At 34.2% G+C, this 57,671-nt stretch carries 55 protein-coding genes, 6 tRNA genes and 5 pseudogenes (1 of these 66 running past the window's edge); 33 read left to right on the top strand and 33 right to left on the bottom strand.

Features of this window, described 5'->3' with window-relative positions:
• From surE to wTKK_RS03990, 4 genes are all read right to left on the bottom strand, one after another.
• Window positions 1-584, bottom strand: a 584-nt coding sequence (gene surE, locus wTKK_RS03975; RefSeq protein ID WP_407512244.1) for a 5'/3'-nucleotidase SurE, incomplete at its 3' end; no start/stop codon positions are given.
• A 202-nt stretch (window positions 585-786) separates the two neighbouring features.
• Window positions 787-1,110 (bottom strand): hypothetical protein, encoded by a 324-nt coding sequence (locus tag wTKK_RS03980; protein ID WP_407512246.1) that lies wholly within the window; start codon window positions 1,108-1,110, stop codon window positions 787-789.
• 68 nt (window positions 1,111-1,178) lie between these two features.
• Window positions 1,179-1,730 carry a hypothetical protein gene (locus wTKK_RS03985; RefSeq protein WP_407512248.1) on the bottom strand — a complete coding sequence of 184 codons (552 nt, stop codon included), beginning with the start codon at window positions 1,728-1,730 and terminating at the stop codon, window positions 1,179-1,181.
• 52 nt (window positions 1,731-1,782) lie between these two features.
• On the bottom strand, window positions 1,783-2,193 hold the full coding sequence (locus tag wTKK_RS03990) for a hypothetical protein (protein ID WP_407512250.1): 411 nt from the start codon (window positions 2,191-2,193) through the stop codon (window positions 1,783-1,785).
• A 143-nt stretch (window positions 2,194-2,336) separates the two neighbouring features.
• On the opposite strand from wTKK_RS03990, the gene wTKK_RS03995 reads away from it, so the two are divergent.
• Together wTKK_RS03995 and wTKK_RS04000 are read left to right on the top strand one after the other, a co-directional pair.
• A complete protein-coding gene (locus wTKK_RS03995; RefSeq protein WP_407512252.1) occupies window positions 2,337-3,611 on the top strand; it encodes an APC family permease in 1,275 nt (424 codons plus the stop codon).
• A 70-nt stretch (window positions 3,612-3,681) separates the two neighbouring features.
• Window positions 3,682-4,968 (top strand): APC family permease, encoded by a 1,287-nt coding sequence (locus tag wTKK_RS04000; protein ID WP_407512255.1) that lies wholly within the window; start codon window positions 3,682-3,684, stop codon window positions 4,966-4,968.
• 28 nt (window positions 4,969-4,996) lie between these two features.
• On the opposite strand, the gene wTKK_RS04005 is transcribed toward wTKK_RS04000, so the two are convergent.
• Entirely contained in the window at window positions 4,997-5,422 is a 426-nt protein-coding gene (locus tag wTKK_RS04005) for a hypothetical protein (protein WP_407512257.1), read from the bottom strand.
• Between the two features lie 136 nt (window positions 5,423-5,558).
• On the opposite strand from wTKK_RS04005, the gene wTKK_RS04010 reads away from it, so the two are divergent.
• Window positions 5,559-6,587: an aspartate-semialdehyde dehydrogenase gene (locus tag wTKK_RS04010; protein WP_407512258.1), complete on the top strand. Its 1,029-nt coding sequence runs from the start codon at window positions 5,559-5,561 to the stop codon at window positions 6,585-6,587.
• A gap of 1 nt (window position 6,588) precedes the next feature.
• Here wTKK_RS04010 and wTKK_RS04015 read toward each other — a convergent pair whose 3' ends face one another.
• Window positions 6,589-7,665, bottom strand: coding sequence for a 5-(carboxyamino)imidazole ribonucleotide synthase (locus wTKK_RS04015; protein ID WP_407512770.1), 1,077 nt, complete (start codon window positions 7,663-7,665; stop codon window positions 6,589-6,591).
• Window positions 7,666-7,777: 112 nt separating this feature from the next.
• Here wTKK_RS04015 and apaG point away from each other — a divergent pair, with 112 nt between their 5' ends.
• Window positions 7,778-8,176 carry a Co2+/Mg2+ efflux protein ApaG gene (gene apaG, locus wTKK_RS04020; RefSeq protein ID WP_407512260.1) on the top strand — a complete coding sequence of 133 codons (399 nt, stop codon included), beginning with the start codon at window positions 7,778-7,780 and terminating at the stop codon, window positions 8,174-8,176.
• A gap of 202 nt (window positions 8,177-8,378) precedes the next feature.
• Here the strand turns inward: apaG and wTKK_RS04025 are convergent, their stop codons facing one another.
• A complete protein-coding gene (locus wTKK_RS04025; RefSeq protein WP_407512262.1) occupies window positions 8,379-9,977 on the bottom strand; it encodes an ABC transporter permease in 1,599 nt (532 codons plus the stop codon).
• 130 nt (window positions 9,978-10,107) lie between these two features.
• On the opposite strand from wTKK_RS04025, the gene trhO reads away from it, so the two are divergent.
• A complete protein-coding gene (trhO, locus tag wTKK_RS04030; protein WP_407512264.1) occupies window positions 10,108-10,953 on the top strand; it encodes an oxygen-dependent tRNA uridine(34) hydroxylase TrhO in 846 nt (281 codons plus the stop codon).
• Here trhO and wTKK_RS04035 read toward each other — a convergent pair.
• On the bottom strand, window positions 10,950-11,342 hold the full coding sequence (locus wTKK_RS04035; RefSeq protein ID WP_407512266.1) for a hypothetical protein: 393 nt from the start codon (window positions 11,340-11,342) through the stop codon (window positions 10,950-10,952). The genes trhO and wTKK_RS04035 overlap by 4 nt on opposite strands.
• A gap of 741 nt (window positions 11,343-12,083) precedes the next feature.
• On the opposite strand from wTKK_RS04035, the gene wTKK_RS04040 reads away from it, so the two are divergent.
• A complete protein-coding gene (locus tag wTKK_RS04040; protein ID WP_407512268.1) occupies window positions 12,084-12,347 on the top strand; it encodes a hypothetical protein in 264 nt (87 codons plus the stop codon).
• A 372-nt stretch (window positions 12,348-12,719) separates the two neighbouring features.
• On the opposite strand, the gene wTKK_RS04045 is transcribed toward wTKK_RS04040, so the two are convergent.
• From wTKK_RS04045 to wTKK_RS04055, 3 genes and pseudogenes are all read right to left on the bottom strand, one after another.
• A tRNA-Ser gene (locus wTKK_RS04045) sits at window positions 12,720-12,806 on the bottom strand.
• 107 nt (window positions 12,807-12,913) lie between these two features.
• A pseudogene (locus wTKK_RS04050) lies at window positions 12,914-13,543 on the bottom strand (DUF2163 domain-containing protein); the annotation flags it as partial.
• Window positions 13,544-14,018: 475 nt separating this feature from the next.
• On the bottom strand, window positions 14,019-16,202 hold the full coding sequence (locus wTKK_RS04055) for a WD0745 family porin (protein WP_407512270.1): 2,184 nt from the start codon (window positions 16,200-16,202) through the stop codon (window positions 14,019-14,021).
• A gap of 444 nt (window positions 16,203-16,646) precedes the next feature.
• Here wTKK_RS04055 and wTKK_RS04060 point away from each other — a divergent pair, with 444 nt between their 5' ends.
• The 3 genes from wTKK_RS04060 (at window position 16,647) to wTKK_RS04070 (ending at window position 17,627) form a co-directional block, all read left to right on the top strand.
• Entirely contained in the window at window positions 16,647-16,865 is a 219-nt protein-coding gene (locus tag wTKK_RS04060; RefSeq protein WP_407512273.1) for a hypothetical protein, read from the top strand.
• A gap of 75 nt (window positions 16,866-16,940) precedes the next feature.
• On the top strand, window positions 16,941-17,144 hold the full coding sequence (locus tag wTKK_RS04065; RefSeq protein ID WP_407512274.1) for a hypothetical protein: 204 nt from the start codon (window positions 16,941-16,943) through the stop codon (window positions 17,142-17,144).
• Between the two features lie 135 nt (window positions 17,145-17,279).
• On the top strand, window positions 17,280-17,627 hold the full coding sequence (locus tag wTKK_RS04070) for a lipase family protein (protein WP_407512276.1): 348 nt from the start codon (window positions 17,280-17,282) through the stop codon (window positions 17,625-17,627).
• 260 nt (window positions 17,628-17,887) lie between these two features.
• On the opposite strand, the gene wTKK_RS04075 is transcribed toward wTKK_RS04070, so the two are convergent.
• The 4 genes from wTKK_RS04075 to wTKK_RS04090 all read right to left on the bottom strand — a co-directional run bounded on the left by wTKK_RS04075 (window position 17,888) and on the right by wTKK_RS04090 (window position 20,261).
• Window positions 17,888-18,712: a 3'-5' exonuclease gene (locus wTKK_RS04075; protein ID WP_407512278.1), complete on the bottom strand. Its 825-nt coding sequence runs from the start codon at window positions 18,710-18,712 to the stop codon at window positions 17,888-17,890.
• Complete coding sequence (gene era / locus wTKK_RS04080; protein WP_407512280.1) at window positions 18,705-19,589, bottom strand: GTPase Era; 885 nt, start codon at window positions 19,587-19,589, stop codon at window positions 18,705-18,707. The genes wTKK_RS04075 and era overlap by 8 nt, the downstream gene beginning before the upstream one ends.
• Window positions 19,590-19,633: 44 nt before the next feature.
• Window positions 19,634-19,780 carry a hypothetical protein gene (locus tag wTKK_RS04085; RefSeq protein WP_407512282.1) on the bottom strand — a complete coding sequence of 49 codons (147 nt, stop codon included), beginning with the start codon at window positions 19,778-19,780 and terminating at the stop codon, window positions 19,634-19,636.
• Window positions 19,781-20,188: 408 nt separating this feature from the next.
• Window positions 20,189-20,261, bottom strand: a tRNA-Gly gene (locus wTKK_RS04090).
• A gap of 151 nt (window positions 20,262-20,412) precedes the next feature.
• Between wTKK_RS04090 and wTKK_RS04095 the strand changes: the two genes are divergently transcribed.
• The 4 genes from wTKK_RS04095 to wTKK_RS04110 all read left to right on the top strand — a co-directional run bounded on the left by wTKK_RS04095 (window position 20,413) and on the right by wTKK_RS04110 (window position 22,373).
• Window positions 20,413-21,033 (top strand): ribonuclease D, encoded by a 621-nt coding sequence (locus tag wTKK_RS04095; protein ID WP_407512773.1) that lies wholly within the window; start codon window positions 20,413-20,415, stop codon window positions 21,031-21,033.
• Between the two features lie 79 nt (window positions 21,034-21,112).
• Window positions 21,113-21,439, top strand: coding sequence for a thioredoxin (gene trxA, locus wTKK_RS04100; protein ID WP_407512285.1), 327 nt, complete (start codon window positions 21,113-21,115; stop codon window positions 21,437-21,439).
• A gap of 39 nt (window positions 21,440-21,478) precedes the next feature.
• A tRNA-Ile gene (locus tag wTKK_RS04105) sits at window positions 21,479-21,555 on the top strand.
• Between the two features lie 572 nt (window positions 21,556-22,127).
• Window positions 22,128-22,373, top strand: coding sequence for a hypothetical protein (locus wTKK_RS04110; RefSeq protein WP_407512287.1), 246 nt, complete (start codon window positions 22,128-22,130; stop codon window positions 22,371-22,373).
• 15 nt (window positions 22,374-22,388) lie between these two features.
• On the opposite strand, the gene wTKK_RS04115 is transcribed toward wTKK_RS04110, so the two are convergent.
• Window positions 22,389-22,571: a hypothetical protein gene (locus tag wTKK_RS04115; RefSeq protein WP_407512289.1), complete on the bottom strand. Its 183-nt coding sequence runs from the start codon at window positions 22,569-22,571 to the stop codon at window positions 22,389-22,391.
• 352 nt (window positions 22,572-22,923) lie between these two features.
• A pseudogene (locus wTKK_RS06270) lies at window positions 22,924-23,873 on the bottom strand (IS5 family transposase).
• A 318-nt stretch (window positions 23,874-24,191) separates the two neighbouring features.
• Here wTKK_RS06270 and cutA point away from each other — a divergent pair.
• From cutA to wTKK_RS04145, 3 genes and pseudogenes are all read left to right on the top strand, one after another.
• A pseudogene (gene cutA / locus wTKK_RS04135) lies at window positions 24,192-24,527 on the top strand (divalent-cation tolerance protein CutA).
• Window positions 24,518-24,589 (top strand) — tRNA-Gln (locus wTKK_RS04140). The pseudogene cutA and the gene wTKK_RS04140 overlap by 10 nt, the downstream one beginning before the upstream one ends.
• A gap of 21 nt (window positions 24,590-24,610) precedes the next feature.
• On the top strand, window positions 24,611-25,156 hold the full coding sequence (locus wTKK_RS04145) for a hypothetical protein (RefSeq protein WP_407512776.1): 546 nt from the start codon (window positions 24,611-24,613) through the stop codon (window positions 25,154-25,156).
• A gap of 120 nt (window positions 25,157-25,276) precedes the next feature.
• Here wTKK_RS04145 and wTKK_RS04150 read toward each other — a convergent pair whose 3' ends face one another.
• Window positions 25,277-25,444, bottom strand: coding sequence for a hypothetical protein (locus wTKK_RS04150; protein ID WP_407512290.1), 168 nt, complete (start codon window positions 25,442-25,444; stop codon window positions 25,277-25,279).
• 492 nt (window positions 25,445-25,936) lie between these two features.
• Window positions 25,937-27,079 (bottom strand): succinyl-diaminopimelate desuccinylase, encoded by a 1,143-nt coding sequence (gene dapE / locus wTKK_RS04155; protein WP_407512291.1) that lies wholly within the window; start codon window positions 27,077-27,079, stop codon window positions 25,937-25,939.
• A gap of 42 nt (window positions 27,080-27,121) precedes the next feature.
• Between dapE and wTKK_RS04160 the strand changes: the two genes are divergently transcribed.
• On the top strand, window positions 27,122-28,387 hold the full coding sequence (locus tag wTKK_RS04160) for an iron-containing alcohol dehydrogenase (protein ID WP_407512292.1): 1,266 nt from the start codon (window positions 27,122-27,124) through the stop codon (window positions 28,385-28,387).
• A gap of 547 nt (window positions 28,388-28,934) precedes the next feature.
• Here the strand turns inward: wTKK_RS04160 and wTKK_RS04165 are convergent.
• The 6 genes from wTKK_RS04165 to dnaE all read right to left on the bottom strand — a co-directional run bounded on the left by wTKK_RS04165 (window position 28,935) and on the right by dnaE (window position 35,522).
• A tRNA-Met gene (locus wTKK_RS04165) sits at window positions 28,935-29,006 on the bottom strand.
• Window positions 29,006-30,298: an adenylosuccinate lyase gene (gene purB / locus wTKK_RS04170; protein WP_407512293.1), complete on the bottom strand. Its 1,293-nt coding sequence runs from the start codon at window positions 30,296-30,298 to the stop codon at window positions 29,006-29,008. Before purB ends, wTKK_RS04165 begins: the two co-directional genes overlap by 1 nt.
• Window positions 30,299-30,534: 236 nt before the next feature.
• The gene (gene rplI / locus wTKK_RS04175) at window positions 30,535-31,089 is read right to left on the bottom strand and encodes a 50S ribosomal protein L9 (RefSeq protein WP_407512294.1); all 555 of its coding nucleotides are present in this window, start codon (window positions 31,087-31,089) and stop codon (window positions 30,535-30,537) included.
• 3 nt (window positions 31,090-31,092) lie between these two features.
• Entirely contained in the window at window positions 31,093-31,371 is a 279-nt protein-coding gene (gene rpsR / locus wTKK_RS04180) for a 30S ribosomal protein S18 (protein ID WP_407512295.1), read from the bottom strand.
• Window positions 31,371-32,144: a 30S ribosomal protein S6 gene (gene rpsF / locus wTKK_RS04185; RefSeq protein WP_407512779.1), complete on the bottom strand. Its 774-nt coding sequence runs from the start codon at window positions 32,142-32,144 to the stop codon at window positions 31,371-31,373. Before rpsF ends, rpsR begins: the two co-directional genes overlap by 1 nt.
• A gap of 48 nt (window positions 32,145-32,192) precedes the next feature.
• Window positions 32,193-35,522 carry a DNA polymerase III subunit alpha gene (gene dnaE / locus wTKK_RS04190; RefSeq protein ID WP_407512297.1) on the bottom strand — a complete coding sequence of 1,110 codons (3,330 nt, stop codon included), beginning with the start codon at window positions 35,520-35,522 and terminating at the stop codon, window positions 32,193-32,195.
• A gap of 477 nt (window positions 35,523-35,999) precedes the next feature.
• Between dnaE and wTKK_RS04195 the strand changes: the two genes are divergently transcribed.
• Complete coding sequence (locus wTKK_RS04195) at window positions 36,000-36,572, top strand: ankyrin repeat domain-containing protein (RefSeq protein ID WP_407512298.1); 573 nt, start codon at window positions 36,000-36,002, stop codon at window positions 36,570-36,572.
• A gap of 298 nt (window positions 36,573-36,870) precedes the next feature.
• On the opposite strand, the pseudogene wTKK_RS06275 reads toward wTKK_RS04195, so the two are convergent.
• The 3 genes and pseudogenes from wTKK_RS06275 to lipB all read right to left on the bottom strand — a co-directional run bounded on the left by wTKK_RS06275 (window position 36,871) and on the right by lipB (window position 39,649).
• Window positions 36,871-37,818, bottom strand: a pseudogene (locus tag wTKK_RS06275) (IS5 family transposase).
• A gap of 245 nt (window positions 37,819-38,063) precedes the next feature.
• Window positions 38,064-39,032 (bottom strand): LD-carboxypeptidase, encoded by a 969-nt coding sequence (locus tag wTKK_RS04220; RefSeq protein ID WP_407512302.1) that lies wholly within the window; start codon window positions 39,030-39,032, stop codon window positions 38,064-38,066.
• Entirely contained in the window at window positions 39,032-39,649 is a 618-nt protein-coding gene (lipB, locus tag wTKK_RS04225) for a lipoyl(octanoyl) transferase LipB (protein ID WP_407512303.1), read from the bottom strand. The genes wTKK_RS04220 and lipB overlap by 1 nt, the downstream gene beginning before the upstream one ends.
• Before the next feature lie 295 nt (window positions 39,650-39,944).
• Here lipB and wTKK_RS04230 point away from each other — a divergent pair, with 295 nt between their 5' ends.
• The 4 genes from wTKK_RS04230 to wTKK_RS04245 are packed head-to-tail and all read left to right on the top strand — an operon-like array spanning window position 39,945 to window position 41,079.
• Window positions 39,945-40,157, top strand: coding sequence for a hypothetical protein (locus wTKK_RS04230; RefSeq protein ID WP_407512304.1), 213 nt, complete (start codon window positions 39,945-39,947; stop codon window positions 40,155-40,157).
• 24 nt (window positions 40,158-40,181) lie between these two features.
• Complete coding sequence (locus wTKK_RS04235) at window positions 40,182-40,325, top strand: hypothetical protein (protein WP_407512305.1); 144 nt, start codon at window positions 40,182-40,184, stop codon at window positions 40,323-40,325.
• On the top strand, window positions 40,326-40,769 hold the full coding sequence (locus wTKK_RS04240) for a hypothetical protein (protein ID WP_407512306.1): 444 nt from the start codon (window positions 40,326-40,328) through the stop codon (window positions 40,767-40,769).
• 37 nt (window positions 40,770-40,806) lie between these two features.
• Window positions 40,807-41,079 (top strand): hypothetical protein, encoded by a 273-nt coding sequence (locus wTKK_RS04245; protein WP_407512307.1) that lies wholly within the window; start codon window positions 40,807-40,809, stop codon window positions 41,077-41,079.
• On the opposite strand, the gene wTKK_RS04250 is transcribed toward wTKK_RS04245, so the two are convergent.
• Window positions 41,080-41,220 carry a hypothetical protein gene (locus tag wTKK_RS04250; protein WP_407512309.1) on the bottom strand — a complete coding sequence of 47 codons (141 nt, stop codon included), beginning with the start codon at window positions 41,218-41,220 and terminating at the stop codon, window positions 41,080-41,082. It abuts the gene before it with no gap.
• Between the two features lie 375 nt (window positions 41,221-41,595).
• Between wTKK_RS04250 and wTKK_RS04255 the strand changes: the two genes are divergently transcribed.
• The gene (locus tag wTKK_RS04255) at window positions 41,596-41,886 is read left to right on the top strand and encodes an ankyrin repeat domain-containing protein (RefSeq protein ID WP_407512310.1); all 291 of its coding nucleotides are present in this window, start codon (window positions 41,596-41,598) and stop codon (window positions 41,884-41,886) included.
• Between the two features lie 69 nt (window positions 41,887-41,955).
• On the opposite strand, the gene wTKK_RS04260 is transcribed toward wTKK_RS04255, so the two are convergent.
• From wTKK_RS04260 to murJ, 3 genes are all read right to left on the bottom strand, one after another.
• The gene (locus wTKK_RS04260) at window positions 41,956-44,454 is read right to left on the bottom strand and encodes an AsmA family protein (RefSeq protein ID WP_407512312.1); all 2,499 of its coding nucleotides are present in this window, start codon (window positions 44,452-44,454) and stop codon (window positions 41,956-41,958) included.
• A 10-nt stretch (window positions 44,455-44,464) separates the two neighbouring features.
• A complete protein-coding gene (locus tag wTKK_RS04265) occupies window positions 44,465-44,674 on the bottom strand; it encodes a hypothetical protein (RefSeq protein ID WP_407512314.1) in 210 nt (69 codons plus the stop codon).
• 163 nt (window positions 44,675-44,837) lie between these two features.
• Complete coding sequence (murJ, locus tag wTKK_RS04270; RefSeq protein ID WP_407512315.1) at window positions 44,838-46,334, bottom strand: murein biosynthesis integral membrane protein MurJ; 1,497 nt, start codon at window positions 46,332-46,334, stop codon at window positions 44,838-44,840.
• Between the two features lie 131 nt (window positions 46,335-46,465).
• On the opposite strand from murJ, the gene wTKK_RS04275 reads away from it, so the two are divergent.
• From wTKK_RS04275 to wTKK_RS04320, 10 genes and pseudogenes are all read left to right on the top strand, one after another.
• Window positions 46,466-46,541: transfer RNA gene (locus tag wTKK_RS04275), tRNA-His, on the top strand.
• A 447-nt stretch (window positions 46,542-46,988) separates the two neighbouring features.
• Complete coding sequence (locus wTKK_RS04280; protein ID WP_407512316.1) at window positions 46,989-47,219, top strand: hypothetical protein; 231 nt, start codon at window positions 46,989-46,991, stop codon at window positions 47,217-47,219.
• An 89-nt stretch (window positions 47,220-47,308) separates the two neighbouring features.
• On the top strand, window positions 47,309-49,234 hold the full coding sequence (gene mnmG, locus wTKK_RS04285) for a tRNA uridine-5-carboxymethylaminomethyl(34) synthesis enzyme MnmG (RefSeq protein ID WP_407512318.1): 1,926 nt from the start codon (window positions 47,309-47,311) through the stop codon (window positions 49,232-49,234).
• Window positions 49,235-49,242: 8 nt separating this feature from the next.
• A complete protein-coding gene (locus wTKK_RS04290; RefSeq protein WP_407512319.1) occupies window positions 49,243-51,039 on the top strand; it encodes a M24 family metallopeptidase in 1,797 nt (598 codons plus the stop codon).
• Between the two features lie 94 nt (window positions 51,040-51,133).
• Window positions 51,134-51,499 (top strand): hypothetical protein, encoded by a 366-nt coding sequence (locus wTKK_RS04295; protein ID WP_407512320.1) that lies wholly within the window; start codon window positions 51,134-51,136, stop codon window positions 51,497-51,499.
• A gap of 448 nt (window positions 51,500-51,947) precedes the next feature.
• A complete protein-coding gene (locus wTKK_RS04300; protein ID WP_407512781.1) occupies window positions 51,948-52,568 on the top strand; it encodes an ankyrin repeat domain-containing protein in 621 nt (206 codons plus the stop codon).
• A gap of 218 nt (window positions 52,569-52,786) precedes the next feature.
• The gene (locus wTKK_RS04305) at window positions 52,787-53,431 is read left to right on the top strand and encodes an alpha/beta hydrolase (protein ID WP_407512321.1); all 645 of its coding nucleotides are present in this window, start codon (window positions 52,787-52,789) and stop codon (window positions 53,429-53,431) included.
• A gap of 4 nt (window positions 53,432-53,435) precedes the next feature.
• Window positions 53,436-54,215: an SDR family oxidoreductase gene (locus wTKK_RS04310; protein ID WP_407512323.1), complete on the top strand. Its 780-nt coding sequence runs from the start codon at window positions 53,436-53,438 to the stop codon at window positions 54,213-54,215.
• Window positions 54,216-54,300: 85 nt separating this feature from the next.
• Window positions 54,301-55,038, top strand: a pseudogene (locus tag wTKK_RS04315) (ankyrin repeat domain-containing protein).
• Between the two features lie 83 nt (window positions 55,039-55,121).
• Window positions 55,122-55,277, top strand: coding sequence for a hypothetical protein (locus tag wTKK_RS04320; RefSeq protein ID WP_407512324.1), 156 nt, complete (start codon window positions 55,122-55,124; stop codon window positions 55,275-55,277).
• A gap of 233 nt (window positions 55,278-55,510) precedes the next feature.
• Here the strand turns inward: wTKK_RS04320 and wTKK_RS04325 are convergent, their stop codons facing one another.
• A protein-coding gene (locus tag wTKK_RS04325) for a hypothetical protein (RefSeq protein ID WP_407512325.1) crosses the window boundary here: on the bottom strand, window positions 55,511-57,671 show its 3' portion. It continues 659 nt past the right edge of the window; only the last 2,161 of its 2,820 coding nucleotides appear in the window; its start codon lies off the right edge, out of view; it ends in the stop codon at window positions 55,511-55,513.

Consider the following 57,671-nt stretch of genomic DNA (forward strand, 5'->3'; position numbering starts at 1 on the left):
CCATTCAAGTTTTCAGTAAAAGTTAAATCACCATCAATGTTATATTCACCTTGTTCAGCAAACTCTACCCCTTTCACTTTTTCTGTAGCAGGAAAATTTATACTCATCACTATATCCTTAGGCCAACCAACTTTCATTAGCTTAGCAATAACCTTTGGTGCAAAAATCTTTGTATTGTTCCAGTCTATTTTACTATGATAAACTTGGCTCAGTGCAATAGAAGGTATAGATCTTGCAGCACCTTCCATTGCAGCACCAATTGTGCCTGAATAACAAATATCATCTCCGACATTTGATCCAATATTTACCCCAGATAATACTAAGTCTGGTTTCTTATTCATAATTTTATTTAACGCGATAATAACACAATCTGCAGGAGTACCAGACACACTAAACTCCCTTTCGCTATGTTGGTTTATTCTAATAGATTGTTTCACTGGGTAATCAAGAGATCTTGCAGATCCACTCCTGTCAGTATCTGGTGCCACCATCCATACTTCCGATGCAAAGTTGTGTGCATTTTCTTTAAGTAGTCTTATTCCTTCACTTTCAAAACCATCATCATTTGTTATCAATATTATCATATCTAATACTCATCTATCAAAGTATACTAATGAGGTTTGAAGTTTCTTTTTATAACCATAACAAAGAGTCTGCTACAAATCAATAAGGAAAAATTAGAAGGCGGCCAGATTGCCATCGCCTAGGTTGCTGTGAGTTAATTGTAAATACCAATTTTAGCTTCACGCCTAACTCACAATCAAAGTTTAGACAAGTCTTAGAGCTTTAAGCAGCAGAGAATCTTGTATGCCCTGCAAAAAATGCTTTCATCTTTTCAAGATAAGTAGATGGTTTTTTAGGGATTTCTATATTATCTATTACAGCACTTACTTCTTCCTTGATATCCTCATCTGTAATTAGTTCTTTCAATTTCTGCTTTATAGGATCCCTTCCAACTTCTTGGCCATATCTATTATAGTAATCGACATACAACTTATTAAAGACAAATTTCTTTGCCTCTTCCATCAACTTACCCATACTATCTTTTACTTCAGGATCCATACCATTCTCAAAGTAGAAATTATTAAAATTATTCTTTAAAATCTTCATCTTTTTGCTTTCATGATGGTTGAGAAACTCTTCCGTAATGCTTTGCATTCTTTCGTATACTTGAGCATTTACCTCAACCGTAAAGTTATTTTTGCTTCAAGGCAACTAAGCAAATAAATAATACGATTAAACATTCCAAGATGACATGCACCACTTCCTTCTTGTAAACGCATGAGTAACATGCATTTTAGTAAATCTACATCTAACTTTTGATTCTTGGCTGCAGCTAAAACTAAGTTTGCAGCTTGTGTTAGCGTTAATTCAGTTCTTGATTCTCCATAAGTTGCTCCATTGGAACCATTAAAGTTAAGATAAAGTTTTAATTGTTCTTTTTGATTACCTGTCAACTCATCTGAATTATTTATATAATCTTCAAACTCTTTATTGAGTACATTTGATTGATTCCCAAATTTCTTCTTTAAATCTTGAGCACATTGGAGAATGCTATACTCAAAACTACTAGTATGGACGCTCTGACTGCCAGTACCTACATCACTTACATTAAACAAAAAGCTCATTTGCTTTACACTTAAACCCAGAGGCGAGAAGAGCTTTGTTAATGGATACTTTATTAACTCAAGAAGTGCTACTGGGATCAATAATATAGTATTAATAAGCACTAAATATATTCTAAGATCCAAGCTCTACTATTTGATAATGTTCTGCTAAGCTCTAATATCTTCGATGAACAATACAAAAATGGTAATTGGATACAATATATTGAGTATATAGAAAAAATAAAATCTTATCTTTCAACCCTATTGTCGGGTCATTATATACTTCAGAAAAGATGTTATCATCACTATTTTCATTTTTGAAAGATTGATAGCTACTTGTAATCTTTTCTGTAAAAATAGAACAGAGCTTATGCAGTCCGTAGCACAAAACACAAGTGACGAGTAAAACTGCAAGTGTTCCAAAAACAGCCAACACCTCACTTGAAGTTTTAGCAAGAAGGAATGCATAAAGCGCATCAATAAAGATCTCAAGTAAGTAGTCAAATAAAAAAATTGCTCCAATAGCAGCACCAACTAATAGAACATACCCACAAACAACCAAAAATGTTTTTAACCTAGGATTCATAAACCACTTCTTAATAACCTATTAATATACTCCTCATTATATGCTTAAATTAAAAAATGCAAATTTTATACAAAAAAGATCAATTGAAATTTTCGAGCTTCAGCTATATTGTTAATATATTTAGATAAAAATTAAACATTGTCATGTCAAATAAAATAGGCTTTTTGGCTATTTTCGCCTTGGTGATCAGTAGCCAAATCGGCTCTGGAATTTTTATGCTCCCAATTAGCCTTGCACCATACGGCGCTTATAGCCTCATAAGCTGGGTTATATCAGGATTTGGTGCTATATCTCTTGCTTTAGTTTTTGCTTCACTCTGCGCAAAATTTCCAGAAACGGGTGGTCCTCATATTTATGTGAAACATGCCTTTGGCTCTACAGCAGCTTTTTTTGTTGGCTGGACATATTGGGTAAGCTCGTGGGTAAGCTCAACAGCTGTGACAATTGCAAGTATCGGTTATTTAGCCCCGCTTTTTCATAATGATATACAAGATATACGTTTGCTTTTAGAAATAACATTAATTTTAGCTATTATGCTAATAAACTTAAGGGGAGTAACTACTGCTGGGCATGTTGAGCTTCTGCTGACCATTGTTAAAATTATTGCACTTCTCGCAATACCTATTGCAGGGTTGTTTTTCTTTGATATAAATAATTTTATTGTAAGCGAGGAAGTATCAAACTTTACAATATCACAAACTCTTGCTCGTTCTACACTCCTTACTCTATGGTGTTTTATTGGACTTGAATCAGCAACAGCACCTGCAGGATCCGTCAATAATCCAGCCCAGACAATACCAAGAGCTATAGTGCTCGGAACAGTCTGTGTTGCTGTGATATATTTCATCAATAGTCTTTCAATTATGGGATTGATAAGTGGTAATAAACTAGCTAGTTCAAAAGCACCATATGTTGATGCGATAAAAATTATGTTTCCAGGTAATTGGCATTTAATTATTTCTGTTGTTGCCTTTATCGTTTCTGTAAGTAATTTAAATGCTTGGTTTTTAGCTGGTGGACAGGTCACCTTAGGCCTTGCAAAAGACAAGCTAATGCCACAATTTTTTGGCAAAAAAAATAAGCATGATGCTCCATTATGTGGAATAATACTCAGTACTTTGGGGGTGTTAGTTTTACTTATCCTAACGTCAAACAAAAGTTTTGCTGAGCAAGTAACTTCAATAATTGATATCTCTGTGGTGTCATTTTTGTTTATCTACTTAGCATGTAGCCTTGCTTTTCTCAAAGTTAATATACAAGACAAAAGCTACTGCAAATTTTTAATTGGAGGTGTGGCTGTATCTTTTTGCTGTTGGATAATACACGAGACTTCTATGAAAACATTGTTAATATCAAGTCTATTCCCTTTAAGCGGAACACTTATTTATCTACTTTGGTATCATACACTAAAAACTTAACTTAAATTTTTTATTTGCTAAAATTCTTAAGCTATACTACTGGCTTACATTCATAGAATTAGGAGGTATTGTGTCAAATAAAATAGGTTTTTGGGCTGTTTTTGCTTTAGTCATTAGTAGTCAGATCGGCTCTGGGGTTTTTATGCTTCCAATTAGCCTTGCTCCATATGGCGCTTATAGCCTTATAAGTTGGATGATATCAGGAGCTGGTGCTGTGTCTCTTGCGCTAGTTTTTGCTACGCTATGTGCAAAGTTTCCAGAAACAGGAGGTCCTCACGTTTATGTGAAACATACTTTTGGTCCTGCTGCAGCGTTCTTCGTTGGTTGGACATATTGGGTAATCTCATGGGTTAGTACAACAGCTTTAATAGTTGTGGGTGTTGGCTATCTTACACCATTTTTCCATGAAGATATCAAAAGTATGCGTTTATTTTTAGAGCTGTTGTTATTCACAATCATTACATTAATAAATTTAAGGGGAATAGCTACTGCAGGGCATGTTGAGTTTCTGTTCACGGTTGTGAAGGTTGCTGTATTGCTTGCAATACCTGTAGCAGCGTTGTTTTTTTTCGATATGAATAATTTTATCATAAGTGAAGAAGTATTAAGTCTTACAACATCGCAAATTCTTGCTCGCTCTACACTCCTTACTTTATGGTGTTTTATTGGACTTGAATTGGCAACAGCACCTGCAGGGTCAGTTGATAATCCAGCTAAAACTATACCAAAAGCTGTGGTGCTTGGCACAGTTTGTGTTGTTGTTATATATTTTATCAACAATTTTGCAATTATGGGATTGATCAATGGCAACGATTTAGCAAGTTCAAGAGCACCATATGTTGATGCGATAAAAATTATGTTTTCTGGTAATTGGCATTTAATTGTTTCTATAGTTGCATTCATTTTTTGTGTTAGCAGTCTAAACGCTTGGGTTTTATCTAGTGGACAAGTTGCTTTTGGTCTTGCAGAAGATAGACTAATGCCAAAATTCTTTGCTAAAAGGAACAAGCATGGCTCTCCTTTTTGGGGAATAACAGTTAGTTCAATTGGAACTGCAATTTTACTAATTCTCACTTCAAACAACAATTTTGCCCAGCAGATTACGTCGATTATTGACTTTTCTGTAATTTCATTTTTGTTCGTTTATCTTGCGTGCTGTTTTGCCTTTCTAAGGGTTATTATACAGGAGAGGAGTTGTTACAAGCTTTTAATTGGTAGCATAGCAACAACCTTTTGTTGTTGGGTGATATTAGAAACCCCTGTAGGCACTCTGCTGATTTCGAGCCTGTTCACTGCGAGTGGCATACCCATTTATTTATTTTGGTACTGCAAAACTTCTGTGCAACAAATTCAGTAGTGAGAGACACACCGTAAATGGTTAATATTTATGGGCCAAGATTTTTTTTCTCTTTATCTACTTGTTCAATATTACCATTCTCAAGTTTGCTACCTACTTCTTCTGTGCGTTTATTATCCATGTAGATCTCATTTTTTGCTTTATTAGAAAGAACTATTTGCGATTGCAGTTTTTTATACTCTTCTTTTTCAAGCGTGAAAATTTTCACTAAAAACCTTCCGATTATTGGTATTGAACTTAAAAAATCTCTTAATCCAAAAGATTCTTGCTTCTTGTTTGAAAGATGCTGGTCTATCTTAGAAATTTTCACACCATACTTTTTATCATCAAAATTTATCGCTGGCTTATTTTTTTTCGAAAGAACATTTTCAATCTCTAATATATTGACTTTTTCAGGCTTTTGAAATTCAGCTACTATAGGCTTGACCTTGGTGTCATTATGCTTTTTACTCATTTCATTCTACCATGCAATGTTACTAGTATCTTGTGATTATAACTAAATTATGGTTAATTTCAAGGTAAAAATATTAAAGTAATTGTAAATTTTATCAGTAAAATATAATATAGCTTTAAAGTCAGGGGTTTATCTAATGGGATATAAAATTGCTGTTGTTGGATCAACAGGGAGAGTAGGGCGTGAGGTATTAAGCGCGCTTGCCGAGTTTCAAGACGAAGGAAAAATTTCAATAGATTCTGTTATTGTATTTGCATCAAAAAAATCAGAGGGAAAAAAGGTAAGTTTCGGCGATGAAGAATTAACTGTCTTAGACCTTGAGAACTACGATTTTGTTGGAATTAATATAGCAATTTTCTGTGCTGGGTCTCATGTTTCCGAGAGATACGTACCGATTGCAACTGAAGCTGGATGTATTGTCATAGATAATACCTCTCGTTTTAGGATGAAAGAAGGCGTGCCACTAGTTATTCCAGAGATCAATAAAGATAAAATTACGGAATATAAGAATCACAACATAATATCTAACCCAAATTGTACTACAATACAGATGTTGTTGGCATTGCATTTATTGCACCAAAAAGCAAAAATAAAGAGAATCGTTGCTTCAACTTATCAATCAACTTCTGGTGCAGGTAAAGCAGCAATGGATGAACTCTACAACCAGACAAAAAAAATATTCATGAACGAAGCTAAAAAATCTGAAATATTTCCCAAGCAAATAGCATTTAATTGCATTCCCCATATAGGAGATTTCATGGAAGATGGCTCTACAGAAGAGGAATGGAAAATGCAAGAGGAAACAAAAAAAATTTTAGGAGAGAATATAAAAGTGACTACAACTTGTGTCAGAGTACCTGTCTTTATTGGACACGCTATTGCGGTAAATGTAGAATTTGATCAGCCTATAACTGAAAAGGAAGCTCGTGAAATGCTCAGTGAAGCCGAAGATAGTGGAATTTTAATGTACGATAGGCGTGAAGACGGTGAATATATGACTCAGATTGATACTGTACAGGAGGATGCTGTATATGTATCGCGTATCAGACAAGACAGTACCATAAAATATGGACTCAATATGTGGATAGTAGCTGATAATCTACGCAGAGGTGCAGCACTAAATATAGTGCAGATCTTGGAGATCTTGATCAAAGAGCATTTATAGCTCAATAACTTAAATCTATATTGACATGTCCCATTTTACGCTTGTCCCTAACCTCTTTTTTCCCATATATGGTCAAACTAGCTTTTTCGTTGCTCAAATATTTGTGAGAATTATATATATCATTACCTATTATATTTTTTGTCATGCAAGGAAAGCGTAATACTACTTCCTGCATAGATAGCCCGCATATTATCCTAACTAGCTGCTCGAATTGACTAACGTTGCATGCATCCAAGCTCCAGTGGCAAGAATTGTGGGGTCTTGGGGCCAGTTCATTAACTAGTAATTCATGATTTTGAGTGATGAAAAATTCAATAGCTAGAATTCCTACTATATCAAGCGCAGTTACTATTTTCTCTGCAGTTTTTTGTACCTCTTGGGCTAATTTATTATCTATTTTAGCTGGTGCTATTGAAGTATTAAGTATTCCGTCAACGTGGTGATTCTCTGCTATGGGAAAAAGAGCTACTTTACCGTTTTTATCTCTTGCAACGACTGTTGAAACCTCTTTCAGTAAATCAACACTTGCTTCAAGAATGTACTCTTTATTCCAATCGAAGCAAGCAAATTGCTTCAGTTCAGAATTATTTTCAATCACATGTTGTCCTTTTCCATCATAACCCATTTCCGTTGTTTTTAGCCTCACTGGAAAGCTAAAAGTTTCACTACTTTCTAGCAGCTGATTATAATTTTGTATACTTTTGTAATCAGCAGTTTTTATGCTTAAATCTCTAATAAAATCTTTCTCTCTCAGCCTATTTTGCGAAATGTGTAATGCCTTTCTGCCTGGATAAAAATCTGTATGCTGCGACACAATATCAATTGCACTACATGGAATATTTTCAGACTCAATAGTGACTAAATCCACACTCTGTGCAAAAGATTCAAGTGCTCTCTTATCACAGAAGTCTGCTATTGTTAAGTCATTAGCAACAGAACAAGCTGGATCGTTTTTAGCACTGGCAAAAATATGCGTTTTGTGCCCAAGTTTCATTGCAGCGGTAGCAGTCATTTTACCCAATTGCCCACTTCCTATTATTCCTATCACTTTTTTATCCAGTGGATCTGTTTTGTTCATCATGTAAATTAATACTTCCTAGTTAGAGTACGATAATATGCTTGGAAAATACATGAAAAAAGTGTATAATTGAAGTGTGTTAGATTTTTCTCATGAACACTTTACGACGACCATGAAATACACACTTATTACTAATTCTGTTGAAGTTACGGTTTTGCCAATTTACATTGAAGAGCAATCCATTCCTTATGAAAATTGTTACGTATGGGTGTATAATGTTAAGATAAAAAACAAAAGCTCATCAACCATTCAATTATTAAGTCGCTATTGGCAAATAATAGATCATAAGGGAAAAACAAATGAAATTGCCGGAGTTGGTGTTATTGGAGAACAACCTGTAATAAAATCTGGAGAGGTATTCAAATATACAAGTGGAACATACTTAAATACACCATCAGGAATAATGCAGGGTAAATATGAATTTCTGAATGAAGAGAGCATAAAAACCTTTGATGTTATGGTACCACCCTTTTCCTTAGATAGTCCATACGTTAACACTAGACCTCATTGATTATCAAGATAGTGTATTTGTTTAAGTGCATCTGAAACTAGTGCTTCTTGTTTTGTCATTTCAGCTTCCATAATGTCATCCGATTAGCTGATACTGAGATCCAACTAAGTTGATAAACATGAAAGCACTGACCATTTGCTTCTATAGTTGTCTTTTTTCGTCTATCTTATTTTGTTACTCTGCTGAACAGATACAAAACAGTTTATTTTTGATTCTTATCATCAAGTGTGAATAAGATTATTGTAGAGGTTAAACCTATAATAACTATCATTAACGAAAATGGGGCAGCTTCCCTATAACGCTCATCGCTGACAAGTTCATATACTCTAGTTGATATAGTTTCAAAGTTAAACGGTCTGATAATTAGTGTTGCCGTGAGTTCTTTTACCGTATCCATAAACACGAGCAGAAATCCCGATAGTATGCTTTTCTTGATAAGGGGAATATGAATATTCAGGCAAGTGGAAATAGGCCCATGACCCATAGTATATGCAGTCCATTCAATTTCATTTGGTGTTTTTTTGAGTCCCGACTCTATCGCCTTGAAAGATATAGCAAAAAAACGAAATAAATATGAGTAAACTAATGCGCCAATAGTTCCTACCAAGCTAATTTCTACAATATATTGAGTAATGAAAGAAGATATTCTGCTTAAAAACATTATTATGCTAATTGCAATAATTGCATTTGGAATTGCATATCCAAGAGAAATGAGACGTGCTATATTGCTTATTACCTTATTTTTACGTGCTGTATATCCAATAATTATTGCAATGCTGATCGAGATTAGCGCGGTAATAAATGATAAACTAATACTGTTTGTTATTATATTATAAAATCTTGCTTCATATATGAAAAAGCCTTTCTCTATGCTCCAATATATGAGTGGGATCATTGGTAAAATAAAGCCTATTAATATTGGCAATAAACACATAAGATAAGAAAAGATCAACGATATAGAACCGTTTATACTACGTTTATTGTGATAATCTGCATTAGTATTGATTGAAGAGTAAGATATTTCTCTTTTTTGTAGTTTTTTCTCGATAACTATTAGTGTTGCGACGAAAATCAGTTCTGCAACTGCCAAAACAGTAGTTGAATATTTGTCATGCAATAAAAACCAAGTACGGTATATTCCTGTCGTGAAAGTATCGATAGCAAGAAACTGTGGTGTGCCGAAATCTGTAATTACTTCCATTAGTACCAAGGATAACCCAGCTATAATTGATGGACGTATGGAGGGTATGATGACAGAAAACAGACTCTGTAATGAGGAGAACCCAAGTGTTGATGCAATAGTGACTGAGTTACTAACGCTCTTTAGACTTGAGCGGACCAACATATAAACGTATGGATATAGACTAAATCCCATTACTAATATTCCACCACCTAGGGATTTGATCTCGGGAAACCAATAGTCACCTTTGCCAAATTGAAAAGTATCTCTTAATAAGCTCTGAATCGGACCTGAAAACTCTAGCGTATTTACATAAACAAACGATACTATATATCCAGGAATTGATATCGGAAAGAATAAGGCAATCTCAAAAATTCTACTTCCGGGAAACGCAAAAAATGTAGTAAGCCAAGCTGGAATTACTCCGAATATAAAGGATATTAACCCTACTCCTACCATCAAGATCAACGTATTGAGTATATATTCAGGAAAAAGTCTACTAATTACCCATCCAGAGTTTGCTGATTCTGTGAATAGAATCGATATTAACGATAGTATAGGGCAGACAAATAATACACTTACTAAAAATAAGAATACATTTTTAAATACTCTCAGAAACATCAACTTGAATCTATATTTGATATTAAAATGTTATATGTAAAAATTAAAGATATCCAGTAATTAACAGCCGTCCTATTGAATATCTTCATAATTTTATATATTATGTCTTAGATCGATAAACTAATTAATTATGAGTTTTGTTATTGCAACTTTCTATCATTTTATAAAACTCTCTAATTATTATGACATGAAAGACGAAATAAAGGTTGCATGTGACAACGTTGAATTAAAAGGCACTATACTCCTTGCAGAAGAGGGTATTAATGGAACTGTATCTGGAGAAAGAAACGCAATTGATAAAATACTTGATTTTCTACGTTCTGATGAAAGGCTGAAAGGTCTTGCGTGGAAAGAGAGCTCGTCAGAATATCAACCATTTAGTAAGATGAAAGTGAGATTAAAAAGAGAAATTGTGAATCTTGGTATAAGCAATCTCGGTACTTCCGTTAGAGGCCAGTACGTTGATCCAGAACATTGGGATGATTTTGTCTCTCAATCTGATATTTTAGTGATAGACACACGAAATGAATACGAAGTAAAACTAGGCAAGTTTAAAAATGCAATTAATCCACACACTCAGCGTTTTCGCGATTTTCCTCAGTGGGCAGAGTCATTTTCTGAAAGTAAAGACCTGAAAGTAGCTATGTACTGTACTGGTGGAATCAGATGTGAGAAATCTACAGCATATATGAAAAGCCTTGGATTTAAAGATGTTTACCATCTTAAAGGCGGTATTCTTTCCTATCTTGAAAAAACTGGTAATAAAAGTGGTAATTGGGAAGGCGAGTGTTTTGTTTTTGATGATAGAATTGCTGTTGATCACTCACTCACCCCAAGTGATAAAATAAAATGCATATTCTGCTCAAGTAAAGTTTCAACTGATGAGCTGAAATCAGTTCCACGTGGCCAGGTAGTTTGCTCTGATTGTAAATCTTCAAATATTGAAAGAAATTCAGAATACAACACGAACCTTTAACAACTTCTTTCTCTTTGCATATTTGTAGCCTTAATTTTATCAAGGCATTTACCTACAACATAGCCCGCTCCAGCTCCAAGTAACGCACCAACTATAGCAAATGCAATCAACACTACACCAGAACCGCCAATAAGAGCTAAAGTTTCTTGCCCTAAACAACATGCTGCAACTAAACCAATTACTACACCTATACACCTAAGTTTCATATTATTACCTCTTCTAGATTTTATGTCATGACTAGTATCATGATCTCCAAAACCAAATTCTTCGATACCTTTTCTTTCTTTTATAAAATCGATAAGCTCACCTATTGTTTTGTTACGCAAACTATCTAAAAATATAACTTTATCTTCTACATTTTGTTCAAATACATTTTGTTTGCGTGTCATTTTATTTTTCCATTCTATTAGAATATGTTTTTATTACACTGAGCATCTTAACGATTGGTAAATTTCCATACAAGAATAAGTAGATAATCTTACCACTATAGGTCGGACTAAAGCGGTATAAGATTAAATTCCTGAAAATATTGGTAAGAAGAGCTTTTCCAAAAACAATAAAGTTAAGAGTTGAAGAGATAGTAAAAGAGCGACTTACAGTTAATCCAATTGATTTTGGTGAATCGTTTTGTTACAAACTCAAATGATACAGAAGACTGAGAACTAGTGATTATCGTATCATGTAAATGCTGCAAAGTATGAAGTAACCATTGTTTCAATAAAACACAGAAAAGACATTTACGAGTCTGAGGCTCCATACTAATATCCTTCCTAGTATTAACTTACTGTAACCTTTCCGGTTGAGCAACTGCGATTCTTTGCAACGTTTATCTCTAATCCGTTATTAGCATCGATTTTATAGTCTGTAGAGTAGTAAAATTATGGGGGTATAGTCAAAAAATGAATTATTTTTGAGCTGAGCAAAGCCACCTAAGGTGGAGAATGGATCAGGAAGTAGGGATGTATAATATTTATTTTGTAAAAACTGTATTGAGAAATAACTATGCTATTATCAATATTTTAACATTTATATGTTAAAATCGTATTAATTTTTTAATTAAGGAGAATATTATACCAAGAAACATAAAAGCCCTTCCTTTTTTTCCTCCTTTTCATATGGCGGAAAGTGGGATGCTAAAAGACACACAAGACTTAACTTCATCGACACTTGATGCATGGGATGGACGTCATTGGTGCCATAGAAACTGTGAGAAGATACACGCGGATAGTGATTTTCTGGGAGTAGCAAAATCTATATGCAAGGCCAAATGTAATAGTATGTATGACGCTCCTGAACATCCTTCACAAGGACCAACTGATATTGATGTAAGTGATACATTAAGAGGTATTGGAGACAATTTCCATGCTCTCGCAGATTCGTTTTCTGTTCTGTAGAAGATACAGTAAAAAGCGTGAGGCTTCTCTTGTTTTCCGGAATTTTCAATAAAGAATTGTATTGACATATTATGGCAGGTTAAGTACATAGCAGTTTGCTGATGCTCGTGAGAAATGACACATACTAAGCATAGTATTGCAAGATATTGTTAGGAATAGGGAAGGTATGCTGGCTACTGGATGTATTTCTATGATAACAACTACTCTTCGTCATCAAAAATCAAGAAGGCTCTGCAACTTGATGAACATCAACTCTATTCTTTTATTGACGTAGATGACTCTGAAAAATTGCGGAGCTGAAGTGCTAATGCTATATGGTTATTACGTTCAAGAACAAAACAGAAAATCCTATGTTATACTAGAAATAATGTGCGGAAAAGGGGGGATTCGAACCCCCGACATATTTTCATATGTGCACGCTTTCCAAGCGTGTGCTTTAGACCACTCAGCCACCTTTCCATACTTATCATAATATTAAAAACTGTGCTGCTAAACAACTGGTATATATGGCCACGGAAATTAACAGTATTGTTAAACTTGTTTTTGCATGTTAAAAATGCTTTATCACAACCTGCAAGTATCGAATATTTATCTCCGGTAGAAATTTGATATGGAGGAGAAGCAAATAATGTGACTACTTTATTTTTGTATTCTTTAACTACAACTTCAAATGTTGCTGAACTACAGAATTTTACTACTCCGTGCTTATAATATCCATCACTTTCGATTAAATTAGTGTCTTCAAATCTTCTTTCATCTATCACTTTAGTAATTGTGCTCATTCTACTAAACTTTTTAGCATCAGCTTTACATCTATCATCGCAAAATTGTGCCCTGCATACAGGAGAATATAGCTCTGTTATGCTTCTCTCAAGCTTTGTCGCAAGACCTCTAATTTCAGCGATAAACCTCCCACTATTTAATGTTACTTTACCAAAAGTTCCTGAATGCAAATTCATAATTCCCTGACTCAAATCTTTATAATTCACAAGAAATATTTCAATATTTGCAAAGTCATACCTTCCTGATAAAACATCTTTTTCTTTAATATCATCACTATTTAATATTCCTTCAATTTCTAGATTATCAGTTCTCAAATAACTATTTAATATTATACTGATGGCTATAAAACCGCTTGAAGATTTATAGAGTATATTATTGAGATTTAAATCTTCATCATAGTAAGTAAATCCCATTACTTCTCCACCTTACAAGTGTTAATTTTCAGCAAGTAGCGATGGTAAGTAATTCTCCAGCTAAATGGTTTTTTAGTTTGGTTTTCATACTGCTTAATTGATTGAATTTGAAAACGTTCGATAGGTAAGGGATTATGATAATTTATCCATTATCTGAGTAGCCATAGGGTGTCATGCCAGCGCCCAGACATTGGCATCTAGTTAAATTTACAAGTATAAAAGTAATGTTAAAATACAACGTTTCTGATGATGATGGAAAATGGATCCCAGTGTCAAGCACTGGGATGACACCATTTACTATGCAAATTGCCACAATTTTCGTACAGCTGTGACTGAGATGACATTACTTATTGTGTGAAAAAATAAACACTCGTAGAGTCTGTTACGCACTGGCTTATGTTTATTTGATTGACAAATAAACACTAACAGACAAGATACACACCACATTCAAGCTGTGGTGTGTATTATTAAATAACTAGAAAGAAAACTTCACACCAGTGAGGAGAAGAATTCCTTGGTTAGAAGGTACATCAGTACCTTTTCGGTCTTTGAGCGCACCTTTTTCATCAGTCATAAAATAATGTAAGGCTGCATAAGGAACGAACTTGCTCTTATTGCAAGAAGATAGATCATACTGAACACCAAGTGCAACATCATGAAGCATATCTTTATCGCTCATTCTGCTACCAAAGTATGTCAAGCTTGTGTAGATATTATCATACTGATAACCAGCACCTGCAGTCCAATATATGGTGTCCTTGTCATTAAATTGCTTTAAGCCATTTTTTCTAGCATTATCATTAGTATCTTTATATTCTTTCGAAGTAGGGTCGACTTCCTTGATACTTTTAGGTTGACCAGATTTGCCCAAGTATGCAAAAGAGGCAGCAAATTTTACACTTTGATCTTCATCAATCTTATAATCAACGCTTGCACCTAAATTCATACCTGCTAGGTTATTGTATTCTATAAACTCATTATAAAGGTGCTTATCTTTACTTGGCTCTTTTGCCAAGCCAAACTCACCAACTACGGAAGTTTTAACTTTTACATTATGTTGACTAAAGTCATATTCATATGACGCACCAGCACTTATTATATGCTGGTAATCTGGCCCAACATGTCTTGACATTTCCTCATTCTTTACCCCTGTTAACTTATTATTTGAATCTTTGAGGAGATCTGGAGCTATTTCTTTTACAACGGATAAACCACTATCGTAGCGAGGTGAGTAGCTAAGACCAAATCTTGCACCCATATAATTCGGTGAGTAGTAAGCAGCTCTAAATGGCAATGTGGTCATAACCTTTTTGTTGTACTTTCCTGCCATACGAAAGGAGAGTTTTTCGCTCTCGCTCGAGAAGCTTTCAGTGTAAAGACGTGGTGTTACGTAAAACGGGAAGTTTGCAGCAGTTCCTTCTAAGTTTACTTTTCTGAACCAGTCACTATCTGCAGCTCCATCAACAGTTGCAATTCTTGTTGCATCAAGTCTCATCAGAGACTCAGGACCAAACTGATAGCCAAGTTTAAGATCACCATATTTTGAATTCAAAAACACATGTGCACTTCTACCCCTTGCAACATTCACGCCTTGTGAAGCTCCTTTACCTTCAGCAACTGGAACATGGAATTGTACATCGGCACCATAACGAAGACCAATATCCTCATTTTTATTTTCAGCTCTTAAGTGCAATATTGCATCTGAAATCATGCCCATGTTTTCACTGTAATCACCAATATTCCCTATCTCTTTAGGAAATATTGGATTTGCTCCTTTTATACTATCTGGAGTATTGTTAAAATAATCTGTAGATTTACCTGGCATAACATTATAATGGTTATAGCCACTTAGCCCATGGTTACCATAACCTTGAGAATCAACAACGCCACCGAAAGTTATTCTTAAACCGTCCCCTTGATTGGTATTGATATTATCAATACCACCAACTGAAACAACAGGACTTACCTTACCTTTTTCCTCTGTATTGCTGTTAACAACTTTTACGTCCTTTTTTATATCTTTAGCTTCAATTTTAGCATTCTCAGTTTTAGAAACCTTAATTTTCGACTTTTCTACATTAGAATTTTTAGTGCTTAGAGCTTTCGCCTTTGAATCCTCTATAAGCTTTACTTTTTCCTTTTTTGCTAGCCTAATCTCATCTTTTTTCTTTTGTTTTGCTGCTAATTTTAACCCCTCTTTTTTCTTCTGCTCAGCTGCTAATCTTAGTTCTTCTTTTTTCTTAAGCTCCTCAGCTTTCTTTTGTTTTGCTACTAATTTTAACTCCTCTTTTTTCTTCTGCTCAGCTGCTAATCTTAGTTCTTCTTTTTTCTTAAGCTCCTCAGCTTTCTTTTGTTTTGCTACTAATTTTAACTCCTCTTTTTTCTTCTGCTCAGCTGCTAATCTTAGTTCTTCTTTTTTCTTAAGCTCCTCAGCTTTTTTTCTTGGATCAGCATTACATATCCTGTCCATTTTTTCTTTTAGTTTCTTATTTGACGTCTTCGTCACTTCCATCTTTCCAGAAGTTTCGATTGACTCGTTACTCTCTTGCTTTTTTACTTCCTTCATACTCTCGTCAGAAAAGTCAGCAGCAAAGCCACTGAAAGAACATAAAGTCAATAGAGAAGCTAGAGCAGTTCTAGTATAAATAGATTTTTTCATGAAGTGCCCCCAAAAAAATTTTAAAATCATAACATAAATAGTATAAAGGTGTTGAAAATCCAACTTAAAGCAACCTTATAGCGAAAATAAAAGTAAAATGCAATACCTTAAAAGGAACTTTCTTAAATACGCTCAACGTGTATGTTAACCAAAATTTAGTACAGAGGTTTGCTTGTTAGTGCATTATAACTCTATACTTATTCTATGGAAGTAAAATTTACTCAGGTGGAAGTACATAAAGGTTAAAATATTAATATAACCATTGACAATAATATTAGTTTATATTATAATTAGCGAGTTATTATTTTATTTTTAATAATCAGGGTACTTATGGATTTTAGTTTTTTATGAAATTGGTTTAGCACTACGGGTGCTGCTACAGGCTCAGAGCCAGGTAATACTGAACAGCCAGACTCTATTTCAGTAGGTGATGGCAAATACGAGATGAAAGAATATGACGATGAATCTGAGATCATTGAAGATTATGAATTTATAAATCGTGCTGATCAAAATGAGACATGTTCTTTATCTTCTGACTATAAAATAGATGAAAGTATTGTAAAAATTGCAGGATTTGATAGAGAGAAATTATTAGAAATGGGTAATTTCTGCAAGATAAGCTATGGCGATGATGATGGTAAATTAAGTAAAAAAAAGATGTAACAACCTAGCTCAAAGAGCGTACAAAACTGAATTTAAAATTGTAGAAGATTTTGAATTGTTCCATCTACTGAAAAAATGTATAAAACTAGAGCTGAACTCATCAGCGAAGGTTATGAAATTATTCCATTTGGTAATAGCTTTGAAAAAGATGCTGGTCACGTTTTTATAAAAGGTAGAGAAATAACAATAGCTTACCGTGGTACTCGTCTGAGCCAGAGTTTTAATGATGGAGTTGCTGATATTAAATGTACTTTTTGCTACTTCAGAATTTTTACCTGAAGGTAGAGGAATTCATTGTGGTTTCTATAATTCATTTATGGGTTCATGGCCTAATCTGTATGGTATTTCGAAATCTCATGCTGAAAAACAGGGATCAGAAATCAAGGATTTAAAATTAATCTCACAGGTCACAGTATGGGAGGAGATATTGCTAAGATAGCTGCTTTATGCCTCAATAAAACAGAAGGAGCTGAAGATGTTCATGTTGCAACTTTTGGTGATCCACGAGTTTTTGATCTTACTGCTGGTGAATTTTATAATGATGTTCTTCAAGAAAAAACCATTAGAGTAACTCAACATAGACAAGACCCAGTACCAGGGGTATCACCTGGTATTTGTGGTTATGCTCATGTAGGTGCACAATTGAGAATATCAGTACCTGAAGGATATTTTGTTCATCAAATAGATGGTTATCATGAAGCCATTAAAATAATGGATGAAAAGGATTTCCGATCGAACAATAACGTTTCTCTCTTTTATTAACCTTCAAGAATATTAAGTCGAATTAACTGTGCAGTTTTAGGTAATGCTCAATATTATGCTGATAGTTTAGGTAATTATATTCTTGTGGACAAAATTTTTTCGAGAAAGTAAAAAAGGAATACCAAGATAAAAACTTAGAAAATTTTTCTAAGCTTGAACAAGCAGAAGTTAAGCAAAGGGCACATCAAAACGTCTTTTCTACTACAAGGAGTTTATAACTACTATACAGAGCAACCATTAGATTGCTCTGTAGCATCTATTCATTTAAATTCAATATAAAATTCACCAGAAGTTATTTTCCATTCTTCTTTAAATTTCTTTAGGTGTTCTTTTTTTTCGCATTCTAAAAGCAGTTCTTCTATGCTCTTATTATAGCTTTCTGTAGTAATTCTTCCTTGATGATGCATAAACCTCAAATAAATCAAATAAGTGTTAATCACATCTGTTTCACAATAATCGCGAATCTCTTGTATTTTGCCACTATCATATAAGTCCATAACTTGTGAACCATCAACTCCAATCTTACCGGGAAGATTAAATGCTGCGCAAACTTCGTTCATCTTCATTCTTGCAGAAGCCCCAAAATCAGAGAGAGATTCAAGCAAGTCACAATGCCAATCACTACTGTACCTCTGATTGTAACTATTCCACTTATCGCCAGCTTTGTGAAAATATTCTGCTTGAGTGCCATGAACCATAGCACGGTACTTCAGTACCGGTATATCAAAAGTGCGCCCATTGAACGAAACTAGTCTTGGCTTTTTCTCTGATATGTAGTTAAAAAATCCCTTTACTAGCTCTTTTTCATTGGAGTTTACTGTGCCTCCAGATCTTATTTCTTGTAGTGTGAACATTTCATAACCGCTCTGGCGTGTTATATTACAAAGTAAAAAACTAATAACTACAACAAGGTGGAAGGGCTGACGGAGAAAAGAGTTTTGCCCGTTTGTTATTTCAAGATGATATTTTGTTAATGCGTTCCTCTTTTCTTCTACACTGCTATCATCACTAATATTTAGTAAATTCTTGCAGGAATTTACATCTGGTATAGTTTCAATATCAAATACCAACAAAGAATTAAGCATTACTTATATATTCCTCAGGGCGATCAGTCCAAGGTCGCACTTTTACGAACAAAAAGAGATGAACTTTACACTCAAATAACTTTTCCAATTCTGTACGCGCCTCGATATTAATTTTTTTTATGCTACTGCCGTCTTTTCCTAGCACTATTTTCTTATGATTATCTTTCAATACAAATATGATCTGTTTTATGACTAAACTCTTATCTTTTTTTTCCTCAAATTGTTCGGTTATAACAGCTGTAGAGTATGGCAATTCTTCACGTAGGTTCAAGAATAACTTCTCTCTTGTAATTTCTGCTGATAAAAAATCAGCCGAGGAATCGGTTACTTGATCTTCTTCATAGAACCAAGGGCTTATCGGTGCAATTTCAGATAAGTAATTCATCAAATTAGAAAGTCCATCATTCTTCAGTGCCGATATCGTAAAAATTTTTTCAAACTTATAAAGCAAATTTAGGTGCTCATGTGCCATCTTGAGCTCTGATTTCTTTACTAAATCAGTTTTATTGATAACCAAAATGCATCTGCCTTTTGTGCGCTCCAGTCGTGCAAATATCGTTTTTATTCTTTCTATATTTTTTAGGTAATTGTTTACATCAACAAGCAACAAAGTAATGTCACTATCCTTAACTGCTCCCCATGCAGATTTGACTAAAGCTTTTTCAAGATTTGTTTCTGCTGAAAATACTCCTGGAGAGTCAGTAAAAACAATTTGCGTATTGTTGCATATAGCAACACCCCTTACCTGCGTCCTTGTTGTCTGCACTTTAGGGGTGACAATCGCAATTTTCTTGCCTACGATACTGTTAATTAGCGTTGACTTTCCAGCATTTGGCAAACCAGCTATCGCTACAAATAAGCATTTTTCTTCTTTCACAAAGGAAATTATAAAGAAAACTAAATGCTAACGTCAATTGATTATTATATAGCTTGCTCTTTCTCTTCCTCTTTTAAAGAAAAACATTTTTCAACTATAGGTGATATAATATACTCGTTCACTTTCTGAGCTATTGGTTCAATAACACAAGCTGTTGCAATTAACCCTGCGATCACTGATATGGGTGCCATTAACGCACCTGCTAAAGCTGCGATCCCATTCCAAGTATTGCACCAGGGAAAACAGCAGTTGCAGCTGCAGCAAGACCAACTCCAGTTGCAAAGCTTGCAGCACATGAACAAGCAAAAATAAAAACTTTTTTTGGAAAAATTTTTATTATAAATCATTATGCGTGTAAATAAGGCTGCTAGAACATAAGCAACAATTCCACTTATTACCAATGGTGATAGAGTCGTAAAACTGAGCGCTAAGCCTGTAAGTGCTCCTATTGATGCAGCTATACCTAAGGCAAATAACACTTTTAGTATCGTTGTCTATATAACCTTCCCAAATAATAATTTTCTAAAAAGCTTTCATCTACTTTAAGCGTAGCTGAACTAGTTGAATAAGTGAAGCAATTTTTTTTATGTTAAGAGAAGAGCGGGAGAAGGGGTTCGAACCCTCGACCTCAACCTTGGCAAGGTTGCGCTCTACCAACTGAGCCACTCCCGCAATGAAAATTTACCTATTCTTATTATAGGTGCATATCATAATTTGTAAACCCTACATACATGAAAATCATGAGAGCCAATTTTCTATGATCTTTTCGTATACTTAAAACTCATTTTTGATTATTGTATGTATCATAAAACATATTAAATTTATGAGAATCTTTATATATAAAGACGACCTGCCAGCCAGTGCAATACCGAATGATATAAAATCTATAGCTGTTGATACAGAGGCAATGGGGCTACTGCATAGCAGAGATAGATTATGCCTCGTGCAGCTTTCTTTTGGTGATGGCAACGCTCATTTGATTCAATTCAAAAACGATTATACAGCTCTAAATTTGAGAAAAATATTAGAGGATAAAAATATAACCAAAATATTTCACTTTGCGCGATTTGATGTAAGCATAATACATTATTATTTAAAAACCTGGGCACTGCCTTGCTATTGTACGAAAATAGCCTCACGTTTAGTTCGCACTTATACAGATAGTCATAGCTTAAAAGAGTTGTGCTTAGAACTACTTGATATAAAATTAAATAAGCAACAACAATCTTCTGATTGGGGAAATGAAAATTTAACAGACAAGCAAAAAAGTTATGCTGCATCTGATGTTTTATATCTTCATAGAATAAAGGAAAAGCTAGATTTAATGCTAGAACGTGAAAATAGAAAAGAATTAGCCGAAAAGTGCTTTGCATTTCTTCCTACTCGCATTGAGCTAGATTCAATGGGTTGGGGTAGTGTAGATATCTTTAATCATCAGATGTAATCACTTCACTTGAATCTAGAAAAATTTAGTTGATCAGCTGTTAATTGATACGCTATATTTATAAAAATTTAGGTATTTTATGAGTGATGCTATTAAAGCGGTAAATGATAAAAATTTCGAATCTGAAGTTGCTAACCACAAAGGATTTGTGCTGGTAGATTTTTGGGCAGAATGGTGTGGACCATGCAAAAGTCTGATGCCACGTATCGAGCAGTTAGCCAAGGATAGAAAAGACAAGATTAAAATCTGTAAGTTTGACATAGATGGAGAAACTGAAGTGCCAAGTAAGTATGGAGTTCAATCTATACCTACTTTAATCATATTTCAAGATGGTAAGGAAATTGCACGCAAAATTGGCGCAATAAATGATTTACACAGTTGGGTTGATAGTGAAATAAGAGAGTAGACAAATTTCCTTTTGCGTGTATTATAAGTGTTAATAAAAGGGATTGTAGCTCAGTCGGTTAGAGCAGTTCGCTCATAACGAATTGGTCGTAGGTTCGAGTCCTACCAATCCCACCACTATTGATACAATTGCAAGGCCTACTCTCTTAGATAACCTTTTTTCCTTATTAAAGTACTTGGTTGTTAGTGTTTGAAAACTCCATGATATTAGATTCCTTGCATAACTGGAATTCAAAAGTTCCAGCACGGTTTTCTTGTTGGATCTCAGCTGGGATGACGCCTGGTTATGAAAGAAATCTATTGTCAAAAAAAAAATTACTTCCGCGTATTTTCAATCTAATTATAATTAAAGTTAGAGATATTTTAAGAGCTTAAAATTTATCTTTGTCTGCAGACTTTCAACTAATCTTTCAATAAAAAGCGTACTCTTCAGCTTATATCTGTCGTGTGTGCGCTGCATTTTTTCTAATTTATACAGGAGGATTTTATGTTAAGAATTCCAGGTATTTGACCTTTACCTTAGCTAATAAAAACCAACTGGCGCCTTTGGTTTTTATAAAGAAAATCTAGGAAATAACCAAAAACTGTTTCCAGGCATAAATTTGCCATCTATACCTAAAAAGTAATGATATTAGCATAATGTTCATATTTATATACTAATATTAACATTATTTAAATTGAAGAATATTATGGAACAACAAGCATCAAACAAAGAGAAAGGGATTGAATTTAGATATAATCAATGTAAGCAGAAATGCCATTCCTACAAAACAAAACAGACAGACCAAGAATGCCTAGATAAATGCTATGAGAAGTACGTTTCTAAACTTTATCCACAAATTAGTGAGAAATTATTAGCTAGTGAAAACAATCTCTATGATGAAAGCACAAAATTATCACTTATGGCAGATACTCTAGATGCAATGTTTTTTTAATCACAAAAGAAACACTTATTTCAATATTTGCAGAGATGTTAGCTTTTTAGATATACTCTGACTTATTGAATAATTGTTTAAATTGGTAAAATACTGTTTCTTTTCCTCTATTTCTTTTTCACTATTCTTTCCACATATCGCTTCTGTTTTTATCTCTGGTTGTTTCTCTTGAGCCCTTCTTTTCGATCTGTGAAACATAGCCAACTTCTATTTCTTAATAATATGATTAAACATCTATGTCCTCTTTGAGGAACCTTTCCTTGATTAGCTATAGCTGATTACGTTTTCCCTCTAACGTATATCTTAACAAATACAAATTTTCTCATAGAAAATCTGTTTTAGGCACCACTCTTAATCTCTTTATTTACTTGTTTTAATAAATTAGTTGAAATCTTTAATATTTTATGCTATTATTAATATATTGATCACTAACTTTAATTATTAGGAGAAAACATAATGAGAAATTTATTTAACAAAACAGACATATTATTTTGCACAGCCCGTTAGGCTTTATTGCATAGGACTGATAGGCATGTAAATCAAAGTAAATTTACGCAGATAATTTAAATTTAGCCATACCTATATCAGTAAATATGTTCAATAAGTAGCACTTAATTAACAGCTCTTTTTCATGATTTACCTCTGATTTATTTTTCAAGCTAAACACAAATATTTGCTTCAACCTATAGAAAAAGACTTCAATATAAGACCGTGCTCCATACTTAATTTTTTTCTTCCATTCATTAATACCATCTTCATAATTCTCATATGACCTAATTCTACTAATATACTCGTTTCCTTCTGATAAGTAATCAGCTAAACAAATTTTAGTATCCTTTCTAGGGCGAATAATAGGCACAATATTGTATTTTCTGCATTCTTTATACACACTTTTTATATCATAAGCCGCATCTGCTCGAATAGAACAAATATTATACTTATCACTGACTTCTTCTCACATATCACAGACCGGCAAATAGTCTACAGCAACACTACTAGTGTAGTTCATGCTTATTGCTTTCTTATCATTCACGTTTAAAACAACATGTAGTTTTCTTACTTGACCATAACCACTGTATTTTCTTTTTCGAGTATTAAGCTTACTGTGCCCACCGTTATTATTGTAGATACTAACTCTAGTGCTATCTACGGCAATTTCAATATTTTCAAAATCATCTTTATTGGCTCTATTGTCATCAATCTTCAAATTAAGCTTTTTAAATCTTCTGGAAGCTTGTGTATAGCTGATAATCTTAAGTTTTTTTGCCTATTTGTACCATATAACCTTTTACAAAACCTACAGCTTGCCTCAAGCCAATTCTAAAAAGATGAACTATTATGTGTATTAAAATCACAACCTTATCACTATAAGTAGTATTGCCACCTGCAACTTTTGGACTATTTTCATACCAATTTTCTATAGCTTGATTAACAAAATGAAAAATATTTCCTCTTTTTTTTGAGAAATTCGTTATATTCTCTTTGGTTGCTTACTCTCACTTTTTACAGCATATTTTCTTTAGTAGGTTAAATGCTTGTCTTATAGTGAATTTTGTCAGTAACTGCCAGTTCTTTTTATTTGACCTATGAAACAAAGCCAACTGGAATCCAGAAATTTTTTGAGCACGAAAGTTTATGCTAAGTTTTTATTGGTAAAAAAAGGCTGGATTCCAGTGTCACGCACTGGGATGAAAGGAGGAGAACTACTAAACTACATCTCCAATTTCTGTGTTTCAAGTACTGAAGAGGTCTCTCCTATTTTCTCTTGATGAATAAATCTAAGTAGAGTATAGTAAAAATGCATTTATGTAGCGATTAATGAGCAATTTAGTTTTAGTCTATATAACTTTTTCAAACTTGAAAGAGGCTCGGGCTATTTCTGAAGAATTGTTAAACGAGAAGTTAATTGTGTGTGTAAATATATTTCCTGAAGTAAATTCTCTGTATTTATGGGAAGGTAAAATTAATAGTAATTGTGAAGTAGCGGAAATTATGAAAAGTAGGAATGATTAGGCTGATAAGATTGTAGAAAAAATCGAGGCAATGTGTTCTTATTATCAACAAGCCGTTGTGATAATACCCATAGGAAAAGCGAATAAATCTTTTACTAATTGGGTTAATAATGTTATTGATATAAACAATATTGGGGTGTAGCCAAGTGGTAAGGCAGCGGTTTTTGATACCGCCACGCGAAGGTTCGAATCCTTCCACCCCAGCTTTATTGAAGTGTGCGCGAAATGATATCACTTTTTTATAAATTAAGGTTATTTAATTACATACTGGGCAGTTTGAAAGGTATAGTTGTCAAGCTATTTCTCCTCACTTTGTATCTTTATACATCGAGCATTATGCTCATGTTTCTCACCAGTGGCTTTTTGTATGCTGTAGAATTTAGCTCTTTCAAAAATGCATTTTACCATTTATATCAATATTTAAAATGGTATTATGAAAATAGAGATGATTTGGGTTATGGAGTTTCTATTAGAATATTAGTAGCGTTTCTTACTCCGCATTTTCTCTACAAATTATTTTCTGGCACAGGCTGGAAGTCTTTTTTCAAGGAGAAGATAGTTAAGATACTTAGCACAAGAAGAAAAATGAGTAATAAACCAAATGGCAGTAGTTATGGTTATAGTAATAAGAACAGTTACGGTAACAATGATCTTCAAGAGGCAGAACGGAAAGTGAATATGATAAAGCAGCTATTAATCCAAGATATAGATGAAGCTATAGAAAAAAGATTAAATGATATTTTTCTTGGTGAGAGGGGTAAACCTCATTAAAAGGGCTTTATCTTTTTTAGAATTGGCTGTATTTTATTTTTTACGTATAACGGATCGCAATCAGCCAGTATATATGTTTCAACAAAATCTTGACTGGAGTCTGATGGCCAGGAAATTGCTTTACGTTTCTCTACCAAGCTTTCTGTTTTTCTTACAGTTACTTGCTGCATCAATCATTGCCTGTGATATGACTGATTGCCACAGTATGCAGTACCTTTGTATATCATCTAAAGTGCTATTTGCTTCGTGATGGTGAAAAAATTCTTTGAAATTGAAGTTATTTGACATTATGTACCTCTTTAAGTTGAAAGTTAGAATTTGAAGTAGTGCGAAAGTTGTCTGCTGCAATGAGTAGCCTTTATGACAGTCAGACCGGGTTTTATGTGAGCTATAAATGTTTAAGAAATTATGTCTATTCAGGTCTATGTGAAACCAGTGCTTCTTCTCTTATTATCCGAGCTGGGATCAAGGTTGACAAAAGCGCTTTACAAAGTTTTGTGTACAAAAGCCAGTGTTGCATGACACTATTTGTTCTTATACCCTTTTTGTCTATCTTATTTTGTCACTCTGCTGAACAGATAGTTTTCGCCAATAAGCTTTCTACTGAATTTTTGTTATTGAGCTCACACAGATCAAAGACAAGTTTTGAGTCAAAAGTACCCTTAATATTATAACAAGGGGCTGGTAAAATGTGTCTAGTAAGTTTTCTTCTCTATGCAACTGCACCTCAAGCTAATAATGGACCATAAGGCGTATTACCAATTACATTGATCTGGTTTACTATTTTATTAGTGGGGTAAAATAATTTTTTATAAACTCCTTATATATAGCTGTTAATTTATGTATATCGTCTATTGATACGCATTCATTTACCTGATGTGCGGTTTTGTTGATCATACCAAATTCAATTACTGGACAAATATCCTTAATAAAAGCAGCATCAGATGTGCCACCATTTGTACTCAGCACAGCATCAATGCCGGTAATTTTATTTATCGCATCAATCATAATATCAGTATTTCTATCAGGAATAGAGAGAAAAACGTTTCTGCTGCTCTGCATAGACAGTTTATAATCGTTAGTCACATTGGTGCATATTGCATCAATCATCTTATATAAAACGTCTGGTGTTTGTGTATTGTTATATCGAACATTAAAACCTGCTGCTATTGAACTAGGTATTAGATTATCAGTATTATTTCCAACGTCGATAGTAGTAATTTCGCAATGTGAAGGCTGAAAGTATTTATTACCAGTATCAAAAGTGGTATCTTTTATCTTACTTAGTATCGATACCATTTTATATATTGGATTATCTGCTAGATCTGGGTAGGCAACGTGCCCTTGTTTACCATGGCAAATCAATTTAAATGTTGCAGAACCTCTTCTACCTATTTTTATGGTATCACCCAATTTCTCACTACTAGTTGGTTCGCCAACTACACAAAAATCTATCTTTTTTTGCTTGCTTTTTATCCATTTCAAAACGGCCTTTGTTCCATGTTCTTCCATGCTTTCTTCAGCGCTGGTAATCAATGCACTGATTGAACCGCTGAATCGAAACTTACCTGCAACTGAATCTACGATAGCAGCAATAAATGCAGCTACTCCGCCTTTCATATCAGCTGCTCCTCTTCCATATAGCATTCCATCTCTAACTTCTGGCTTAAATGGATCAGATATCCAATCTTTTAACTCACCTGGTGGTACAACATCAATATGTCCAGCAAAACACAAGTTTGGTAATCCATTTATATATTTCGCATAAAGATTTTTAACTTGATCACCAAACTCTAAAATCTCACATTCAAAACCACTTTTCTTGAGAATGGCTGCTATATGCTCTATTGCACCATCGTCTTTTGGTGTTATACTTCTAAAAGAAATTAATTTCTTAGTTAGTTCTACAGGGTCAATCTTCATATCAATCTTGAAATACTAACATTACCGTATTGTAAACATTCTATGCGATATTTAAGACAAATATTACAGCACACAGAACAAGTTCTTATTAGGGAAGTAAAAGTACTTGCTGATAATATCTATGAAATATGTAGAAAATACGGAAATGACATTTTTCTGATTGCAGATGAAAATACAGCAAAACTTTTAAACAAAAACATACTTAATAAAGTTTCTCATTTAATTATTCCAGCCACACCCGTCATTCCAGCGCGTGACTATGATGGATCACAGTGTCACGCTACTTGGATGACACCAAATAGACTGAACAGAGCTGCTTCTCTCCAAGCTGTAAACCTAGTTAGAAATAAAGCAAAAGATAGTGACTTAATGGTTGCATTTGGCAGTGGCACTGTTAATGATATCTGTAAGTACGCAAGCTATTTAGAAGGGAAAGACTACATATCCTTTCCAACAGCTGCTTCCATGAATGGATATAGCTCTGCAAACGCTTCAATATTAGTTGATGGATATAAAAAATCGTTCGTAGCACATCTTCCAAAGGCAATATACATTGATAACGATATAATTGCCAACGCACCACCACGCCTCACATTAAGTGGATTTGCAGATTTCATCTGCCGTTCAACAGTACAAGCCGATTGGCTATTATCTCATCTATTACTTGGCACAGAATATAATGAACTCCCCTTTAAACTTGTTCGCAATCTGGAGGAAATTTTGCTCAGAGAACACTTGGCACTTGCTAAAAAAGATAAAAGAGTAGTTCCATTACTTATGGAAGCCTTATTGATTTCAGGACTAGGAATGGTGATGTCAAAAGGCAGTTACTCTGCAAGTCAAGGAGAACATATGATAGCTCATGCAATTGAGATGGTAACACAGGATTATTCTTCCTCGTTACATGGGGAAAAAATTGCTGTGACAACGATTACCATGGCTAACTTGCAAGAGGAGATATTGTCAATACAAAACCCGATTACCAAACCGATCACTTTAGATGTAAAACATATAACTCAGTGCTTTGGTAATACCGAATTTATAAAAATTCTAAAGCAGAAGCAAATGATGCAGCAAAAAATTCAAGAGATTATTTGCAAAGAATGGAGTAATATTTCTAGTTTAATTAAGCAAAATTTACTATCTGCAAAACACCTGCAGAAAGTATTTGAAGATCTATCAATTCCGCACTTACCGGAGCATCTTAATTGGAACAAAGAACAATACTGCAAGGTAGTCAATCTTACATTTGCAACAAGAGATAGATTCACCTTTCTTGACCTGGCTGGTTGTATAGAAAAAAGTTAGATTTTGTGTATTCGTTCAGTAGGGTAGCAAAATAAGATAGACAAAAACACAGTAACAAATGGCGTCATGCAAGTAGCTATCCAGCCTTTCTTAACAACAAAAACTTAGCATGACTTTTGTGCTCAAAAAACTTCTGGATTCCAGCATCAAGTGCTGGAATGACATGGTGAAATATTATTCAAGTAGCCTCTGTCCCAGTTCCTCTGCGGTGTCATTCAAGTCAACTCTTTTCTTGTCATCCCAGTGCCTAGACACTGGGATCCAGAATAACTTCACTTTAAATGAGTGCATTAGATTGTCGTTATACAGATGCCAGTGTCAGCTATTCGGATGAAATTCATTTAGTTGTCTTTTCTCATCTAGCTTACCACTTTCTTGAACGGATACCATTAGCCATTCCCCTGAATAGACACAACAAATGTTGTATCTTTATCACTTCACATACATTATTCCATATACTATATGAACAACTAAAAAAATTCAGTTAATTGACAATGAATCACGTTATTTTGTTAAATGCGCTGCTATCGCCAAACCATGGCTTGAGTGGCTGAGGAGGGACTTGAACCCCCGACCAAGAGATTATGATCCTCCTGCTCTACCACTGAGCTACTCAGCCTAATTAAAAACCTTGCTATATATGTAATCTATACGTTTCATATAATACTTCAAATCAAACAAAGACTCAAGTTTTTCAGAGTCAATAATTCCATGCAAGGATTTATCTTGTTTCAATTCGAACAGAAAATCACTGTTATCTTGCTTTACTTTCATTGCATTATTCTGAACAATTTTATATGCCTCTTCCCTAGTTAAACCACTACTTACCAACTCAAGCAGTACACGTTGTGAGAAAATTAAACCATTTGAAGAGTTTAAGTTCTTTTCAATGTTTTCCTTATTGATCGCCAATTTATCTATCAAATCTTTTAATCGCACTAAAGCAAAGTCCATTGTTATACAAGCATCAGGGGCAATGCACCTTTCTACAGAGGAGTGCGATATATCTCGTTCGTGCCATAATGCAACATTTTCTAATGCAGGAAAAACATAGCTGCGTACTAAGCGTGAGATCCCAGTCAAATTCTCACTTAAAATAGGATTACACTTATGCGGCATAGCAGAACTTCCCTTCTGCCCAGTGGAAAAATATTCAGAGATTTCGCCGACTTCAGTTCTTTGCAAATGACGAATCTCAATTGCAATATTTTCTATTGAGCTTGCAATTACTCCCAAAATTGAAAAAAACATGGCATGTCTATCACGAGGGATGACTTGAGACGATATGGTTTCAGCTATGAGTCCCATTTCTTTCGCTACATACTCTTCAACAAATGGATTAATATTTGCAAAATTACCTACTGCACCTGATATTTTACAAATTGAGATCTCTTTTTGTGCGCTAATTAATCTCTGATAATTACGTTTAAATTCAGCATAAAATCTAGCAAATTTTAGTCCAAGAGCTATTGGTTCTGCATGCATTCCATGACTGCGTCCAACACAAACAATATCTTTATAGTCCTCAGCTTTTTTTTTAAATACTACAAGTAAATTTTTTAAATTCTTGAGTAAAATATCACATGACTCTTTCAACTGCACTGCAAGGCATGTATCTAAAACATCAGAACTTGTCATTCCGTAATGGAGATAACGAACATCAACTCCCGCTTTTTCAGCAATATATGTCAAAAAAGCTACAACATCATGTTTTACAATGGATTCAATTTCGTTAATACGCTCAATATCAAATTCAATAGCACCAGAGAGCTTTTCAGCAACATCATTTGGAATAACTTTTAATTTTGCTTGAGCTTCACATGCTAATTTTTCTATTTTGAGCCATATGTTGAACTTATTTTTTTCTTCCCAAATAGAAGAGATTTCTTTGCGGCTATAGCGGGGAATCATCTTTGATTTATTCCAATAATGGTGTCATTCCAGTGCGTGACACTGGAATCCAGATATAAAAGTATTTGCAAATTATTCAATGGACAACCGACTCTAGAAGCATAAAATAATGTCCATGATGAAATAAACTGGGTCCCAGTGTCACGCACTGGAATGACATGAGGGGAGCAGTGGGATGATACCAGCTTAGTAATGGAAGACATTTCTTTAAGACTATAACAAGGGATCATCTTTGATCAGCTATTATCACCATCAGTAGCTTCTTCACTCGCATCTTGCCCTGCCCCTTGTTGCTCAGATTTTTGATTTTGCAACTTTGCTTGCCTTAATTCATGTGCATCTTTCTCAGATCTGACAACGTATATAGTAATTGGCACTATTACTTTACTATGTAACTCTATATTCACTTGATACTCGCCCAAATTTTTGATACTTATTCCACCAAGAGATAAACTATGATGACTTATATCATATCCTTCTTGTAATAAAATCTTCGCAATTTCACGTGTGGTTACAGAGCCAAAAATCTTTCTATCCTCTGAAGCTTGCTTTATTAATACAATAAATTTATCATGCAGTGACGATGCAAGCACTTTTGCTACATTTAATTTTTTGGTATTTTCTTCTTCCAATAATAAACGCTGTTTCTCTAACTTTATTAAATTTTCCTTAGTGGCTCTCATCGCCTTTTTTTGTGGAAAAAGAAAATTACGTGCATAACCTGGCTTAACTTTGATAACTTCACCAAGCTTACCTAAAGTTGTTATATTTTCCTTTAAAATTATTAACATAAATTACCTCACTTTTTTAGTACAGTAAGGAGCAAGAGCTAAAAAGCGTGCTCTTATAATTGCTAAGCGCAACTTTCTTTGTTTTCTTGCGCATACACCTGTTAACCTTCTAGGTAATATTCTACCATAGTCAGAGGTGAATTTGGACAATAAATCTATATTCTTATAGTCTATGTCCTCATCTTTAGATGCAGCAAGAGGACAGACCTTAGGACGCCTAAAGCCGGTTCTGTTATTTACAGACACGTAAGAATTATTAAAACTATTTAGTCTTTTCGTCATTATGCACTTTTCTCCTCAATTTGTTTATCCATCATGTAAGATTCACCTTTAAAAAACTCATTAACCCGTACAGACAAGTGGCGAATAATATTTTCATTGAGTTTTACTCTACGCTCAAATTCATCCATAATGCTTGAAGTAAAACTTATACACATCATACAGTAATGACCGCTTTTCATCTTATTTATTGGGTATGCGAAATCTAGTAGACCCCAATATTCATATTTTATCAATCCTGAAGCCTCAATATTTTTCAAAAGCACTTCCAGCGTTTTACTCAATTGATTTGAGTCTACTATTTTAAAACTTTTTAAAACCTCTTGAAGGGGATCTATTAGATGTTGTGAAATATTTTTCTTAAAAGCATTTACTACATTATAGATAAATGCACTTTTAGTGTTAGCTCCTGAAAGGTCCATAAAATTTTGTTTTATTCCTGTATCACTTAGTTCATTTTTCAATTCTTTATCGATTCTTGACTTTATTTCTTTTAAATTTGAAAAATCTTCTTCCAATTCAACCCATAAAATTTTTGTCAGAGTTTCCAAAAAATCAGAGTAAACAATCAGACTTTTTTTAATGCTTTCAGTACTTGCCTCTAGCTCTTGTTTTGTAACTGTGCTATGTTCTCTTTCTATGAGACCTTTAACCTCCTGAGAAATAACATCTGCTTTAATGTTTTTCAACAAAGTAGCCAATTCTTGGACCATTTCTTCTACTTCTTGCTGCAATAGGTTCGGTTGTGCTATAAAAGTAAATTCATAGAGATTCACTATATCTTCCTTTAATATCAATTAAACACTTCATTATATAAAACTTTTTTATATAAGCAAGTTATTTGTGTTAATTTCTATGCCTTCAATCCAACTTAAGTGAGATATTTTATAAATAGCTTGGGGGGTGATTGAATATGCACCTGGCAACAAGATGCTGACTTTATGTCTTTTGAGAAGAAACTTTAGCATTATTTTGGTTTTGCCTCCATTTTTCAACACTGCATTCAACTCCTCAGCAACTTTTTGCGAGTCTTCACATACAGCAGTTAAAACTAATCCTTTCATTAGAGAAGTAACCTTTTCTGTAAATTCAGATATGTCCTTCCCTGATAGTCTAGTTGTGTTTTCTGAAATTTCAAGATCAATTATCACAAATGCTCCAGGTGAAAATAGATTCCTTTTTTCTTCTATTATTTCATTATTATAGAATGCTATTTCAGAAATATTGTGGGGATCAGAAAGTGTTAGGATAACAAATCTTCCACGTTCTGAGGTTCTCATACGCACATTTAATATTACACCAGCAGTTTTTATCGTTTTACTCTCTCCGATAAACCCAATATTTAATTTTTTCAAGAGAGTTCTCCACTTTTCAAGTGGATGATTAGTTAAGTAAAATCCCAATGAAAATAACTCATGCTCTAATTTTTCCTCTTCATTAAAATCTTCCACGTTCTCAAGTTTTGGCTTCAGAACATCAAGATTACCAAATAAAGCAGCTTGATTTGACTGCCTATTTTTATTTGCAAAGTAAATCAATGTGTCTATTGACTCGTATAACTGCTTTCTATTTTTGTGCACACTATCGAATGTTCCAGATTTAATTAAACTTTCTAATGCCCTTTTATTTATTATATGCCCCAAATTTTGAATGAATTCCCATATGTCCTTATAAGAACTTGAGCGTGCATTTACTATTCCTTCTGCTATAGCAAAACCAACATTACGCAAAGCAGCAATTCCGTAGCGTATGTGCTCACCCTCTATTGAAAATTCAGCCTTAGATTTTCTGATATCAGGCGAAAGAACAGCAACTCCACTGAATTTTGCAGCATGATAAAACAAATTCAGTTTGTCTCTATCATCAATGTTGAGATTCATCAAGGCCGTAAAAAATTCTAGCGGGTAGTTAGCCTTAAGGTAAGCTGTTTGGTAAGATATAATCGCATATGCTGCAGCGTGGGATTTATTAAATCCATAACCAGCAAATTTTGCAACAAGATCAAAAATATAACTTGCCCTGTCGTAATCAACACCGTTTTTTGTTGCTCCTTGAACAAAAAGTTCACGTTGTTTATCCATCTCTTCCTTAATTTTCTTACCCATGGCACGTCTGAGTAAATCCGCCTCTGCTAAGCTATATCCAGAGAGAATACGCGCTATTTCCATTACCTGTTCCTGGTAGATTATTACTCCGAATGTTTCTTTTAACACCTCCTCAAGCAATGGATGAATGTAATCTGGCTTTTCAAGTCCATGCTTTCTTGCAACATAAGTTGGAATGTTATCCATAGGCCCTGGGCGATAAAGAGAAATTAAAGCGATGATATCTTCAATGCAGTCTGGCTTTAGTTTGATTAAAGCTTCTCTCATTCCCGAACTTTCAAGCTGAAACACTCCGATTGAATCACCTCTTGAGAGCATTTCATAGGTTCTTTGATCAATCAAAGAAACCGAGGAAATATCAAATTTTTTTTCATCACGATTAATTAAACGACATACATGATCTATTAGTGTTAGCGTACCAAGTCCAAGAAAATCAAATTTTATTAACCCAGCTTTCTCTACATATTTCATGCTGTATTGAGTGATTGGCAGAGCCGAATTTGGATCATAATAGACGGGAACAAAATTTTCTAATTTTTGATCGCATATTACAATTCCAGCAGCATGAGTTGAAACGTGACGATATATTCCTTCGAGCTTTAGTGATATATCAAGAAGCTTTGCAATTACCTCATCACTATCTCGTTCTTTCTGTAGGTTTTGATCAAGCTCTATCGCTTGCGATAAAGTTACAGGATTTACTGGATTAAATGGAACCATTTTAGATATTTTATCCACTTGAGAGTAAGGCATTTGCAATACTCTACCAACATCACGTAATACTGCCCTTGCTTGCAATTTTCCAAAAGTGATTATTTGAGCAACATAACCGTACTTTTTCTGAACATAATCAATAACCAGGTCCCTTTTCTCTTGGCAGAAATCGATATCAAAGTCAGGCATCGATACACGATCAGGATTTAAAAATCTTTCAAAGATCAGACCAAATTTTATTGGATCAAGATCTGTAATTTGTAAGCTCCAAGCAACAATCGACCCAGCACCAGAACCTCTTCCCGGTCCAACTGGAATGCCATTTGCTTTGCTCCAACGAATAAAATCAGAAACTATCAAAAAGTAGCCAGCGTAGTTCATCGAAGTTATTACGCTTAGTTCATAATTCAGCCGATCGTAGTATTGTTTAAGGTCTATGTCCGTTTCATTTGCAATACGCAGCTTCAACCCTGAAACTGCCTGTTCCCTCAGTTCTTCATTCTCAGTTTTATTTTCTCGACAAGGAAATTTAGGCAAGATAGGCTGCCTGCTTCTTGGCATGTAAGAGCACCGCTTAGCTATCACTAAAGTGTTATAAATTGCTTCGGGAATGTCGCTGAACAGTTCCTCCATTTCTTCCACAGATTTGAAGTAATGCTCGGTAGTTAACTTCTTTCTGTTATTCTCCAGGGCATAACTGCCCTCCGATATGCACGTTAATATATCATAAGCTTCATAATCAGATCTATTTGAAAAAAACACATCATTAGTTGCAATGAGTGGTATATTGAACTGATAAGCAAAATCTATTAAAGCTTCTTCAAGCTCTAGCTCCTTATTCAGCCCATGACGCTGCAATTCAACATATAAATGACCATCGAATGCTGAGAGCAGTCTTTTTATCGTTTCTTTATCTTGCTTCAATAACAGTTGAGCTAATATGCCGTCATATCCACCAGTTAAGGCAATTATGCCTGAACTTAAATTTAATAGCTCATCAAAATCAACGTAAGGAATATCGCTACTATTTTTGCGCTTTTTAAAAGACTCACTCACCAAAGTGACTAAATTAGTGTACCCTTGTTCATTTTTTGCAAGTAGCAGTATTGATAAATTTTGTTCTAAGTGTCGAACGATAATATTACATCCTATTATTAGCTGTATTCCCCTATTAGCTGCATATTCTGCAAATTCAAGTGAGCCAAATAAGTTACCTGAGTCAGTAACTGCAACTGCCGGCATTTTGTTCTGCAAACAAAGACCAATCAGCTCATCAATTTTAACCGAACTCTCAAGCAGAGAATAAACGCTATGAACACGCAAGTGTATGAACATAAAAAAAGTTTAGATTAGCAATAAAAGGATAACATTAATTTGCTTGTAAGGATATGAAAAGGTCTAACACTGAAATAACACAAAGAGGATATTTGAATCTAATTTACTATTCACAATCCCGGTTATTAGCTTATTTGAGTTGACTTTTCATCATAATTATGTAATAATTAAATATACTATTTAATATTGAAGGTAGAACTATGACAAAAAATATAAGTCACTGAGAAAAGTACTGGAAACAATTAACGATAAGAAAGATAATGTAATTGAGAAAATAAAAACAGAACTAAAGGAACAGGATCAAGGTCTATATAAAGAGTGGGAGGCAAATAAATCTGATGTAAATTATGTGTTTAATTCTCCCCCTCATGGATGAAATTTATGTTATTAGCGATAGCTGCTGAGTATGGTTACGCAAATATAGTAAAGATTTTACTAGAAAAAGAAGCACGTGTTCATGAGAAAGGTTAACGCGATATGACTCCTTTACATTTAGCTGCTTGTAATCGTGACGAAAGTGTAGTAGGGGTTTTACTAGAAAAAGGAGAAAATGTTAATGAGAAAGGTTGGTATGATATGACTCCTTTGCATTTCGCTGCTTGTAATGGTCACGAAAAGACAATAGAGGCTTTAATCCAAGCAGGAGCAAATGTTAACGCAATAGATGAATATGGAAAGACTATGTTGGATCGTGCTAACGAATATATTAAAAAGTGTTCTGAAGGTTATGCTAAGAGTCAAAACGTAGTAAAAGCTCTGTTAGAGGCAAGAGGAGGATCTTTTGTGAAAGCATGTAATAAATCAATGATTGCCGGTGGAGTAACTGTATTATTAGGCACTGCTATAGCAGTGGCACTTTTTACAACTGGAACAATTGCAGCTCAGTTGATACCTATAGTTATAGCAGTGGTTGCAGTTACAGTAGCAGCACTGGTAGTTGGTTGTGGTACATATGAATTGTTAAAGCCTAGTACTAAAGTTGATGGAGCAGAAAAACCAATTGTCAACTTAACAAATGAACAACAGGGAGTTACTGGCATTTCTTCATAGTGGAACGCGTTGCGCACATCTGTACAGAGTTGAAGATGTCATGCAAGTAGCTGACACTGGAATCTATATAAAGGCAATCTAGTTCACTCATTTAAAGTGAAGTTTTCTGGATCCCAGTGCCTAGACACTGGGATGACACTGAAGGGGTTACTCGAACGACAAGAATAAGGAGTACTGGGATGACAAGAAAGCACTGATTTCATATGCATCTGACAAAAAAGATGATGTCATGCAAGTAGCTGACACTGGGATGGCTTTGTTGCATCACTCTTCGGATAATAGGTAACGTGGAATAAATTCATGAAGCTATCTCAAATTTAGCCATGCCTATATCAGTAAATTTGTTAAGCAAATAACACTTGAGTAGCAGTTCTCTCTCACGATTAACCTCAGATTTGTTTCTAAAACTAAACCCAAATGTTTGCTTCAGTCGCGAGAAAAAACTTTCTATATAAGATCTCTTCCCATAATTTATCTCTTTTTTCCACCTCTTCATACCATCTTCATCATATGACTTTATGAGCTTGATTGTAGAATTTCTCTCATCCATATAATCCAACTTTGGATGCTCTATTGCATTATTTTGCGGAGGAATCCTTCTCTTTATGTCAAGCTCATCGCACAGTTTGTATAACTTCTTTCGATTATATGCCCTGTCTACATATAGTGTGCTTATATTATATTTAACATCAATCCTTGCAATAAGATCACATGCTCCATAGTGGTCAGAATAAACTCAGCCACTGTATTTTGCTGCTATAACTTTTTTGCTACCTATCTTAGCATTGCATGCAGTTTTCTTGTTTGCTCATAGCGTCGATACTTTCTATCTGTACCATTTGCCTTGCTATGACCTGGAATATTATTGTAGATCAGTACTATCTATGGCAATCTCAATATCTTCTGTATTATTTTTATCATGTCTTCGATCACTAATTTTGATGTTAAGTTTTTCAAGCCTTCTTGAGGACTGGGAATATCTAATAACTTGCAAGTTTTTCCTTACTTGCTCAAGGTAACCTGCTATAAATCCCGCTGTTTGTCTCAGACCTATTCTAAATAAATAAGTTATTATGTGAACCAGAATCACGACCTTATCGCTATAAATATAGTTGCCACCAGCCATTTTTGGACCTTTTTCGTACTAATTTTCTATGGCATCATTAACGTAATAAAAAATATTTCCCCTCTCTTGGAGAAATTTATTATATTCATGGCAGTTACTGACTCTCATTTTTTGTGGCATATTTTTCTTTAGTAGGTTAAATCCTTGTCTTATAGTGAATTTTGTCAGTAGCTGCCAGTTCTTTTTATTTGACCTATGCAACAAAGCCCACTGGCATCCGGTTTTTTTTTGTGCAATTCCGTCAAAAAAAAGCGCTTTCGTGTTTACCAACTTAGTTGGATTCCAGTGTCAAGCACTGGAATGACACCAAAGAGGCTAGTCGGATGACAACGAAGGTGCTGGAATGAAAGGAGTGTTAGATAAAGCTACTTGTATAACTGTTGCACATCCATAAACTCCTTCTCGTCTTGAACGCTAATGGTAGCGTGAGTGTTGAAAGGTAAAGGGTCATTTATATGTCCATGGCCTACTCCTTTCATTGTAAATACTGGAAAGTTGACACTTTTTGCAAACCTTTCTTTTACAATTTCGACAAGATTATCATTATAACAGTTAACAAAGTCACCGAATATTACTGCATCTACTCCATCAAAAATATGAGCTTGTTTTAGGTGATCTAAACTGCGTTCAATTGAATATGGATAAACTCTTATATCTTCTAAAAATAGAATTTTGTTTTTTGCGTTTATTTGCCAAGCAGTTCCTATGCTATTTTCAACCAAAGTCATATTACCACCGATGATTTTAGATTCTAGTCTGCCATTTTCTAGTCTAACTCCATTATTTATCATCTTTAAGTTGTCAAATCTGATAGAGTTGCATTGCTTAAGAATTAACTCTTTCAATTTCTCAACAGAACTTTCAGCAACGGAGTTATTTACTATCATTTCTAACATGGTGCCGTGGAGAGTTTGCCAATCATATTTAACTTGTAGATAAATATGTAAAGCAGTGATATCACTATAGCCTATAAGAATTTTTTTGTTTTGAGCAATTCTTTCTTTTTTATCATTGGGCAGCTTTTCTAGGTAAGTAATTAGCCGAGAAGCCCCTTCTCCTCCTCTGATACACCAAATTATTTTGCTATCATCAGTGAGCGCATTAACCAAATCATTCGCTCTAAACTCATCAGAGTTAGAATAAAATGGGTTGTCATTACTGTATATTTTCTCCGAAATATGGGAATTAAAACCCAAAGTTTTTACGTATTCTCTTATAGTAGGCAGATCTGATTCTTTTCCTTTCGAAGAAGGAGCAATAATATCAACTTGATTGATTGTGTGTGCAGGATTAGTGAGTAAAAGGCATAGAAAATAAAGAATAAAGGAGTACATTAAAATATCTTATGAAACTCTTGCTTTAATATATCATCTAATTCGCAAAGAGAAACTTTTACTCCTAGTTTTTCCATTGATGTAACGCCGTAATCTTTTAGTCCACAAGGAATAATACCCTCATAGTGGGAAAGGTTTGGAGAGACATTAAGTGCTATGCCATGATAAGTTATCCATTTTCTCAAGCGAATGCCAAAAGCTGCTATTTTTTCTTCTACTCCGTTGTTGTTCACCCAAATGCCTATTCTATCTTCCTTAAATTCCCCAAATATATTAAAGTGTTTTAAAACATTTATGATCCAATTACTTAGGTCTCTGATATATAGTTTTATGTCACATTTGTTTCTTTTTTTAAGATTTAGCATTAAATATATAATGCGCTGCCCTGGTCCGTGATATGTATATTTACCACCCCTACCTGTTTTATATATAGGAAATAATTTTTCAATAATGTCATCATCTGTTGCACCGATTCCTGCAGTATAAAGTGGAGGGTGATGGAGTAGCCATACTAACTCATCAGATAAATTATTGTGAATTTGTTGAATTTTTGCTTCCATGAATTTCACAGAACGGCTATAATCAACAAGTTGGTTAGATATTAGCCATTCTGTCATATTCAACTTCTTTTATTTAGTTTTATAATGTCTACTTGCTTTTTAAGCAAGTTTAGGTTGTTAGTGAGCTTTTAAAGCGTTCCATATAAAGCTATATAAGTCCTTGTAACAAAAAAGGGAAGCTATCGCCTAATGATGAAGAATTTGACATATATTGCTAGATATGATAACATCATTAATAAATATTTAACATTTATATTTTTAGCTAGGGAGTAATTATACCAAATATAAGTACAGAGTTTAAACAAAAAACTCAACTTCTTGAAAAACATTCCATGATAGAGCACTCCAGCCTATGAGCGAGTTCAAGAAAGCAGGAGAGAAAGAAGTAGGATGCAGTTCAGGGTTTCAAATAGAGCACGAGTATAGCGACAATGAAGGTGATAAGGCAGCTTTCATGATCAATTCTGTTCTAAATCACATGCTTATAAAAGAGGAAGAACAATCTAAGTTAGCACAATTCAAAGAATCTTTTTACAAAGGATCAAGAAAAGTTGCAAAATTGTAAAATCCTTATTTGCCAAATTTTGTGATGAACAATAGTCTTGATTTATTATGGCAGCAAGTAGAAAGCGATATATGTTATGATGACCTTAATATTGCTGATTTTATCAGGGAATATGTTGCTGGTGATTTATATAAGCTGTTTTTATATGACAGAGCTCCAATGATTTAATTGGTAACAAACAACGATTTACCAAGGGAAAGATTTGCTAATAGTAATGGTCAATTTAAAGAGCGCATTGAGCAAGAGAAAAATCAAGGGCAACTTCATTTGAGGTCAAAGTTTTTGGACAAATTTACAACATTAATGGATCTGAAAGAAAAAGGGAAAAACCACCAAGATGCAAAAGGTTTTGAGAAAATACTGGCTGCTCAAATACTACTTGGAGAAGCTGATATTGTGAACCCAGAAAATTTTGGTGTAATAGAAAAGGAGTATGAAAATGCAAAGGGTAAGAAAGTAAAAGAAAAACTCTGGGCAAAAATTGATCATGGTAGATCATTTTATTTGATCTTTAGTGGCACCAAAAGTTATTTACAAAACTTTTTGTGCCTTTCTGACCATATTGAGAAGCTATGGCATAAAAATAGATCTAGAAAAGCGATCAATAGATAGGAAGGCAAGCACTTTAAATCATGTATTGAATCCTAACATGCAATTTAACCTTGGGTATATTGATGGATCCATATTAAATGTTAGGAATTTTAAGTACATGAAAGGAGAATTAAAAGGCCAGAAGATGAAGAAGGTAGGTTTTTCTTTTTCTCTTTCAATTCTTGATAACGATTCTCCAAATACTAGTTTTAGTGATTACTTTAAGCAAAACTTAGAAACCCAGGTTAAAATGGCAAGAAATCTTACTGGTCCATTGAAAGATCTTGCTGGACCATGGAAAAATTTCGATAGAATTAAAAAAGATTTATAGTTACGTAATCAAACCTTCATTCTGTCTATTTGTTCCAACGTTAATAGCAGCTATATTTACAAGTGGAACCTTAGGCATAGCTTTTACTGTAGCTGCAATGATTACAGGAATGTGTATGCTTGTTGGAATAGTGACAAACATTTGTCTTAATGTTTATGCAATGAGTAGCTGCAATAGCAAAATTAACGATCCAAAAGTTGAGGGATTTCAACGAGAGCTTCAGCTTTGATAACAGCTTTTCTGGTTTCTTTAACGATGGTGTAGTTGAAGTAGTCCATGTTTATCATCCGAGTAGCTGACACTGGGATCTAGCTTTTCATACAATCTAGTCAAAGGTATTCGTTCTGGTATAAAACAGCTATGTTCACCAGTTAAGTGGGCTATCTACAATTAAATTCTTGGATCCCAGTGTCAAGCACTGGGATGACATCATTCTTCTAACACTAGAGGTATTTTATGTATCAAGAACAAGAAAATTCAGTAGGTAATTCTTGATTTATTCTTCCTCATATAGAATTGTCATCGAGACGCAAAGCAAATATTAATGCAGCAGATCGTAATGGTGAAACTCCTTTACATTACGCTGCTAAAAGAAATCGCTTAGAGCAAGTGAAATTATTGCTTAAAAAAGGAGCAGATATTAATATATCAAGTAATTCTTGTGTTACTGTTTTACATTTATCTTTTCTCAAAGACTATAGGAAGATAACACGTTTATTTCTTGGAGAGACAGAGAGTCCAAGCACAAGCTGCAGCGACGCAAACATTGAGAAGGTACAAACAATCAATCAGTTTTATCCTTGGTGAGAGTAGAACATCTTTTACTAAGGTCTAACTTAAAGACAGATGGTCCCTTAAATCCTACATCTAAATGAGTTAACTATTTTTCTTGCTAACTAAGGTGTTGTAAATTTGGTCTACATCAAAACTCATCTTAGGGCACCAAATAGGGCCATCTAAGTGTGCCTCGATATAAAGAGGACTATTATGATTTGGTAGTATGAAAAAGAGTCTGAATATAGAAGTTAAGGATAAATTAGATAAGATTAAATTAGAAGAGATAGAACCTGATGCTTGATCAGTACTAAACTGTGAACTAGTTGAACATACACCACTGTTAATACTTACTTTTCCATTAATATTTTCAAAAAGCGTACTGCCATTATATATATCAACGTAAGCAAGCTTGGAAATTTCAGGTTTATTCTTACTACTTAACAACTTAGTGATGAATGAATTAAAATCCACATTTGTAAACTCTATTTTCTGTGCTTGAAAGTTTACATTTCCTGATAAGTTACTAGCCCAATCATCAAAGCTTGTTCCTTGAGTTTTGATTTCACCACTTAAGCTTATCTTGCCATTTATGTTATTAACTCCTATAACTTCCTTGGTGTCCAAATTTGCAATAGAAAATTTTGTGTGAATTGAGCCTGCTTTTAGATAACCCTGAAAAAACATTTGTCCATGTTCTAGTATGTAACTTATCTGTTTGATGGTGATAGTGTTGTTTCTTATCACTGTATCCAAGCTGAAATCTTTTAAGACGTTTTGCCCAATTTTAAATTCTGTAGTTTTGATTTGCACGTTTGCATCAAAATCTCCTTTCTCATCTAAAAAATTAAGCTGCTTTGTTGACCATTGAATTTGATTTATTTCATTTCTTGAGTTTCTTTTTACCTCTAATAGTTTTGGTAATTTAAAGATATTTCCATTAAATTTATTACCTGTAAGGTTTACGTCTAATAAAGGCTTAGTGTATTTTTGATCCACTAATATTTTTACACTACCGGTAATGTCGAAATCTTCTCCGAATAACTTTATTTTATCTGCAAATAGCTTGTTCTCTTGTATTTTTAATGAAAAATCCAAATCTTCAATTTTTGTACCATTGAATATAGAATCTTTAACACTAGTTCTTATGTTTACATCATATTTAAGATTTTTCAGCCACTGCACTTTGCTGAATAATAAATAATCATATTTATCTATATTAATGTTATGTATGCTAAATTTGCTATCGATCATATTGTGTTTTTTTGTGTGATTTACCTTAATTGATCCTTGCCAAGATTCTTTGTTATTTAGCAATCTGATATCTGAAAGAGATAATATTCTAGGTGCTAAGTGTAGTTTAGAACTTGCTGTAAATTGACTTTTCTCTCTTTCTTGCATCTTGATAGAAGGTAAAATATGTGAAATGAACGACTCACCTTTTATCAATATATCACCATTAAATTCAGACAAGTTGCCATTGTTTGAAACTCTTCCTGATAAGCGAGATATATTATTGCTTCCAGGAAATTGAAGAAGAGTATCAACGTTTATTTCGCCATTAGCAAATTTTAGCGTAGCATGAAATTTGTCCAATATCCTGTTTTGATATTGAATACTTGAAGCTTCCATATTAAAATCCAAGCTCAGGTTCTTTGGTACAACCTCTCTAAAAGATTCTAAAAGACCCTTCATATCTGTTGTTTTGTGTGAGCCGTTTTTTAGGTCGACTTTACTAAAACTAATATTTATATTAGTATGATCACTTTTTCTATCATTTTGTATTATACCAGTGCCTTGCATGCTTTTGGACTCAATTTTTAAATCAGTTGCCGTAAACTCGCTTTCATTGAGATTGATATTGGATGATATCTCAATATTTTCGCTGGGAATAACATAAGAAAGGAAGCTAAGATTAATGATTTTTACCAAGTCGCTCATATAATCAGAATTATTATTAATCGTCAATACTAAATTGCCCTTGAGCTCTTCTTGATTTCTATTACCTTCAAATAGCAAATTTGCAAAATTTGAATCAACACTAATGTGTACATTATTTTTTGTGACATTAACCTTTCCAGAAAAATCGTAATTGTTGTCACCAACCTGTACTTCACCAAAAAACTTCTTATTTTTTTTTATAGCAAATTCCTTGATGTTAATAGTATCGGCGTTAAAACTTATTTGGCTGTCCTTTATTAATATATCAACTATATTATCATTGGCTTTCGTATTTATAATACTAAGTAAATTTTCTTTGTTGCTTTTCATGCCCAAAAATGAGATTGACTTTGGTTGCAATGAAAATGAAAACAACGATAATAGCGATGGCCTTATTTCAATTTTTTTTGCACTAATTAAATCTGATAATTTTTGTTCCTTGTTTTTATTATATTGTACATATACATCGTGAATAGTAAGTTTTGGAGTAATGAGCGAAACTTCAATTTTTCCTCCAACATGCACTTTAGCATCATACGTCTTCTCCAACTCTTTTACGATATATTCTCCGTAGCCACTCCAATCCTTAAAAGTTGCAGCAACGTGCATGAGAATTAATAGCAACGAGATTGATAATATGGCGTATAAAGAAAGTTTCATAATAGACCTCTCATTCCAGCATCCCTTCTCTTCTTGTCATCCCAGTGTCAAGCACTGGGATCCAGGAAATTTGATTAGACATTAAGTTAATTAGCAAAAAAGTAGCTATTCTTATGTTAAAACACAGCATTTTTACATGAGAAGCTGGTCTGATGAGCACTGGGTTCCCAGTGGAAATTGCTCTCAAACCACAGCACTCATACAGTTGTGTGTGTGACACTGTGATCCAGTGTGACTTAAATAAGGTTTTCCAGATTATATAATTAATAAAATTTCTGAATCCCAGTGCTTGACACTGGGATGACAGGAATAGGTGCTGGGATGAAAGGAGTGGATATTGGAATAGTAGCTGAAATGACATATAGCAATACAAAGGGTGTAATTTATACATATTTCAAATTATTCAAATTTCCTCTAAAAATTAGGTAAAGAGTGCTAGAATAAATAATAACACTCAAAGCTATTAAAGTTACTAAATAAACAATACGAGCTAGCCCTCTATCGAAAAACAACCCTGCCGATAAGTAATTAGAGAGATAAAGAACTATTGACATAACCAATGTTGCAGTGAGAATTTTTACAATATTTAGTAATAATGCTTGGCTAATCTTATACATCTTATTTATTGTTAAATAATGAATCAATAAAATAGAATTTATCCAAGTGGAAATGGAAGTAGCAATAGCAATTCCTATATGTTGGTATTTGTTCATTAATATGAGATTTAGTATTACATTAATTGCAAGGCACGTTAATGAGAACATAGTTGGTATTTTTAGCTTTCCCCTAGCAAAGAATGTGGGTAGCAATACTTTATTTATAATAAATGCGGGTAAAGAAAGAGAAAATGCTACTAATGTAGGAACAGTTTGCTGCACTGCATAATAATCAAATCGGCCGTAAGAAAAAAGCGTAAGTAAAATTATGTCAGGAATAATGATAAAAGCAGCAATTATTGGCATAATTAATATTAACCCTATATTAAGGGCCTTGTTCTGTATTTTGACTATATTCTCAGTATCATTTATTCGTTTTGAAATCAGAGGAAGAAGTACTGTACCAATTGCAGTGCCAATTACTCCTTGTGGTAGTTGATTTAGTCTATCGGCATAATATATATAAGAAACTGCATTTGGTATAAAACTCGCCATGATTGTGTCAATCCATACACTTATTTGTATTACACAGTTGTTGATAATTGCAGGTATCACACGTTTAAAAAATAATTTTACTTCGTTACTTAATTCTAAACTAAAAGAAAAGAAAGCCTTTAATTTGTATGCACTAAATATTATTAAAAGTAGCTGCAAAATCCCTCCAATCAGGACGGCTATAGAAAGGTTATGAGCCGGTGTTTCAATGTAAGGTAAAAACAAACTGATGATTAAACAGAGGTTCAAAATGATTGGTGAAATAGCTGTTGAAGCAAAATGCTGTTTTACTTGCAACATTCCACCAATAAGTGATGCGATTGACACGAAGATTATGTAGGGCATCATAATTTTCGACAAAGTTACAGCAAAGGTAAATTTATTTTGGTCAAACCCAGGAGTGAAGATTTTGATCATGTAGGGGAAGAAGGTTTGTGTGATAAGGCAAAAAATTACTAGAATAATAAACGTAATGGATATTACACTACTTGCGAAATTAAATGCCTTTTTATTATCATATGACTCTGCAGAGTATAATGGTATGAATGAGGTAGTAAATGCCCCCTCTGCAAAAAACGATCGAAATAAATTAGCAAAGCGAAACGAGGAGAAGAATATATCTGCAAGAGAGGTTGCACCAATAACCGTAGCAATCAATACATCTCTTATTAGCCCTGAGATTCTTGAAATAGCTGTAAAAAAACTAAATGTGAAAATACTTTTAAACATATCACGGTGTCAATACGATTGAGTATAATGATAAAAGCATGAATGAAAATATTTAAAACCCTCTGCAAAAGGAGGTAGCTTAAATAATCAATTGACTATTTGTGTTCGTATGTTAAAAATTTTATATCTTGGCGGGCGTAGCTCAGTTGGTAGAGCGTCAGTTTGTGGTACTGAATGTCGCCAGTTCAATCCTGGTCGCTCGCCCCACTCAAAATTTCTACTTTACATAAATATAAACACTAGATATTTTGCACGTCCGTTAGCATTCCTTGTTGCTCTAGTATTTAGATGGCGGAGGGAAAGTTTGCAATTTAGAGTAAAAATGATGCCTGTTAATTAGTGAGAGGGATTGTATGTATATTTGTTTGTTAGCTTATAGTATAGTGTCAGCACTAGTAGTATTAGCTTGTTGGTTAAGTTTTGACACTTCATCACCTTTAGCCATAGGTGCATTGCTGGTTCTATGGCTCTAGTATTGATTGCGATTTTGCACGTAGGATGTTTGCCATATAGGTTTTTCAAAAGAGATCATATTGAGGAAGGTCATGGAAAAATAGCAATTTTTTTTGGGTATGGCTATACCTATAAGTACTATGATTGGGGCAGTGCTTAATGCAAGTGTGATTGCTGTTCTTCCTAATCCAATAGTAACCAGTGATTATCTTAGTAAGTGCAATCACAGGGCTAATAGCAACAATTATGGGGTTTTATGTAGCCACATCTTTAGTGCATTGTGTAGATGGATCAGCAATTACATTTGCAGCAAGTGCAACTTCGATTACAGATTCTAAATATGTTGGAATATCTCAGGAAGAAGAAGTGGATGAGTGTATTACCTCTCCTACAGTTAAAAAAGTTTCTTCTGCAAAAGAGACGATGATTTGAGCTAAGTTAGTGTGTAACACTGGAATCTGTAAAATTTGACATCAATCACTGATAGTTGGAATATTATAGAGTAGTAATTACTCAAGAAGATGCATAAGTACGACGTAGTGGTAGTAGGTGGCGGTCATGCCGGGTGTGAAGCAGCTACAGCTGCAGCACGCCTTGGTGCAAGCACGCTACTTATAACTCACAAAATTTCAACTATAGGAGAAATGTCTTGTAATCCAGCAATTGGAGGAGTTGCAAAGGGTGTTGTAGTTAGGGAAGTGGATGCCCTTGATGGAATAATGGGAAGAGCTATCGACCGAGCAAGCATACACTCGGTCGTTTTAAATGGCAGCAGAGGCGCAGCGGTATGGGGCCCACGTGCACAGGCAGACCGAAAATTATACAAAAAAGCAATACAGGAAATTATCCTAAATTATAACAACTTGACAGTAAAAGAAGAGTCAGTTGACGATTTTCTTATCGAAAGTGATAGCAATGGAGAATCTTATATAAAAGCTGTAATAACAGACTCAGGTGAACGTACACTGACAAGCAGAGTTGTTTTGACTACAGGGACTTTTTTACGTGGTGTGATTCATATAGGAGAGCAAACAACTCCTTCTGGAAGAATGGGAGATAAACCTTCAATAGAGCTTGCAAACACGCTAAAGAAGTATGATTTTAAACTCGGCAGATTACGTACCGGAACTCCACCGAGGCTTGATCGTGGCACTATAAACTGGTCGGTATTACAAGAACAAGTGGGTGACAATCCACCTACACCATTTTCTTATCTTACAGAGAAAATTAACCATCCTCAGGTTTCATGTTTTATTACTCATACTAATGAACATACACACAGAGTAATTCGAGAGAATCTTCACAGATCAGCTTCTTCATATTTAGATAGCGTTATTGCACCAAGATACTGTCCATCAATTGAAACTAAAGTTAAAAAATTTGCAGAAAAAAATAATCACCAAATATTTCTAGAACCAGAAGGGATTGATGATAACACTATATATCCAAATGGAATTTCAAATTCATTGCCCATCGAAGTGCAGTATGAAATGATAAAGAGTATAAAAGGGCTTGAAAATGCAGAAATATTAAGACCTGGATATGCAATTGAATACGATTATATCGATCCACGAGAGCTATTTCATACTCTCGAAACTAAGAAAGTTAAAGGACTATATTTTGCTGGTCAAATTAATGGTACCACTGGATATGAAGAAGCAGCCGGGCAGGGAATTATTGCCGGAATCAATGCAGCACTCTCTTTATCTCAAAAAAGTTTCGTTCTTCATCGTGCAGACTCATATGTCGGTGTAATGATAGATGACTTGGTCACTAAGGGAATTGCTGAGCCTTACAGATTATTCACCTCGCGTGCAGAATATAGACTGGCAATCAGGTCAGATAATGCAGATAGAAGATTGACACAAAAAGGTTATGACATCTCTCTTGTGTTGCATGAGAGATACTCTGTTTTGCAGGGTAAACTTAAATCCATTAAGCAACTTGAGGAGAAATTAGAGAGCCTAACAATTACTCCTGAGCAGCTCAGGTCCTATGGCATTAAAATATCTTATGATGGAATAAGAAAAACAGCATTAGATTTGCTCGGTTATCCAAATATCGACTGGAATAAATTACGAGAAATATGGCCAGAGTTAAACATGGATTCCAGCGTCATGTGCTGGAATAATACTATAACTGATAGCATAGCCAAGAATGAAATATATGAAGCAGTTGCAATTGAAGCAAAATACAAGCCTTATTTAGTAAGACAAGAAGCAGATATGAAGTTTCTACAAGAGGAAGTTAATACTCAAATTCCAACTAATTTCAACTACTCACAGATTAAAGGCTTGTCAACTGAAGTGATAGAGAAGTTGCAATCAATAAAACCATCAACAATTGGCATTGCAAAGCAAATACAGGGCATCACTCCAGCAGCAATAGTTAGCATATTGGTGTACCTTAGGAATAAGAAAATAAAAATAGCTGCTAATTCTGCGTAAGGTATTCCATGTCAAAAATCGAAGAATTTCGCTCGTTTATGCACGAAATAAATGTTGATGCATTTATGTTGCATACTAAAGACGAGTATTTAAATGAATATTCAAAAGAGTTAGCAGAGTTATGTGGCTTCACGGGAACAAATGGGCTACTTATCGTTACAAAGAGTAATAAGTGCCCATTTTTTACAGATGGACGCTATATCACACAAGCTCGCATTCAGCTCGATCAGGGCAGTTTTCGAGTATATAATATACAAGAAGAGGATCCACACAAATGGGTAAAAGCAAACTTAACATTGACTACCTCACTTGGTTACCATCCGCAATATTTTACTATGAAGGACATAAGAAAATATGAAGGCATTTGTAAACTAGTACCATACTTAATTAAAAAAGATAGTAGTCATAAAGTACAAACAATAGTCTCACATGTATCTGGTGAGGGTAGTAAGGATAAATGTGAAAGAGTAGCTAAAAACATAGAGGCTGAAGCAGTTCTTCTGACTGATCCAAATTCAATTTCGTGGTTATTAAATTTAAGAAATGAAAGTGCGGAATATACTCCTTGTATATTGGGTCGTGCTATATTGTATAAAAATGCCAATGTTGATTTATTTATTCAAGATAAAAAACATTCAACTATAGAAGCAAATTTTGATAACCATATAAATGTTTTTGATATTAGTGAGCTAGAAAATTCACTACATAAGTTAAATTTGGTGGTGATAGATCCAAGCACGACTCCAATGAGCATTATGAATGCAATAGATTCCTTGTATAACCATTATTTAAATGAAAAATCAGCTTCGGTGTCATTCCAGTGCTTGACCAGAAATAAAAAAGCATTGATCCCAGTGTCAAGCACTGAGATGACAATAAGTAATGAAAGAGGTCTAATAGAAAATAAGCAGATAATTGAGAAGGAGGATCCTTGTTTGATTCACAAAGCAGTAAAAAATAAAACTGAAATAACTGGAGCTATAAGTGCCCACATCAAAGATGGAGTAGCAGTTACAAATTTTCTATATTGGCTTGAAAACAATATTGATAGTGAAATTACTGAGCTTGAAGTTGAAGAAAAAGTTTTAGAATACAGAAAAGAGCAGAATTTGTTTAAGCAATCGAGTTTTCCAACAATTTCAGCATTCAACGAGAATGGAGCAATCATTCATTATCGTGCAAGCAATAAGACAAATAAAGCTATTAAAAAAGATGGACTATATTTGATCGATTCTGGTGGTCAGTACCTTGATGGTACAACCGATATTACAAGAACTATAGCAGTTGGCAACCCAACTAATGAGCAACGGGCTCATTACACAATAGTACTAAAAGCTCACATTTCGATAGCAAGTGCAGTCTTTCTCCCTGGTACCACTGGTGGGGAATTGGACATATTAGCGCGTATACATTTATGGAAATTTGGAATAGATTACATGCACGGTACAGGACATGGAGTAGGAAGTTACCTTTCGGTACACGAAGGACCGCAAGCAATATCAAGAGGAAATAAAGTGGAGCTCATTCCAGGCATGATACTTTCTAACGAGCCTGGTTATTATATTCCAGGAAAGTATGGAATAAGAATTGAGAATCTGATGTATATTGAAAAACGAGAAAACGTCTTTTTAAGCTTTAAACAATTGACCTCTGTTCCTTATGATAAAAAGCTAATAGATATACAAATGCTTACTGGAGATGAAGTTAAATGGATAAATAGCTATCACCAATTTGTTTATAAAAATATAGAAAATGGCATAAAAGATAAGGAATGGTTAAGGAGAGTATGTGAACCTTTAAAATAGTTAATTTGTCATTTAATCAAGTATTAATATAGTTGTTCTTGTATTGTTTTTAATTAAAAACAATATATAATACTGGTTTCAAATAGGTGTAATTATGACAGATAAAGTGCAAGATGATGAATTTATGAGGCAGTACATGGATACTTGCAAAGAGCAAATAGAAAAATTGGCAAGCGACCCTAATTTGCTTCAACAGACCTTAAGGCCATTCATGCAAATGTCTCAGCAACTTATGGCTGGAGGTATGCTAGAAGGAAATATGCCTAGCATGATACCTGATGTGGATGGTATGGATATCAACAAGATGATTGCTCAGATGAAGGAAATGTGTGATTACATAAAGAGTAATCACAAAGAGCTCATGAGAAAAGATGTTTCACAAATTCAAGAGCTTGATGATTCCAGCAGAAGATTGAGAGGCTTGGTCAAGAAATTGATAGAGAAAGTTGAAGCTAAGTAGTTTTTATTACAAGTAGTATTCAAAGAGCTATGGCAGTAGTGAGGTTGCTCTCATTCCAATTTTGAGTAAAAGGCATAAGTATTGAAAGAAAAACTCTACAAAATGCCTTCATTCCTTGATAGGGATTAAGATGGTTTCGAAGTTTATTCAGGGGGCTAGTAAATGGTATATAATTTTAACAATAAAGCGATGCTTGATGCTTTGTTAGAATATTGTGGTATAAATAGAGAAATTGAAGAAAGTGACAAATCTAATACTGTAAAAAATTTATTGAGTTGTTTCACAAAGGGGAATCTTAATTATTTCACACATGTAGCTTCTTGGCTAAAAATCTTGTACCAAAATTAGAAGGTGATACTCAAGAATTGAGAAAACCTTCTACGTTACAAGCATTATCAATTGCACGAATAGTTAGAAGTTGTACTGAGCTACTTTCTAAATTATTTTCATCTGCCAAAATGGTGATTTAGAGGCAGTGAAATACCTGGTAGAAAGAGCAGAAGTAGATGTTAGTACAAGAAGTAATGGTAGACGCTTTGAAGAAACAACTGCTCTAATATCAGCTATATATAAGGCTCATTGGGATGTAGTAAAGTATCTAGTAAAAGAAGGAGATACAGATGTTAATACGCAAGATAGAAAAGGAAACGCTCCTCTAATGCTGGCTGCTCAGAGAAGTGATTTAGGTATAGTAAAGTGCCTGGTAGAAGCAAAAGCAGATGCTAACACAAAAAACTACTATAGAGCAACTGTCCTAACACGTACTACTCAAGATGCAAGAAAGTACTTGAAAAATCATGTACGGAAAATTAATGAAATAGAACTTCGGAAGGAGCGTGTCTGCATTAGCGTTTGTGGTACAGTAGGTTTTATTACGGGTTTTGCGGTAGCATATAATACACAAGCAGCTATTGCAACGTGTGCAACATCAGCTATTACTGGTTTATTGTTGGGTACAGTAGTTGGTTATTTAGCTATAAAAGTAGAAAGAGAAAAACGTGAAGATCAAGATATGGCTATAGTTACTGCACTTAAAATATCCTTACTATTCAATGGAGTACCTCGCTGACAGTATGCTAAGGACGAGAAGCTCGGATTTAAATAACAATAAGAAAGTATTTGAAAAGATATAGCTCTTTTGAGATACTGCTTTGTTTTGAAATAGGATTTTTATCTTTAAAATAGTATTTACCTTTTTGGGTGATATGGAAATTCTTGAATTTTATAGAATTTTGTCTAATATTGATGCATCAGTCAGTTTTACAAAAAAACATAAACACAAAAGAGATGATTAAACTACAAAGCCAAGAAATTTGCCCAAATGAAAATAAGAAAAATTTGATTATTTTTTTTCATGGTTGGGGCTCAAGTGGTGATAATTTCATGCATCTTGCTAAAGTTATGAGCAAGTTTTTGCCTGATTCATATTTAGTAGTTCCCAATGCTCCATTTGAAAGAGAAATAGGTGATGGTTATCAGTGGTTTAGTTTAGAGGATCGTAGTGAGGAAGCACTATATAATGGGGTGAAAAATGCTGCATCAATTGTAAATTATTTTATTGGTACAAAATTAAAGGAGCTTAATTTAAAAGATACTCAGCTTTCTTTAGTTGGATTTTCTCAAGGGGCAATGCTTGCAATGCATGTAGCTCTTACCCGGCTTCAGTCTTGTGCATCGGTTGTTGCATATTCTGGTAGGTTTCTTTCACCTTCAAAAATTGCACCGGAGATCAAATCAAAACCCAGCATATGTGTTATTCATGGTGACGCTGATGATGTGGTACCTTTTTCTTCCCTTGATTTAGCGGTTAAAGCTCTAAAAGAAAATGGAGTAAACGCTCAAGGATACCCAATTCATGGATTAGGCCATATTATTAATGAAGAAGGAATAAGGTTAGGGGTTGAGTTTATCAAGAAGAATTTTGGAAATTAATTCCATGCACTTGTTTTGCTTTGGTTACGGATATGTAGCTAAATTTCTATCGAAAAAATTGCTAAACTTAGGCTGGAAAGTTAACGGTACATCAAGAAATAAAGATATACAACTTTTTGATTATGAAAAGGTTGATCAAGATCTGCTTAAAAGCGTAACGCATGTTTTAGTTTCTATTCCTCCAGACGGCGATGATGTTATGGAGAGATACGGTCATTGTCTGGAGAATATTAAATGGCTTGGTTATCTGTCTGCAACTAATGTTTATGGTGACCACTGTGGTAATTGGGTGAATGAGGAATCTGAAACAAAGCCTATAGAAATTAGAGGAGAAAAGCGCCTTGAGTCTGAAAAGAAGTGGCTAAGTAGCAAATTGCCTGTACATATTTTTCGTTTGGCTGGGATATATGGTCCTGGTAGAAATGCGCTAATTGACCTGCAGCTTGGCAAAGCAAGAAATGTGAAAAAAAAATTTTCTCGTGTTCATGTTGAAGATATATCGAATATTTTATTTTCTTCCATGCAAAATATAAAGCCTTATGAGATATACAATTGTGCAGATGATTTACCTGCTACGCAATCTGAAGTGGTTACGTATGCAGCCGAGCTTCTCAATATTAGCCCTCCAGAGCCAGTTGAGATTTCTTCCGTGCCAAATTACGCACGGGGTTTTTATTTAGGGTCAAAAAAAGTAAGCAATACTAAAATTAAAAAAGATCTTGGTGTCTCTCTAGTTTATCCTGATTACAAGGTGGGTTTAAAGAATTTGTATATATTAGAATAGAGAAAATAGATTGCCAGGTGCAAAATCTTGAATGTTCCTTGTTTTGATGTAGCACCACTAGGCATACTATTATATAGAGGTAAATATGTTCAGCACTCAATCGCTCCCGGTTGAAAATATTCTATTACATCAAGCCTCTTATAACGGTAACATAAATGAAGTTAGGTTATTACTTAATGTAAAAACTGATATCAATATCAAGGATAAAAAAGGATTTACAGCCTTGCATTTTGCTGTTTATTCAGGACATTTGGACGTAGTAAAGTTACTAATCAGTAAAGAAGCTAATATTCATGCAAGAACTACTAAAGGTAGTATAGTTTTACACTTTGCTGTTGTAGCTAAAAGCAAAGCTATAGTAGAGGAGTTAATTAAAGCGGGAGATGATCCCAATATAAAAGACTGTACTGATGGTAAGACACCTTTACATATTGCTGCTCAAAATGGGTTTGTAGAAGTTGTAAAGGTGTTACTTGATACTCATAATTAGCACAAAAAATGCTGATGTTAACATAGTAGAAAAAATAATGTCACACCTTTGTATCTAACTGCTCAGAATGGGCATGCATCAGTAGTTAAGTTGCTTCTTGATAACGGTGCTAAAGTCAATGGCTGTGATATCAGTATGAATCCTTTATGTGTAGCTATTAATAATGGCCATGACGAGGTAGCTCAATTATTACTTAGTGTATGAGGGGTGAATGTCAATATTGGCAATCAGCTTGGCAATACACCTCTACATATAGCAGCTATGAAAGGTAATGAAAAAATGGCAAGATTACTGCTAGAAAAAGGTGCTGATCCTGATATTAAAACCTTTTAGGAGATACTTCCTTACAAGCTGCTGAATACGTAAGAAACATTAGCTGGCATGATAATCCTCCAAATGTACAAGGAGGATTCTTCGTGTTAGTTGGCTCGAATGGAATATATTCATTTCAGCAATTTTATGAGCAAAAAAAAATTATGGAGCTTTTGGTACAACATATAAAGGACAGCGGACCTAGCTCATCAGTAGATGAAATTGACGTATCTGTTCAGCAGAGTAGCAAAATAAGATAGATGAGAAAACTAGTTTGTGACATTGGCATCCAGTTAAATTTACATGGATTCCAGTGTCACGCACTGGAATGACATCTTCAATGTTCTGTACAGCTGTGCATTACGCACTGGGATGATATTATGAGAACTGAGATACAAAAAAAAAGAAACACTGGTTTCACATGCATCTGAACAGATACCCTCAGTGATGTAAATTCAACTTTACCCCATTTGCAATTATCAGGGTTCTTTGACTATAGACCTGACAATTCTTTTCTAATTTCTTCTTTAATTGTATCAATAATCTTTTCATCAAGTTTATTTATTAAGGAATCATCAATACCTGTAATGTCATCTGTATTTTGTATCATTTTTTCAATAGCACCATCTATTTTTTTTACTCTTTCTTTATTAATTCCATCAAATACAGGTTTAATTTTCGCATAACCAGGAGCGCCCTTGCTATAACTTTTGCTGCTTTCGTTGATACAACCACCAGCACCATATGTTTTATTCACGTAGTTTTTACTACATTTTGTTACATCTTTATACCCAATCTCACCATTTTCTATATATGCTATTTTATTATCTTTACTAGAGTTTAGCTTGTCCACTTTCTTAATTTCTTCTTTTAATTTTAAACTTTTTTCATGAATTATTGTATCTTTGTAATTCTTTCCCCCATAAGTTCTGTATCTACCTCCACCTGCAACAGTAATTAAATCTTTACAAAGTGTTTGTGAAAGGTCTATGCACATTTTTACTAAAGTAGGTCCTCCATCCTTGTTAGATTTATCATTTTCTTGTCCACCACCTCCTTCTGTTACTTTTACTTGAATATATGGATAACTAGGGTTGACTCTCAGTTTAGCTTTAATGTAATCACCTGGCATTCCTGGTCTATTTTCTGTAGACTTAGCTTTACCAGCTATATGACCAGCTTCACCACTTCCCCATGCTTCTATTTCAACGTAATCATACATTGACAGATCACCTGTATAGCCATCTCCAAGCTCATAAAGTTTTTGATCCCTGTCTTCAATAATCTGCTTCTTATGTTTCAATTGTGCTATTATTATTTCACGCAATCTCTTTTTTAAACCATCTAAATCGAATCTGCATAATTTATCAGCAAAAAATACTTCTGTTCTATTTGCTTTAATTGGATGATCTAACTTCTTTACAACTCCATTTTCATTCTGTGAAACTCTCAAGTAAAAAGGCTTGTTGTCCTTGTTCACATGCTGTGTTGAGCGACTACATACTCCATCAAAGCAGAGGCAACCATCATCACCGTGATTACAGTTTTTTTCTTCATACTTTCCATCTGTTAACTCATATACTATTTTGCATTTGTCACAATTTTGTTTTGTATCTACCTCTTTATCCTCTTCTGCCATGCAATTATCTCGAGGCTTATTTTCTTCAGGAATAGAAATATATCCTTTCTTATTGAATATTATTTCATCTAGTGCATCTTGTGGCTTTGCTAAAACATCAACTAATTCAATAATTTCCCCTTTTTTGCAAGGAAAATAATAAGATTGATTTGATTCTTTCGAGTAAACAGTATTGTGTTTAGCATAGCTTGCTCTCATTGACTTCAGTGATATTAGCTGACTTCCTTTTTCAAGAACGAATTCTTCGGGTTCTGGCTGCCAACCAGAAAGGCATAGCATTTTACTTTTAGGATTTTCTTTATATTTTACTTCTATTTTAGGATATCCTAAATTATCCAGTTTGCACTTATTTTCCTGAAACTCTTTACATTCTGCTTCGATATCGGGAACATACCCATATTTTTCTAGAACTTCAAATTGCGAATTACTTTTTAATATATCTTCTATTATGTTATCGATATCGCTTTTTATGTTACCGGTACCAGTTGTTTTTTCTACTATTGCCGGCTTTACTACTTTTAAGAATAGAGGGCCGACTTCTATAGAGCGACTGGTGTCAGCATTAACATTAAAAGTACAGACTCCATTATTGTGAGTTCCACGTGCCCTCTCAGTACAAACTCTCTCATCCATCTTCATTTTTACCTCTAGCGTATTTTGATTTACTACCTTTATTTCCTCAGGCTTTGGAGCAGGTGGTGATGGAAAACAACGGGCAGGAAATTGTAATTTTCTTTTTGATTCTTCTTTTTCAGTACCATAATATTCAGCGCAGAGCTGACCTTTCTTTCTATAGGTTTTGAAATAATGGATAGTATCTTTATCTGGAATGGAATATGTCCAACTTGAAATATTCTTGTGATTTGAAACAGCAGATGGAACATATATCTCCCTTCTTTCTTTCAGCTCACCAATAATGACTCCAACTCTTGGATGGAAATAATCATTTTCTTCATTTGTTATAGGAACAATTTTAACTTGCGGTGGTGATATCGCAAGTTGTTCACAAAATGCA

It is taken from the genome of Wolbachia endosymbiont of Trichogramma kaykai (genome assembly GCF_045765165.1).
Classification (GTDB): Bacteria; Pseudomonadota; Alphaproteobacteria; order Rickettsiales; family Anaplasmataceae; genus Wolbachia.

What these genes read in the sequence shown, in the direction of transcription:
- wTKK_RS04230 (WP_407512304.1), top strand. Translation starts at nt 39,945, where the DNA reads ATGAGCGAGTTCAAGAAAGCAGGAGAGAAAGAAGTAGGATGCAGTTCA.
- dnaE (WP_407512297.1), bottom strand. Translation starts at nt 35,522, where the DNA reads ATGTTCATACACTTGCGTGTTCATAGCGTTTATTCTCTGCTTGAGAGT.
- wTKK_RS04115 (WP_407512289.1), bottom strand. Translation starts at nt 22,571, where the DNA reads ATGTTTCACAGATCGAAAAGAAGGGCTCAAGAGAAACAACCAGAGATA.
- wTKK_RS04260 (WP_407512312.1), bottom strand. Translation starts at nt 44,454, where the DNA reads ATGAAACTTTCTTTATACGCCATATTATCAATCTCGTTGCTATTAATT.
- wTKK_RS04245 (WP_407512307.1), top strand. Translation starts at nt 40,807, where the DNA reads ATGCAATTTAACCTTGGGTATATTGATGGATCCATATTAAATGTTAGG.
- wTKK_RS04075 (WP_407512278.1), bottom strand. Translation starts at nt 18,712, where the DNA reads ATGCTTAATTCTTTGTTGGTATTTGATATTGAAACTATACCAGATGTA.
- purB (WP_407512293.1), bottom strand. Translation starts at nt 30,298, where the DNA reads ATGATTCCCCGCTATAGCCGCAAAGAAATCTCTTCTATTTGGGAAGAA.
- wTKK_RS04060 (WP_407512273.1), top strand. Translation starts at nt 16,647, where the DNA reads ATGAAAGAATATGACGATGAATCTGAGATCATTGAAGATTATGAATTT.
- wTKK_RS04145 (WP_407512776.1), top strand. Translation starts at nt 24,611, where the DNA reads ATGATATCACTTTTTTATAAATTAAGGTTATTTAATTACATACTGGGC.
- wTKK_RS03980 (WP_407512246.1), bottom strand. Translation starts at nt 1,110, where the DNA reads ATGAAGATTTTAAAGAATAATTTTAATAATTTCTACTTTGAGAATGGT.
- wTKK_RS03995 (WP_407512252.1), top strand. Translation starts at nt 2,337, where the DNA reads ATGTCAAATAAAATAGGCTTTTTGGCTATTTTCGCCTTGGTGATCAGT.
- wTKK_RS04150 (WP_407512290.1), bottom strand. Translation starts at nt 25,444, where the DNA reads ATGTCAAATAACTTCAATTTCAAAGAATTTTTTCACCATCACGAAGCA.
- wTKK_RS04220 (WP_407512302.1), bottom strand. Translation starts at nt 39,032, where the DNA reads ATGTACTCCTTTATTCTTTATTTTCTATGCCTTTTACTCACTAATCCT.
- wTKK_RS04110 (WP_407512287.1), top strand. Translation starts at nt 22,128, where the DNA reads ATGGAACAACAAGCATCAAACAAAGAGAAAGGGATTGAATTTAGATAT.
- wTKK_RS04070 (WP_407512276.1), top strand. Translation starts at nt 17,280, where the DNA reads ATGGGAGGAGATATTGCTAAGATAGCTGCTTTATGCCTCAATAAAACA.
- wTKK_RS04305 (WP_407512321.1), top strand. Translation starts at nt 52,787, where the DNA reads ATGATTAAACTACAAAGCCAAGAAATTTGCCCAAATGAAAATAAGAAA.
- rplI (WP_407512294.1), bottom strand. Translation starts at nt 31,089, where the DNA reads ATGTTAATAATTTTAAAGGAAAATATAACAACTTTAGGTAAGCTTGGT.
- wTKK_RS04005 (WP_407512257.1), bottom strand. Translation starts at nt 5,422, where the DNA reads ATGAGTAAAAAGCATAATGACACCAAGGTCAAGCCTATAGTAGCTGAA.
- wTKK_RS04095 (WP_407512773.1), top strand. Translation starts at nt 20,413, where the DNA reads ATGAGAATCTTTATATATAAAGACGACCTGCCAGCCAGTGCAATACCG.
- wTKK_RS04160 (WP_407512292.1), top strand. Translation starts at nt 27,122, where the DNA reads ATGCGATATTTAAGACAAATATTACAGCACACAGAACAAGTTCTTATT.
- mnmG (WP_407512318.1), top strand. Translation starts at nt 47,309, where the DNA reads ATGCATAAGTACGACGTAGTGGTAGTAGGTGGCGGTCATGCCGGGTGT.
- trhO (WP_407512264.1), top strand. Translation starts at nt 10,108, where the DNA reads ATGAGTTTTGTTATTGCAACTTTCTATCATTTTATAAAACTCTCTAAT.
- murJ (WP_407512315.1), bottom strand. Translation starts at nt 46,334, where the DNA reads ATGTTTAAAAGTATTTTCACATTTAGTTTTTTTACAGCTATTTCAAGA.
- wTKK_RS04250 (WP_407512309.1), bottom strand. Translation starts at nt 41,220, where the DNA reads ATGTTTGTCACTATTCCAACAAGCATACACATTCCTGTAATCATTGCA.
- wTKK_RS04010 (WP_407512258.1), top strand. Translation starts at nt 5,559, where the DNA reads ATGGGATATAAAATTGCTGTTGTTGGATCAACAGGGAGAGTAGGGCGT.
- wTKK_RS04055 (WP_407512270.1), bottom strand. Translation starts at nt 16,202, where the DNA reads ATGAAAAAATCTATTTATACTAGAACTGCTCTAGCTTCTCTATTGACT.
- wTKK_RS03990 (WP_407512250.1), bottom strand. Translation starts at nt 2,193, where the DNA reads ATGAATCCTAGGTTAAAAACATTTTTGGTTGTTTGTGGGTATGTTCTA.
- wTKK_RS04310 (WP_407512323.1), top strand. Translation starts at nt 53,436, where the DNA reads ATGCACTTGTTTTGCTTTGGTTACGGATATGTAGCTAAATTTCTATCG.
- wTKK_RS04035 (WP_407512266.1), bottom strand. Translation starts at nt 11,342, where the DNA reads ATGACACGCAAACAAAATGTATTTGAACAAAATGTAGAAGATAAAGTT.
- wTKK_RS04085 (WP_407512282.1), bottom strand. Translation starts at nt 19,780, where the DNA reads ATGGCACCCATATCAGTGATCGCAGGGTTAATTGCAACAGCTTGTGTT.
- dapE (WP_407512291.1), bottom strand. Translation starts at nt 27,079, where the DNA reads ATGAAGATTGACCCTGTAGAACTAACTAAGAAATTAATTTCTTTTAGA.
- trxA (WP_407512285.1), top strand. Translation starts at nt 21,113, where the DNA reads ATGAGTGATGCTATTAAAGCGGTAAATGATAAAAATTTCGAATCTGAA.
- wTKK_RS04295 (WP_407512320.1), top strand. Translation starts at nt 51,134, where the DNA reads ATGACAGATAAAGTGCAAGATGATGAATTTATGAGGCAGTACATGGAT.
- wTKK_RS04235 (WP_407512305.1), top strand. Translation starts at nt 40,182, where the DNA reads ATGAACAATAGTCTTGATTTATTATGGCAGCAAGTAGAAAGCGATATA.
- wTKK_RS04040 (WP_407512268.1), top strand. Translation starts at nt 12,084, where the DNA reads ATGCTAAAAGACACACAAGACTTAACTTCATCGACACTTGATGCATGG.
- apaG (WP_407512260.1), top strand. Translation starts at nt 7,778, where the DNA reads ATGAAATACACACTTATTACTAATTCTGTTGAAGTTACGGTTTTGCCA.
- wTKK_RS04290 (WP_407512319.1), top strand. Translation starts at nt 49,243, where the DNA reads ATGTCAAAAATCGAAGAATTTCGCTCGTTTATGCACGAAATAAATGTT.
- rpsR (WP_407512295.1), bottom strand. Translation starts at nt 31,371, where the DNA reads ATGACGAAAAGACTAAATAGTTTTAATAATTCTTACGTGTCTGTAAAT.
- wTKK_RS04195 (WP_407512298.1), top strand. Translation starts at nt 36,000, where the DNA reads ATGACTCCTTTACATTTAGCTGCTTGTAATCGTGACGAAAGTGTAGTA.
- wTKK_RS04065 (WP_407512274.1), top strand. Translation starts at nt 16,941, where the DNA reads ATGTATAAAACTAGAGCTGAACTCATCAGCGAAGGTTATGAAATTATT.
- wTKK_RS04025 (WP_407512262.1), bottom strand. Translation starts at nt 9,977, where the DNA reads ATGTTTCTGAGAGTATTTAAAAATGTATTCTTATTTTTAGTAAGTGTA.
- lipB (WP_407512303.1), bottom strand. Translation starts at nt 39,649, where the DNA reads ATGACAGAATGGCTAATATCTAACCAACTTGTTGATTATAGCCGTTCT.
- wTKK_RS04015 (WP_407512770.1), bottom strand. Translation starts at nt 7,665, where the DNA reads ATGAACAAAACAGATCCACTGGATAAAAAAGTGATAGGAATAATAGGA.